Annotated in this window: 54 protein-coding genes, 1 tRNA gene and 1 pseudogene; 17 read left to right on the forward strand and 39 right to left on the reverse strand. The window is 43.5% G+C overall.

What is annotated here, in order from left to right; genetic code table 11:
• Both OW491_RS17545 and gcvA read right to left on the reverse strand, forming a co-directional pair.
• A partial coding sequence (locus OW491_RS17545) for an Ig-like domain-containing protein (RefSeq protein WP_290037205.1) occupies positions 1-1,496 on the reverse strand: 1,496 nt, incomplete at its 3' end.
• A gap of 286 nt (positions 1,497-1,782) precedes the next feature.
• Positions 1,783-2,712 carry a transcriptional regulator GcvA gene (gene gcvA, locus OW491_RS17550; protein ID WP_075172100.1) on the reverse strand — a complete coding sequence of 310 codons (930 nt, stop codon included), beginning with the start codon at positions 2,710-2,712 and terminating at the stop codon, positions 1,783-1,785.
• A gap of 123 nt (positions 2,713-2,835) precedes the next feature.
• On the opposite strand from gcvA, the gene OW491_RS17555 reads away from it, so the two are divergent.
• Entirely contained in the window at positions 2,836-3,024 is a 189-nt protein-coding gene (locus OW491_RS17555) for an RSP_7527 family protein (protein ID WP_075172099.1), read from the forward strand.
• A gap of 145 nt (positions 3,025-3,169) precedes the next feature.
• A complete protein-coding gene (locus tag OW491_RS17560) occupies positions 3,170-4,276 on the forward strand; it encodes a beta-ketoacyl-ACP synthase III (RefSeq protein ID WP_290037207.1) in 1,107 nt (368 codons plus the stop codon).
• 14 nt (positions 4,277-4,290) lie between these two features.
• Here the strand turns inward: OW491_RS17560 and OW491_RS17565 are convergent, their stop codons facing one another.
• The 12 genes from OW491_RS17565 to OW491_RS17620 all read right to left on the reverse strand — a co-directional run bounded on the left by OW491_RS17565 (position 4,291) and on the right by OW491_RS17620 (position 18,474).
• A complete protein-coding gene (locus OW491_RS17565) occupies positions 4,291-5,934 on the reverse strand; it encodes an ATP-binding cassette domain-containing protein (RefSeq protein WP_290037209.1) in 1,644 nt (547 codons plus the stop codon).
• Positions 5,921-7,645, reverse strand: coding sequence for a thiol reductant ABC exporter subunit CydD (gene cydD / locus OW491_RS17570; protein ID WP_290037211.1), 1,725 nt, complete (start codon positions 7,643-7,645; stop codon positions 5,921-5,923). Before cydD ends, OW491_RS17565 begins: the two co-directional genes overlap by 14 nt.
• A 5-nt stretch (positions 7,646-7,650) precedes the next feature.
• Positions 7,651-7,758, reverse strand: coding sequence for a cytochrome bd-I oxidase subunit CydX (gene cydX / locus OW491_RS17575; RefSeq protein WP_075172095.1), 108 nt, complete (start codon positions 7,756-7,758; stop codon positions 7,651-7,653).
• 46 nt (positions 7,759-7,804) lie between these two features.
• Positions 7,805-8,941, reverse strand: coding sequence for a cytochrome d ubiquinol oxidase subunit II (cydB, locus tag OW491_RS17580; protein ID WP_290037213.1), 1,137 nt, complete (start codon positions 8,939-8,941; stop codon positions 7,805-7,807).
• 1 nt (position 8,942) lies between these two features.
• A complete protein-coding gene (locus OW491_RS17585; RefSeq protein ID WP_218648459.1) occupies positions 8,943-10,523 on the reverse strand; it encodes a cytochrome ubiquinol oxidase subunit I in 1,581 nt (526 codons plus the stop codon).
• A 186-nt stretch (positions 10,524-10,709) separates the two neighbouring features.
• The gene (locus tag OW491_RS17590) at positions 10,710-12,590 is read right to left on the reverse strand and encodes a SurA N-terminal domain-containing protein (protein ID WP_290037214.1); all 1,881 of its coding nucleotides are present in this window, start codon (positions 12,588-12,590) and stop codon (positions 10,710-10,712) included.
• Between the two features lie 63 nt (positions 12,591-12,653).
• Positions 12,654-12,730, reverse strand: a tRNA-Asp gene (locus OW491_RS17595).
• Between the two features lie 37 nt (positions 12,731-12,767).
• Positions 12,768-13,043, reverse strand: coding sequence for an HU family DNA-binding protein (locus OW491_RS17600; protein ID WP_075172091.1), 276 nt, complete (start codon positions 13,041-13,043; stop codon positions 12,768-12,770).
• 133 nt (positions 13,044-13,176) lie between these two features.
• Positions 13,177-15,603, reverse strand: coding sequence for an endopeptidase La (gene lon / locus OW491_RS17605; protein ID WP_075172090.1), 2,427 nt, complete (start codon positions 15,601-15,603; stop codon positions 13,177-13,179).
• Positions 15,604-15,841: 238 nt separating this feature from the next.
• Positions 15,842-16,435 (reverse strand): Fe-S biogenesis protein NfuA, encoded by a 594-nt coding sequence (nfuA, locus tag OW491_RS17610; RefSeq protein WP_290037216.1) that lies wholly within the window; start codon positions 16,433-16,435, stop codon positions 15,842-15,844.
• 247 nt (positions 16,436-16,682) lie between these two features.
• A complete protein-coding gene (locus OW491_RS17615; protein WP_075172088.1) occupies positions 16,683-17,666 on the reverse strand; it encodes a glycosyl transferase family protein in 984 nt (327 codons plus the stop codon).
• 82 nt (positions 17,667-17,748) lie between these two features.
• Positions 17,749-18,474: a hypothetical protein gene (locus tag OW491_RS17620; RefSeq protein WP_290037217.1), complete on the reverse strand. Its 726-nt coding sequence runs from the start codon at positions 18,472-18,474 to the stop codon at positions 17,749-17,751.
• A gap of 189 nt (positions 18,475-18,663) precedes the next feature.
• Between OW491_RS17620 and rlmD the strand changes: the two genes are divergently transcribed.
• Together rlmD and OW491_RS17630 are read left to right on the forward strand one after the other, a co-directional pair.
• Positions 18,664-20,022 (forward strand): 23S rRNA (uracil(1939)-C(5))-methyltransferase RlmD, encoded by a 1,359-nt coding sequence (rlmD, locus tag OW491_RS17625; protein WP_290037218.1) that lies wholly within the window; start codon positions 18,664-18,666, stop codon positions 20,020-20,022.
• The gene (locus tag OW491_RS17630; RefSeq protein WP_290037219.1) at positions 20,019-20,657 is read left to right on the forward strand and encodes an RluA family pseudouridine synthase; all 639 of its coding nucleotides are present in this window, start codon (positions 20,019-20,021) and stop codon (positions 20,655-20,657) included. Before rlmD ends, OW491_RS17630 begins: the two co-directional genes overlap by 4 nt.
• A 29-nt stretch (positions 20,658-20,686) precedes the next feature.
• On the opposite strand, the gene OW491_RS17635 is transcribed toward OW491_RS17630, so the two are convergent.
• From OW491_RS17635 to dapA, 3 genes are all read right to left on the reverse strand, one after another.
• The gene (locus OW491_RS17635; RefSeq protein ID WP_290037220.1) at positions 20,687-21,634 is read right to left on the reverse strand and encodes a 2-hydroxyacid dehydrogenase; all 948 of its coding nucleotides are present in this window, start codon (positions 21,632-21,634) and stop codon (positions 20,687-20,689) included.
• Between the two features lie 110 nt (positions 21,635-21,744).
• Entirely contained in the window at positions 21,745-23,097 is a 1,353-nt protein-coding gene (bamC, locus tag OW491_RS17640) for an outer membrane protein assembly factor BamC (RefSeq protein WP_290037241.1), read from the reverse strand.
• Positions 23,098-23,117: 20 nt separating this feature from the next.
• A complete protein-coding gene (gene dapA / locus OW491_RS17645) occupies positions 23,118-23,996 on the reverse strand; it encodes a 4-hydroxy-tetrahydrodipicolinate synthase (RefSeq protein WP_075172084.1) in 879 nt (292 codons plus the stop codon).
• A 147-nt stretch (positions 23,997-24,143) separates the two neighbouring features.
• On the opposite strand from dapA, the gene OW491_RS17650 reads away from it, so the two are divergent.
• Positions 24,144-24,611 carry a peroxiredoxin gene (locus OW491_RS17650; RefSeq protein WP_075172083.1) on the forward strand — a complete coding sequence of 156 codons (468 nt, stop codon included), beginning with the start codon at positions 24,144-24,146 and terminating at the stop codon, positions 24,609-24,611.
• A gap of 64 nt (positions 24,612-24,675) precedes the next feature.
• Here the strand turns inward: OW491_RS17650 and OW491_RS17655 are convergent, their stop codons facing one another.
• A complete protein-coding gene (locus OW491_RS17655; protein WP_075172082.1) occupies positions 24,676-25,761 on the reverse strand; it encodes an AI-2E family transporter in 1,086 nt (361 codons plus the stop codon).
• On the reverse strand, positions 25,758-26,009 hold the full coding sequence (locus OW491_RS17660) for a sulfurtransferase TusA family protein (protein WP_075172081.1): 252 nt from the start codon (positions 26,007-26,009) through the stop codon (positions 25,758-25,760). The genes OW491_RS17655 and OW491_RS17660 overlap by 4 nt, the downstream gene beginning before the upstream one ends.
• 119 nt (positions 26,010-26,128) lie before the next feature.
• Here OW491_RS17660 and OW491_RS17665 point away from each other — a divergent pair, with 119 nt between their 5' ends.
• The gene (locus OW491_RS17665) at positions 26,129-27,559 is read left to right on the forward strand and encodes a M48 family metalloprotease (RefSeq protein ID WP_290037222.1); all 1,431 of its coding nucleotides are present in this window, start codon (positions 26,129-26,131) and stop codon (positions 27,557-27,559) included.
• On the opposite strand, the gene OW491_RS17670 is transcribed toward OW491_RS17665, so the two are convergent.
• The 5 genes from OW491_RS17670 to OW491_RS17690 form a co-directional block, all read right to left on the reverse strand.
• The gene (locus OW491_RS17670; RefSeq protein WP_290037223.1) at positions 27,556-28,134 is read right to left on the reverse strand and encodes a TetR/AcrR family transcriptional regulator; all 579 of its coding nucleotides are present in this window, start codon (positions 28,132-28,134) and stop codon (positions 27,556-27,558) included. The two genes, OW491_RS17665 and OW491_RS17670, sit on opposite strands and share 4 nt — an antisense overlap.
• A 154-nt stretch (positions 28,135-28,288) precedes the next feature.
• Complete coding sequence (locus OW491_RS17675; protein ID WP_075172078.1) at positions 28,289-28,645, reverse strand: hypothetical protein; 357 nt, start codon at positions 28,643-28,645, stop codon at positions 28,289-28,291.
• A gap of 59 nt (positions 28,646-28,704) precedes the next feature.
• Positions 28,705-29,112, reverse strand: coding sequence for a roadblock/LC7 domain-containing protein (locus OW491_RS17680; protein WP_178968660.1), 408 nt, complete (start codon positions 29,110-29,112; stop codon positions 28,705-28,707).
• A gap of 2 nt (positions 29,113-29,114) precedes the next feature.
• Positions 29,115-29,642: an ATP/GTP-binding protein gene (locus tag OW491_RS17685; RefSeq protein ID WP_075172076.1), complete on the reverse strand. Its 528-nt coding sequence runs from the start codon at positions 29,640-29,642 to the stop codon at positions 29,115-29,117.
• 3 nt (positions 29,643-29,645) lie between these two features.
• Entirely contained in the window at positions 29,646-30,533 is an 888-nt protein-coding gene (locus OW491_RS17690; protein WP_075172075.1) for a hypothetical protein, read from the reverse strand.
• 249 nt (positions 30,534-30,782) lie between these two features.
• On the opposite strand from OW491_RS17690, the gene trpB reads away from it, so the two are divergent.
• The 4 genes from trpB to rarD all read left to right on the forward strand — a co-directional run bounded on the left by trpB (position 30,783) and on the right by rarD (position 35,009).
• Positions 30,783-32,006: a tryptophan synthase subunit beta gene (trpB, locus tag OW491_RS17695; RefSeq protein ID WP_277253422.1), complete on the forward strand. Its 1,224-nt coding sequence runs from the start codon at positions 30,783-30,785 to the stop codon at positions 32,004-32,006.
• A gap of 1 nt (position 32,007) precedes the next feature.
• Positions 32,008-32,799 carry a tryptophan synthase subunit alpha gene (gene trpA, locus OW491_RS17700; RefSeq protein WP_290037225.1) on the forward strand — a complete coding sequence of 264 codons (792 nt, stop codon included), beginning with the start codon at positions 32,008-32,010 and terminating at the stop codon, positions 32,797-32,799.
• A gap of 111 nt (positions 32,800-32,910) precedes the next feature.
• Positions 32,911-33,984 carry a histidinol-phosphate transaminase gene (gene hisC / locus OW491_RS17705; protein WP_290037226.1) on the forward strand — a complete coding sequence of 358 codons (1,074 nt, stop codon included), beginning with the start codon at positions 32,911-32,913 and terminating at the stop codon, positions 33,982-33,984.
• Positions 33,985-34,112: 128 nt separating this feature from the next.
• On the forward strand, positions 34,113-35,009 hold the full coding sequence (rarD, locus tag OW491_RS17710; protein WP_290037227.1) for an EamA family transporter RarD: 897 nt from the start codon (positions 34,113-34,115) through the stop codon (positions 35,007-35,009).
• Here the strand turns inward: rarD and OW491_RS17715 are convergent.
• Positions 35,004-35,267 (reverse strand): DUF2164 domain-containing protein, encoded by a 264-nt coding sequence (locus OW491_RS17715; RefSeq protein ID WP_075172070.1) that lies wholly within the window; start codon positions 35,265-35,267, stop codon positions 35,004-35,006. The genes rarD and OW491_RS17715 overlap by 6 nt on opposite strands.
• Before the next feature lie 73 nt (positions 35,268-35,340).
• On the opposite strand from OW491_RS17715, the gene arfB reads away from it, so the two are divergent.
• A complete protein-coding gene (gene arfB / locus OW491_RS17720; RefSeq protein ID WP_290037228.1) occupies positions 35,341-35,751 on the forward strand; it encodes an alternative ribosome rescue aminoacyl-tRNA hydrolase ArfB in 411 nt (136 codons plus the stop codon).
• Between the two features lie 53 nt (positions 35,752-35,804).
• On the opposite strand, the gene OW491_RS17725 is transcribed toward arfB, so the two are convergent.
• The 9 genes from OW491_RS17725 to OW491_RS17765 all read right to left on the reverse strand — a co-directional run bounded on the left by OW491_RS17725 (position 35,805) and on the right by OW491_RS17765 (position 42,945).
• Positions 35,805-36,737: a GGDEF domain-containing protein gene (locus OW491_RS17725; RefSeq protein WP_290037229.1), complete on the reverse strand. Its 933-nt coding sequence runs from the start codon at positions 36,735-36,737 to the stop codon at positions 35,805-35,807.
• A 127-nt stretch (positions 36,738-36,864) separates the two neighbouring features.
• Positions 36,865-37,212, reverse strand: coding sequence for a hypothetical protein (locus OW491_RS17730; RefSeq protein ID WP_075179923.1), 348 nt, complete (start codon positions 37,210-37,212; stop codon positions 36,865-36,867).
• Between the two features lie 7 nt (positions 37,213-37,219).
• Positions 37,220-38,233 carry a rhodanese-related sulfurtransferase gene (locus OW491_RS17735; RefSeq protein WP_075172067.1) on the reverse strand — a complete coding sequence of 338 codons (1,014 nt, stop codon included), beginning with the start codon at positions 38,231-38,233 and terminating at the stop codon, positions 37,220-37,222.
• An 81-nt stretch (positions 38,234-38,314) separates the two neighbouring features.
• Positions 38,315-39,202: a hypothetical protein gene (locus tag OW491_RS17740; protein ID WP_277252605.1), complete on the reverse strand. Its 888-nt coding sequence runs from the start codon at positions 39,200-39,202 to the stop codon at positions 38,315-38,317.
• 108 nt (positions 39,203-39,310) lie between these two features.
• Positions 39,311-40,111 carry a tRNA cyclic N6-threonylcarbamoyladenosine(37) synthase TcdA gene (tcdA, locus tag OW491_RS17745; protein WP_178968654.1) on the reverse strand — a complete coding sequence of 267 codons (801 nt, stop codon included), beginning with the start codon at positions 40,109-40,111 and terminating at the stop codon, positions 39,311-39,313.
• Between the two features lie 61 nt (positions 40,112-40,172).
• On the reverse strand, positions 40,173-40,385 hold the full coding sequence (locus OW491_RS17750; RefSeq protein ID WP_075172064.1) for a hypothetical protein: 213 nt from the start codon (positions 40,383-40,385) through the stop codon (positions 40,173-40,175).
• Positions 40,386-40,396: 11 nt separating this feature from the next.
• A complete protein-coding gene (locus OW491_RS17755; RefSeq protein WP_290037231.1) occupies positions 40,397-41,080 on the reverse strand; it encodes a TIGR01621 family pseudouridine synthase in 684 nt (227 codons plus the stop codon).
• Between the two features lie 31 nt (positions 41,081-41,111).
• On the reverse strand, positions 41,112-41,819 hold the full coding sequence (hda, locus tag OW491_RS17760) for a DnaA regulatory inactivator Hda (protein WP_075172062.1): 708 nt from the start codon (positions 41,817-41,819) through the stop codon (positions 41,112-41,114).
• Positions 41,806-42,945 carry an AI-2E family transporter gene (locus OW491_RS17765; RefSeq protein ID WP_075172061.1) on the reverse strand — a complete coding sequence of 380 codons (1,140 nt, stop codon included), beginning with the start codon at positions 42,943-42,945 and terminating at the stop codon, positions 41,806-41,808. Before OW491_RS17765 ends, hda begins: the two co-directional genes overlap by 14 nt.
• Positions 42,946-43,223: 278 nt before the next feature.
• Here OW491_RS17765 and purM point away from each other — a divergent pair, with 278 nt between their 5' ends.
• The 4 genes from purM to OW491_RS17785 are packed head-to-tail and all read left to right on the forward strand — an operon-like array spanning position 43,224 to position 45,955.
• The gene (gene purM / locus OW491_RS17770; protein WP_075179927.1) at positions 43,224-44,279 is read left to right on the forward strand and encodes a phosphoribosylformylglycinamidine cyclo-ligase; all 1,056 of its coding nucleotides are present in this window, start codon (positions 43,224-43,226) and stop codon (positions 44,277-44,279) included.
• 2 nt (positions 44,280-44,281) lie between these two features.
• Positions 44,282-44,935 carry a phosphoribosylglycinamide formyltransferase gene (purN, locus tag OW491_RS17775; RefSeq protein ID WP_277252608.1) on the forward strand — a complete coding sequence of 218 codons (654 nt, stop codon included), beginning with the start codon at positions 44,282-44,284 and terminating at the stop codon, positions 44,933-44,935.
• Between the two features lie 25 nt (positions 44,936-44,960).
• Positions 44,961-45,659: a DUF3108 domain-containing protein gene (locus OW491_RS17780; RefSeq protein WP_075179929.1), complete on the forward strand. Its 699-nt coding sequence runs from the start codon at positions 44,961-44,963 to the stop codon at positions 45,657-45,659.
• A gap of 17 nt (positions 45,660-45,676) precedes the next feature.
• The gene (locus tag OW491_RS17785; protein WP_290037235.1) at positions 45,677-45,955 is read left to right on the forward strand and encodes a YfcL family protein; all 279 of its coding nucleotides are present in this window, start codon (positions 45,677-45,679) and stop codon (positions 45,953-45,955) included.
• Here the strand turns inward: OW491_RS17785 and OW491_RS17790 are convergent.
• Both OW491_RS17790 and OW491_RS17795 read right to left on the reverse strand, forming a co-directional pair.
• Complete coding sequence (locus OW491_RS17790; RefSeq protein WP_290037236.1) at positions 45,952-46,518, reverse strand: hypothetical protein; 567 nt, start codon at positions 46,516-46,518, stop codon at positions 45,952-45,954. The genes OW491_RS17785 and OW491_RS17790 overlap by 4 nt on opposite strands.
• Before the next feature lie 95 nt (positions 46,519-46,613).
• On the reverse strand, positions 46,614-47,660 hold the full coding sequence (locus OW491_RS17795) for a hypothetical protein (RefSeq protein ID WP_178968652.1): 1,047 nt from the start codon (positions 47,658-47,660) through the stop codon (positions 46,614-46,616).
• A 231-nt stretch (positions 47,661-47,891) separates the two neighbouring features.
• Here OW491_RS17795 and OW491_RS17800 point away from each other — a divergent pair, with 231 nt between their 5' ends.
• Both OW491_RS17800 and OW491_RS17805 read left to right on the forward strand, forming a co-directional pair.
• Complete coding sequence (locus tag OW491_RS17800; protein WP_290037238.1) at positions 47,892-49,061, forward strand: MltA domain-containing protein; 1,170 nt, start codon at positions 47,892-47,894, stop codon at positions 49,059-49,061.
• A gap of 158 nt (positions 49,062-49,219) precedes the next feature.
• Positions 49,220-49,633 carry a PilZ domain-containing protein gene (locus tag OW491_RS17805; RefSeq protein ID WP_075172053.1) on the forward strand — a complete coding sequence of 138 codons (414 nt, stop codon included), beginning with the start codon at positions 49,220-49,222 and terminating at the stop codon, positions 49,631-49,633.
• 13 nt (positions 49,634-49,646) lie between these two features.
• Here the strand turns inward: OW491_RS17805 and OW491_RS17810 are convergent, their stop codons facing one another.
• The 3 genes and pseudogenes from OW491_RS17810 to OW491_RS17820 form a co-directional block, all read right to left on the reverse strand.
• On the reverse strand, positions 49,647-50,309 hold the full coding sequence (locus tag OW491_RS17810; protein WP_083609954.1) for a cysteine peptidase family C39 domain-containing protein: 663 nt from the start codon (positions 50,307-50,309) through the stop codon (positions 49,647-49,649).
• A gap of 84 nt (positions 50,310-50,393) precedes the next feature.
• The gene (locus OW491_RS17815; RefSeq protein WP_290037240.1) at positions 50,394-50,693 is read right to left on the reverse strand and encodes a hypothetical protein; all 300 of its coding nucleotides are present in this window, start codon (positions 50,691-50,693) and stop codon (positions 50,394-50,396) included.
• Positions 50,694-50,719: 26 nt separating this feature from the next.
• Positions 50,720-50,915, reverse strand: a pseudogene (locus OW491_RS17820) (hypothetical protein); the annotation flags it as partial.

A 50,915-nucleotide genomic window follows, 5' to 3' on the forward strand; every position in this document is an offset into this window, starting at 1 on the left:
TCGATTGTCACAGTAGCGGTGTCGAATCCACCGTTACCGTCAGTAATGGTGTACTCGTACGTCGCTTCGCCATTGAAGTTCTCATCAGGCGTGAAGGTCACGGTGCCATCAGCGTTAAGGACAACAGTACCGTTCGTTGGGTTAGACACTTCAGTGATCGTGAGTGTATCACCATCTAAATCCGTGTCATTTCCTAGCATTTGCTCTGGAGTTACCGTAACTGGCGTATCTTCCATTCCCCAGAAATTATCAAATGCAGCAACTGGCCCATCATTCTCAGGAGTTACATTGACCGTTACTGTCGCTGTTGTCTCGCCACCATTACCATCACTTACGGTATATTCAAATGTAGCAGGACCTGAGTAATTAGGTGCGGGTGTAAACGTTATTGTTCCATCCGCGTTTAATACAACAGTACCGTTACTTGGATTACCAACAGCCGTGATTGTAAGATTATCACCTTCTGGATCAGAGTCGTTTGCTAAAAGGTCTGAAGGCTGGATAACTAATGGCGCATCTTCTGCTACAGATAAAGTATCGTCAGCCGCGACAGGTGCATCATTTTCACCAATGATAGTAATTGTCACAGTTGCGTAGTTAGACACATTACCTTCTGGGTCTTTAACCGCATAGGTGAATGTGTCTGTAGCCGTCTCACCCGCCGCTAAATAGTCATATGCTGGACCTGGAACATAGGTAAACTGGCCACTTGCTTCATCGAATGAGATAGTGCCGTTAACTGCGTCTGTGTAATCACTGATTACCAGATCACTAATTGGAGTGTCATCATCACAGTCGTTTGCGATTAACGTATTAGCATCTAACGCCAACGAGCCATTTTCTTGAACGGTGAAGGCATCTTCAGCAATAGCAGGACCTGAAACACTAATGTACTTAATTAGGTAGTCGGAAACGTCACACTTATATCCATAAACGTTATCTGACGCTGTAAAAACGATTTCATCAAAAACTAAATCACCCGTATCGATGCTCAGCTCTTTGAAGCAATTTTTGTTGCCGTAAAAATCGCCAGAAGTAACAAGATTCCCTTCGTAATACGCTTCCCAATGACCGCCTTCATTCCCTGAAAGCTTTGAGATACCAACCGTTGCTTTGTTTAAGACTTGATCAAAGCTAATGGTGATTGATTCAGATTGTCCCGTTTTAGCGTTGTATTCAAGTTGCCCTGTTTTATCACATCCGGCATCAACACCAATGCCTTCACAATTGATAAGTGAAGCATGTGTTTTATTACCGTTAATGTCAGTTGCTGAAATTGAAACACCATCAAGCTTCCAATCACTAACGCTTTGAGATTTGCCAGTAGAACCTAAAAATGCAGAATACTTGCTAGAACCAGGATCATCTTTTGCTACAGGAGCAATGGATGTATAGCACCAATCGTCATTTTTATTATCGTGATGTTTATATTTAGACCAGTAAGAGTTGTACCAGCTATAACCGGAATACCCAGAACTCGTATAGTAAAAAGACATGTAATTTCCTCCATGATTTTAGACTCTGTCTATGAGGCAGTTAGCCCGAAACAAAAACCACCTCATTGCAGTCAAAGGCATGTATAACAAATCCACATTACTAATAAAATTTTTTTTAGTTAAAAGTTTGATTTTTTTGCATCTCTAGGCTACGACTCTTAATTAAATTAATAGAGCCTGAATACAAGAGAGGATTTAGAAGATTTTTGCAGGAATGTATCGATATTTCAGTGAAAAAATACCACTGACACTTGTCGCCAATCGACAACTATAATGAGCAACTACGTTAGTTATTGGACTGAGAAACCATGCTGTTTTCTTTAATAACTGAGCCATCAAGCATCTCTTCAATAACCCAATCTTTAAAGGCTTGCATGCCATAAGTTAATAATCGATTTTTTTGGTAAACCAAATAAAACGATTTATGTGTATCCATCATTAAATCAAACGGGACAACCAGTTTACCCTGCTCAATTTCACGTGAAGTAAGCGTGCTATCGGCCAGTGCAACGCCTAGGCCCTCTTGAGCTGCTGCCGTTGCTAATTGACTACTAGACAACTGCAGTCCTCGACTAAAGCCCGTGTACTCTACACCTGCTAATTGCAGCCACTCTGGCCATTCATACAATCGCTTACTCACATGTATGAGTGTATGCCTACGTAAATCAGCGGGTTGAATTAATGGACGAGATCCCGACATAAGCACAGGGCTGCATACAGGCACTTGGAAAACATTACGCAGAAAATGCACTTCAATGTCATGCCAATCTCCATGACCAAAATAAACGGCCATATCAACTGCCGACTTATTAAAATCAATAAGGCCTGTTGATGCACTAATTTGCAGTTCTACATCAGGGTATTTTTCTTGGAAGCGGCTCATTCTAGGCATGAGCCAACGGGTTAAAAAGTTAGGTGCAACACTGATTGTAACAACGTCATTACCCGCGCTGGTAGTTATTCGCTGAGTCGCCACTTCAATTTCATCAAGGGCATGTTTGACCGAAACCAAGTATTGGTGGCCTATTGGGGTGAGCTCAACTTTACGTTTGTTTCTTCTAAACAGAACTAACCCTAAAAATTGCTCAAGCGTTTTTATTTGATGACTAACCGCTGAAGCCGTTATGAATAGCTCTTCAGCCGCCGCAGCGAAACTTTCATTGCGCGCTGCAGCTTCAAATACACGAATGGCGTTGAGTGGGGGTAAGCGTCTGATAGCAGCACCTCATTGATTATTTTTTCTCATCATTCTACTGAGAAATGATCGTTTGTCCAATTCCTCATTCGACCTTAGTATATGTACATACCTTAATCAATTGAGCTTAACCGGAGGCTTAACATGCATACTCAACACAGCATCAAAACAGATTCTACTGGCAACGTCGACACTCAGTATTACATCGATCGCGCTTACCAAATGCGCCGTGAATACAACGCTGAATTATTTGCATCAACAAAACGTTTCGTTAAGTCTTTGTTCCGTATGGAACTACCTAAACTTCATATTGGTCGCCACGCACACCATTAATTGACGGGCACCATTTAATCTTCCGGAATACGGGGCTCCCTTGCCCCGTTACTCCATCCTAATTCTTAAATAAACACCTAACCCAACATCTGTTTTCAATACTCTATCTTTTTGTCCTATACTGCTCTAAAAAAGAAGAGCACCTATGGATACTATACGCCCTTTCATCACAGGCTCAGGCCTCTGGAAACCCGCTAATACCATCTCTAATGACGAACTTGTGCATAGTTATAATGCATGGGTGGAACAAAACATAGCACTATTTGGTAACAAGCCTCCTTTTTCCAATAGCGAATTTATAGAAAAAGCTTCCGGCATTAAAAGCCGTTATGTTATAGAAAAAGACGGTATTTTAGATACAAATAGAATGCGACCATCACTGACTGAACGCCCTGATGATGACATCTCTTTACAAGCCGAGATGGCAATAGAAGCCGCTAAAGACGCACTATGTGCAGCGAATAAGCTCCCAAATCAGATAGATGCCGTTATAGTTTCTTCATCTTACACGCAACGACCTTATCCTGCGATCGCAATTGAGGTTCAGCACGCGCTGGGAATAGACGGGTTCGCTTTTGATATGCAAGTTGCTTGCTCCTCTGGCACCTTTGGTTTGCATCGAGCTTATGAAATGGTCAAAGCCGGTACGGCTAACTCGGTATTGGTTATTTCCCCGGAGTTAACATCACCTCAAGTCAACTTCACCGACCGTGACAGCCATTTTATTTTTGGTGATGTTGCAACAGCAATGGTTGTTGAAAACTCCAAAGCCATTACTTCACCTTTACATACATTTGAAATGGTCAGCGTCCGAGCGGCGACACAGTTTTCGAATAATATACGCTCTAACTTTGGGTATACCGCTCGTGCCTGCGATACAGACCCTTTTTCACCTCAAGCATTGTTTCATCAAAACGGGAGAAAGGTTTTTAAAGAGGTTTGCCCCATGGCTGCTGATCACTTAGATAATCATGTAGCCTCTAATGGCTTAAAGACTAGTGATATAAAGCGTTGGTGGCTACACCAAGCAAATATCAATATGAATCAGCTAATTATCCGTCGTTTATTAGGGAAAGATGCAGATCAACTGACCGCTCCAATTATTCTTGATCAATTCGCCAATATAGCCTCTGCAGGATCTTTGGTTGCCTTTAATTTATATCATCAAGATATGGAGCCAAACGACCTTGGTGTTATCTGCTCGTTTGGCGCTGGGTACTCAATAGGGAGTCTGTTACTGAAAAAGATTTGATGCTCATATGGCCCTTATAGATGCAAAGATTTAGCGCGCTCATTAAGTCTTGTATCTATATGGCTAATAAATACGAGAATATTAGGCTTATACTCACCCTCTAGTGATGTGATTAAATGCTCTATCGTGCCCTGATCTAAGCCATCAAACGGTTCATCTAATAATAAAATAGGGGCTTTGCGAATCAGCAATCTAGCTAAGGCTAGACGCTTAATCTGACCTCCGGATAAATCTTTTCCCTGAGCACTTAAAAACGTATACATACCTTGAGGTAGCCCGTGAGCCCAATCATCCAATTTGACTGCCGCTAACGCCTTCAACACTTCTTCATCGGAGGCTTCTGGCTTTCCAAGCCTAATATTAGCTGCAACACTTTGCTGGAAAATATAAGGACTCTGAGGCAAGTAACTGACATAAGCTTGATAAGCTGGTTCTCCATATAAATCGATTACCTGATCATTGATCAATGAAAGGCCTTGCGAATAACACTCCCCTGCCATTGAAGATAATAATGTCGATTTGCCACAACCACTGTTTCCTATAATAGCTAGAGTGTCTCCCACTTTAAGCCGCATAGATACAATAGGGCTGCCCAAAAGCGAAGGAAGATGTACCCCTTTCCAATTTTTAAAAGAGAGCGAATCAATGTGAGAAATAGCTAGGTTGGATTTTGGTTTAACCTGCACTTCAATCTGTTTTAGCCGTTTCAAGCCAACTTTCGCTTGTGCGTGTGCTAAAAACAACTGAGCCAATGGAGTCATCAGCTCATTAAGTGCTAGGAGAGATAGCAGCAGACCAACAAACCACGCGGCATCTATGCCGTCAATCAATGTAAAGTGTTTATTTGAAGACTCATACTGAACGACTAATGTCACGAGCAAGGTTAGCAAAGCAATTGCAACAAGATTGATTAAGAACTTAGCGACGCTCAATAACATCTGTATCTGTTTATCATTTTTTCTCTGTCGATTATCCAACTGATGCAAGCGCGACGAATAAGAAGACCAATTCCCACGAATAGTTAACGTAATTAGAGAGGAAAATACGCTAATAAAACGACTTCGGCGATGTATACCTAATACTTGAGATGAGTAAACTCTCTTTAATCCCCAGCGCATCAAGAGACAAGGTATAACACAAAGGTGCAAAATAGCACCAACCAGCAAAGGCCACCCTAGTGAAGCATTAATATAAAAAGCCAAACAGATAACCAAACAATAGGCACCCAACGCATATAGCCAAGGGAAAAAAACCATCAACGGCCAGCGTATAATTTGGTCTACGTCTGCTACTATTCGTTGCAACAAATCGCCTTTACTTTCTTTTGAAACAAGAGCGGGATCTCTATCCGCGCGCTGATCCCAGACCCATAAACGCAACAACCTCAATAGATCAAGTAAATGACTATGAGCAAAAACTTGTTCGCCGTATTTTCCAGCAGTTCTTAATATAGCCATAAGGCGAATGATTGCCCCCGGCGTAAAGTAATTAAAAAATAGGAGACCACCGGCTAAGCCGGCAGCCGAAATAAACCAACCGGATACACCGAGAAGTGCTACGCCCGCTATACTTGATATTACCCCTAAGAGCCCGGACATAACCAACCCAGTTAAACTGGCCGTTAACAGATGCTTTAAAGACAGTTTATGCAACTTCATAAAGCCCTTCCTTAGTCAGTTTCCAATGTTTATCAACCCACTCAATGGGGTGCGTATCATGACTAACGACTAATAAGGTTTTCTGCTCTGACACGCGATTAATTGTTTCTAAAACCGCTTCAGCTGTCTCTTGATCAAGGCTTGCACAAGGCTCGTCTAAAAGCCAAACATCTGCGTTGGATAATAACGCTCGCGCAATAGACAGTCGTTGCATCTGCCCACCGGACAGCCCTGTCCCTAACTCTGAAAGCTTGGTATCTAAACCGTTAGGTAATTTTTTAATAAAAATATTGGCTTTGCTTTTTTCTAAAGCGTCATGAATGCTTGCACTATCTAAATTACTCAGGCCTAACGTAAGATTTTGACGAATGGTTCCATTAATCCATTCAGGAGACTGAGGTATCCAAGCTAGTCGTGAACGCCATTGAGATAAGTCGGCTTGTTTTATATCAATACCGTCAATTAGGCATTGCCCCCTATAGCTATCCTCAAAGCCTAAGAGAATATAAAGCAAACTGGATTTACCAACACCTGACTCCCCACTGAGCCAAATACGTTCGCCTTCGTGTATATGACCGGAGATTGAAACTAGCCGAGTCCGCTTATTCGCGTCTAAAGACAATGAATCAAAAAGCATCAGTGTTTGTGGAGTCTCACTATCTTTCAAGTGAACTTGTGTTGTAGAACTATCACTAGTAGAAGCCTCTAATATCTGCAAAATTCCTGATGCTGCTGCTTCTGCTTTTTGTTTGGCGTGATAGTCTTGCCCTAATTGGCGTAAAGGAAGGTAAAACTCAGGGGCCAACAACAACAAGAAAAAAGCATTAGTCAAGGTAACAGGCGAAGAACCCAGCTGCCAAGGTAACTTTTCAAGCAAACCTAGTCCTAAATACAAAGCAACCATTGCGATAGATAATGAAGCGAAAAGCTCTAAAGTAGCTGTCGATAAAAAAGCGAGACGCAGTACCCCCATAGAAGTACTTTGATAAGCTTTTGCACTTGATGAAAGCCTTTCCCTTGCATCCTTAACTCTTGAGAGACGTCTAAGCTCAGATAAACCTTGGTTCATATCCATAAATTGATTGGATAACATTGCCAGCACTGAAAACTGCTTTCGGTTAGCATTTGCAGCTTTATGCCCCACCAAAACCATAAAAAAAATCACTAAAGGTGCCGTCAATAAAAAAATGAAAAACGTAATAAGCGATATAGGCAACACCGTTAGCAGTATAATAAATGGGGCTACAGTCACCATAAATGTCTGCGGTTTATAACGCGAATAATAGTCATCTAAGGCATCGACCTGCTCATAAACTCGAGTCGATAAAGCGGCATCTTCATCAATAACCGATCGTTTAGGCCCTAAAAAAGTTAATTCGCTTAATAATTTTTTCCGCAAATTGAAACGAATGTTACGACTCGCTTCAGAGGCGATAAGATCTCTGATGAGATGTAAAACTGATCGTAAAAGCCACGCTAACAGGCCTAAAATCAACATAAAAAACGATAACGTATTAAATGAGACGAGACCGGCAAAGAGGTTAGATAAAGCCCACGCTTGAACAACTATCAAAAGCCCTGCCAACATGCCTAGCACATTCACATAGCGATATTTTATACGTTGAAAACCGACTAAATCTTTCAGGAATAACGTTTCATTAGTAAAAGAGCGCCCTTTATGGCGCTCTTTGTTTTTAGAGTCTTGATTCATTTAGCTCAGGCTTCCTCTTCACCCTCATACCCTTTAAATTCGAGCCAAACAGCATTGATAATGCCAAATGAACACGCTAGCAGCACACCCAGAATCCAAGCAAAGTACCACATATCTTATTCCTCCACCTTGAAGCCACGCTTCAAAGTTATTTACATATTAATACAATGAGTGCGTATTCTTTTCTATGTGAGCTTTACTAATACGCCCGAACATAACCCAGTAGCTCCATAAGGTGTAAATCAAAATAATTGGCACAAAAACACACGCGACAAAAAACATGATTTTAAGTGTCATTTCACTGGATGTTGCATCCCAGAGAGTCAAGCTCATTCCGGGCTGTGAAGAAGACGGCATTAAAAAAGGAAACATTGATCCCCCAGCGGTAACTATAATGCCCGCGATACCCAACGATGAACTCAAAAAAGCCAATGCGCCTTTACGCAGAGCACCAGCCAAACTAGCTACCAACATGCCAGCAACCCCCAACACAGGCGCAAGCAATAACACAGGATATTTTTCATAGTTATTCAGCCATGCTCCAGATTGAATCTCAACCGACTTCATTAATGGAGTTAAGACGTCATTACCATTCACCTGGCTCGTGATCACATACCCATCTATTCCAAAAGCTAACCACAAACCTGCAAGCACAAAGCACAAACATGCCAATAACCCAGTGATTAATGTTGCGCGTGCAACTTTTATTAGCAAGTGGCCATCAGTCTTAATCAGAAGCCAAGCCCCACCTTGAGTCATGATCATTAGTAAGCTAACAACACCGCATAGCACAGCAAAAGGATTCAATAGAGCGAAAAACGTGCCTGTATATGTCACCCGAAGGTAGCTATCAAACTCAAAAGGTACTCCTTGCAATAAATTACCAAATGCCACACCGAAGATAATTGGCGGCACAGCAGAGCCGAACGTAATCCCCCAGTCCCAACTATTACGCCATGAAGGGTTCGGTAATTTAGAACGGTAATCGAAGCCAATGGGTCTGAAAAAAAGCGCGACTAAGGTCAAAATCATTGCAAAGTAAAAACCCGAAAAAGAGGTCGCATAAACAATAGGCCATGCTGCAAAGAGCGCACCACCGGCGGTTATAAACCATACTTGATTTCCATCCCAATGCGGGGCAATGGAATTAATCATTACGCGACGTTCGATATCATCGTTGCCAACTATTCTCAGCAGGCTACCTACTCCCATATCGAAGCCATCGGTTACCGCAAAACCAATCAGCAAAACACCTATCAATGCCCACCATATTAGTTTTAATAATTCATAATCCATTTTACTGCTCCCCCTGAACGCGCATTTGAGCTATATCACCTTCTAAAGCATAGCGCCCTGTATGTAAGCTGGATGGTCCTTTTTTGGCGAATTTAATCATTAGATACATTTCTGCAAAAAGGAAAACAGTATATAGAGCAGTCATCAAGCCCATCGATAGCCAAATCTCGCCTGCTGACAGACTAGATACGGCGACATGTACCGGTAATATTTCTCCTATTGCCCATGGCTGCCTGCCATACTCAGCGACAATCCACCCGGTTTCACAAGCGATCCACGGAAGCGGTAGACTACATAAGATAATACGAAGAAATAAACGGTTGTTGCCGATGCGACGACGCGCATTTTGATAAAAAGCAGTAGCAAAAATGATCAGCATGATGAAACCTGCCGCGACCATAATACGAAAAGCAAAAAAGATAGGCGCTACACGAGGGATACTATAATCAACAGCTTGATCTATCTGTTCGGAGGTTACGTTGTTTATGTCATCCGTAAATGCAGTAACTAGTAACCCATAACCTAAATCGTCTTTTACCTTTTCGAAATTTTCTTTAACAAGTTCGTCTGTAGAACCCGAGCGCAACTTATCAAGCAATTGATTAGCATAAATGCCATTTATTATACGTTGACGGTTATGAGCCTTTAGATCCGCTATCCCTTCCACCTCCTCAGTAAAAGAGCGTGTTGCGATTAAACCTAAGACTCCTGGGATACGAATAGCATATTCCGTCTCCCCTATTTCCTGATTCGGAAAACCGATTAGTGTAAAAGCAGCAGGTGCTTCATGCGTATGCCATTCAGCTTCGACAGCAGCCAGCTTAACTTTTTGAACATCACCTAGCTCATAGCCAGACTCGTCACCTAAGATAATAACACTGATAATAGAAGCCAGACCAAAAGCCGAAGCGATAGCAAATGAACGCCGCGCAAAGGGTAAATCGCGATTTTTGAGTAAGTAATAACTGGAAATCGCTAATACAAAAACCGCACCTGTTACATACCCTGCTGACACAGTATGTACAAACTTAACTTGTGCTACAGGGTTAAATAGCAAAGCGCCGAAGTCGACCAACTCCATTCGCATCGTTTCATAATTAAACTCTGACCCAACAGGATTTTGCATCCATCCATTAGCTATCAAAATCCACAAAGCCGAAAAGTTAGAACCCAATGCAACACCCCAAGTCACTAATAAATGCTTAAGCTTGCTTAGGCGGTCCCAGCCAAAAAAGAACAAACCAACTAAAGTTGATTCGAGAAAAAAAGCCATTAAACCTTCAATGGCTAGTGGAGCTCCAAAAATATCTCCCACATAATGGGAATAATAAGACCAGTTTGTTCCAAATTGAAATTCCATGGTTAAACCGGTTGTCACGCCTAAAGCAAAGTTGATTCCAAACAACTTTCCCCAAAACTTAACCATGTCTTTATAGACTTGTTTTCCGGTAATAACATAAACCGACTCCATGATGGCGAGAATGAATGACATTCCCAACGTCAGGGGTACAAAAAGGAAATGGTACATTGCAGTTAAAGCGAACTGCAATCTAGACAGCTCTACTACAGCTTCGTTAATGATCATCATTTTGACCTACTTCTGCATATTTAAATTAGGCGCTTAACACAGTAAGAAGCACCTACCACTAAACTAGTGCAGATTAAAATAGGCCCACTTTTAAATCATTAACTTACATCAACAAATGCTAATATACATAGACAAAAAAAAGCCTAGCTAACAAGCTAGGCTTTTTCATATGTGTCTGTTCTATTTACGCTCAATTTCAGCGCTATCAGTAACTGATTTAGCAACCATTTTATACGCTTCCTGACCTTTCATTGAGGCTAAATATTGCCCCATTGCGTTCAACGTATCTTCATTTTCTGCCGCTTCTGATTGAGTCACAGCAGTTAATTGAATGACCGCCACACTTCCGTCAGCTAATACAGCTTTAGAGGCTGTAGGAGCACCATCAGGATGCGGCATGGCAAATAGTTTACCAACCACTTCCGCGGGAGCTGAAGAAGCTGAACGGCTAAGCGACTCAAGCGCATTTACCTGAGCATCATCAGCAGCCATGGATAATGATGTACCGCTATTTAACGCGGCTAATTTACTATCAGCTTTTTCATTCAACGCTTTTGAAGCATTATCATAGGCTATTTGATCTCGTAACTGATCAGAGACTTCTTCTAACGATAGCTCTCGAGGCTCAAAATGGTCTTTGACGCGTAAAACCATAGTACGGTCTTGATCAATCTCTATCGGCGTACTATTGAGCCCTTCATTTAATTGCTCATCAGCAAATGCCGCTTCAATTACTTGAGCGTTACTCGTAAACACATCCGCCCCACCAGAACGATCAAAAGGCGCACTCACTTCAATAGGTAAGCCCATTACTTCCGAAGGCTCAGCAAGGTCTCCTGCTGAATACGTGGTATCCGCTAATTGCTCTAAACCTTCTACGTATTCAGACTCAACTTTACGAGTCACGATATCATCTTCAAGAGAACGCTTTAATTCTTCAAATGAAGGCATTGTAGACTCGGTTTCGCTGATCAGTTTGATGATATGGTAGCCAAACTCTGTACGCACTGGCTCAGAAACATCGCCAGGTTTTAACGCAAGCATCGCATTGTCAAAGGGCTCAGATAGCATACCCGTTGTTACATTACCGAGATCACCACCGGATTGAGCCGAGCCAATGTCGTCCGATTCAGCTTTAGCTAGCTCATCAAACGCAGCACCCTGATCCAATTGCGACTTAATTGATTCAGCTTTAGCTAGCGCTGCTTCATCATCTTGGTCAGGAGAAATTTCAACCAAAATATGCGCTACATGACGCTCATTTTGCGGTGCAAAGGACGCTTGACGCTGTTGGTATTCAGACTGTAACTCTTCATCAGTAACAGTTATCGCATCACGCATCGCCTGCTTATCAAGCACAATGTACTCTATAACGACCTGCTCTGGCGTTGTTAACGAACTACGCTCTTGATCATAGCGAGCCTTAATTTCATCGTCGGTGACTGCTACTTTAGCGGCTTCGATATCTAACGGCATAGTAAAGTAGTTACCTGAACGCGTTTGCGTTTCAAGGTCAACTACCTGTTTTAGCTGCGCTGGCACAACAAACGATGAAAGCTGATAAGCATTAGCCTCTTGAGCTAAGATTCGCTCTTTGCGCATCAAGTCACGATACATAAGTGGCGTTAAACCAGCGTTACGAAGTACCGCCTGAAATTGATCCGAATTAAACTTCCCGTCAATTTGGAAGTCAGGCGTTTCTATGATCATTTGATCAAGCATACGATCAGAAACATACAAACCTTTATCTTGCGCCGAGATCAATAAAGCTTTTTGTTCAATTAAGCTTTCTAAAACCATACCGCTGATCACATTCTCATCAAGCAATGCAGGGTTTGCATTCTCGCCCATTTGAGAAAGCAACTGACGACGCTGTATTTGCGTTGCCTGATACAGTTCTTGCTCAGTGATCTCTTCACCATTTACGCTGGCTGGCGCGTTGGAGCCTGCCGTTAGACTGACTAACGATTCGACACCAAACAGTGCGAAAGTAACAACGATTAAACCAACAATAACTTTAGCGACAATACCTTGAGAATTATCGCGAATCGATTGCAGCATGATTCACCTAGTATCCATTGTTCAAAAAAAAAGCGCATTCCCAGAATGCGCCTTTTTCAAAAGTGGCGGAACGGACGGGACTCGAACCCGCGACCCCCTGCGTGACAGGCAGGTATTCTAACCAACTGAACTACCGCTCCAGATTCGGGATTAAAACGCTTACGCGATTAGCCCCTATTACTTGTTAACTGCGTCTTTAAGCGCTTTACCCGGTTTGAAAGTCGGCAATGTAGCCGCAGCAATTTCAATTGGGTTGCCTGTCTGAGGGTTACGACCTGTACGTGCCGCGCGCTCTTTTACAGAAAAAGTACCAAAACCAACAAGTGCTACTGACTCACCTTTCTGCAAAGCAGAAGAGATAGAATCTAAAGCACCGTCTAATGCGCGACCAGCAGCTGCTTTTGGAATGTCTGCAGATGCTGCAATTGCGTCGATTAATTCAGACTTGTTCACGATGTTCCCCTTTATCGAGTCGATTATTTTTTATGTTCTGTAGTCCATGCCCAGCACAAATATCTCGCACTTTATACCAACTGGCAGAAACAAGTGTCAAGCTCCAACCCCCTGATTCTGCCTATGTTTCCGGTTAATGCGTGTTTATTTGTCCTGTTTCAGACTTAGACGATTTTTTTTCTGAAGAAGCAGCTTCTACTTCTTCATCTGATAGCGGCTTAGGTTGATAAGTCAAGGCAATTTCAAGAACTTCATCAATCCATTTTACGGCCTTAATATCTAGGTCGGCCTTAATGTTATCAGGTATTTCTTTCAGGTCACGCTGATTTTCATCAGGAATGACTACCGTTTTAATACCACCACGGTGCGCGGCTAATAACTTCTCTTTTAAACCACCAATTGGCAGCACTTGTCCACGCAACGTAATTTCACCTGTCATCGCTACATCAGCCCGGACAGGTATATTAGTCAGCGCTGAAACCAGAGCTGTACACATGCCTATACCTGCACTTGGGCCATCTTTTGGCGTAGCACCTTCTGGAACATGAATGTGGACATCATTTTTCTCATGAAAATCCGCGGGAATACCTAAAGAACGTGCTCGACTTCTGACTACAGTCAAGGCGGCCTGTATAGATTCCTTCATTACATCACCTAGGCTACCCGTAGTGACTTGCCTACCCTTACCCGGTACAACAGTGGATTCTATTGATAAGATATCACCGCCTACTTGGGTCCAAGCTAATCCTGTCACTTGGCCAATTTGATCTTTCTCTTCAGCTAAACCAAATTTACATTTTTGGATTCCGCTGTAGTGCTCTAATTCTGCAGATGTAATCTTAACCGGAGCTTTCAATTTACCTAAAGATAAATCTTTTACGACTTTTCGGCAGATTTTAGCAACTTCTCTTTCAAGTCCACGAACACCTGCTTCACGCGTGTAGTAACGGATCAAACCTGTGATGGCGTCATCACCCACTTCGATCTCTTTATCTTTAAGCCCATTTTGCTTGATCTGCTTTGGCACAAGATATTTACGTGCAATGTTTAACTTTTCATCTTCTGTGTAACCAGGGATGCGTATTAGTTCCATTCTATCCAGTAACGGGCCAGGGATATTCATGGAATTAGATGTACATACGAACATAACGTCCGATAAATCGTAATCCACTTCCAAATAATGGTCATTGAATGACGAGTTTTGCTCAGGATCAAGCACTTCTAATAACGCAGAGGAAGGATCACCACGGTGGTCCATACCCATTTTGTCGATTTCATCAAGTAGGAATAACGGGTTTCGAACACCCACCTTCGCCATTTTCTGAATCAACTTACCAGGCATCGAACCGATATACGTGCGACGGTGGCCACGAATTTCAGCCTCATCCCGCACGCCACCTAAAGCCATGCGCACATATTTACGGTTAGTTGCGCGCGCAATAGAACGGCCTAGAGAGGTTTTTCCGACCCCAGGTGGACCTACTAAGCACAATATTGGTCCTTTGAGCTTCTTAACCCGTTTTTGGACGGCTAAATACTCTAAAATACGCTCTTTGACCTCTTCTAGCCCAAAGTGATCTTCATTTAAAATCGCTTCGGCCTGAGCCATATCATGGCGCACTTTTGAGCGTTTAGACCAAGGTATTTGCAGCATCCAATCGATATACCCACGTACAACGGTTGCTTCAGCGGACATTGGGGACATCATTTTGAGCTTATTATACTCTGCCAACGTTTTATCGTACGCCTCTTTGGGCATACTCGCTGCATCGATCTTATTTTTCAGTTCTTCAATATCGCTTGCGCCATTCTCATCGAGGTCACCCAACTCTTTCTGGATGGCCTTCATTTGCTCATTGAGATAGTACTCACGCTGGCTTTTTTCCATCTGCTTTTTAACACGACCACGGATCCGTTTCTCGACTTCAACAAGGTCGATTTCGGCTTCCATGAGTGACATCAAATGCTCTAAGCGTTGGCGATTATCAAGCATTTCGAGAATGCTTTGCTTTTCATCCAACTTTAGTGACATGTGAGCCGCAATTGTGTCCGATAAGCGGCCTATATCATCAATATTCTGTAGTGATGTGAGCACTTCAGATGGTATTTTTTTGTTGATTTGTATAAAGCGATCAAACTGCTCTAATGCTGTGCGCTTGTAAACTTCACTTTCAGCTGCACTTAATTTTTCAACGGGCAAACTGCTAACAGTCGCCGAAAAGAAACCTTCATCGTCTGCGAGCTCATTAATTTGTGCTCGATAGTCACCCTCAACCAAAACTTTAACTGTTCCGTCGGGCAGTTTTAGCATTTGCAAGACACTGGCAACGGTACCAATATTGAAGAGATCGCTAGCTACAGGTTCATCGTCAGAGGCATTTTTCTGGGCTATCAGTAAAATTTCTTTATCACCCTCCATTGCTGCTTCCAATGCTTCGATAGACTTTTCACGGCCAACAAACAAAGGAATAACCATATGAGGGTACACAACAACATCGCGTAGCGGCAGAACGGGAAGCTCTACATGTAACGTATCGGCATTAGCTTCTAACTTATCCATAGTGGATTTTGCCTCTCTACAGGGCACCTTAGGTTAATAGATAGTAAGCCTAGGTGCGAAAAAATGGACATTAATATCAAAAATAATTTATGGGGACGCTAAACAGAAAAACAAGTTAACATACTCACATTATTGCCCGATATTGAATGACAAGCTCTTGGAGTTATAGCAACTCATTTGTAAACACGCAATGTGGATGCCGCATACAGACACCCTGAATGCGGCCAAGGGAGGATGTTTATTTATAGTACGCGTTATCTGTCACCGTGTGATCGGTTACATCTTTAACAGCGACTAAGCTAGGAAGCCTTTCTATTAATGTTTTTTCGACCCCATCTTTAAGAGTTAGGTCAACAGCACTACAGCCCTGGCAACCACCGCCAAATTGTAAAATGGCAATGTACCCTTCTTCTTCCTCTAGCAGCTCCATTAGCTTTACTTCACCGCCATGAGAAGCAAGGCCAGGATTGATTTCAGAATATAAGATATAGTTGATTTGCTCATTCATCGGGCTGTCAGATGACACTTTAGGGACTTTAGCATTTGGGGCTTTAATCGTGAGTTGGCCACCCATGCGGTCCTGAGAATAATCGACTGTCGCTTCTTCTAAGTAAGGAAGGCTGTTGCGCTCAAAATAGAAACGCAAATGTTCCAATTCTAAAATTTCATCTTCTGGATTGATTTCATCCGGGCGACAATAAGCCAAACACGTTTCAGCATACGGCGTACCGGGCTGTGTAACAAACATTCTTACTGCGATACCTTCTACGTTCTGCTTTTCAAGCAGATCAGCCAGATAAACTTCTGCGCCTTTGGTAACCGTCATATTCATAATAAAACACCTGATGACCGACTTACATTTACACTCAGGATACACGCATTGCAATCCTGAGTAAATTGATCAGCTATTAGCTATAGTAGTACTTTTTACATTGTGTCAGCTGAGCCTGTAGAAGTGATTATTGGTGCGAAAACAATCTTTTCAAGTAACGGTATTAAATTCGCATTACTTAGCCATAACAACGCCTGCTTTATCAAAACTCAAGCACTACAATTATGCATTGCCCGAACAAACTATATTAAAAACGCGCTTTATTACGCCGTTTCCAATACAACTCAGCTAAGGGCACCGCCGAAGCTTGATCCTCCGCCTTACCTAATAAAACGAGTAAAGCAGCGAGTGTTGATATTAAAGCCCCTTCTCCATACTCATGTGTCAGTTCGCCGCGCCACAATGCTAATAGCTGGTCTGTTTCGAGTGTCTCCTCTTTTACTAATCGACGAGGATAAACACGAGACCAAATCTGATCTGATAGCTGACCTTCTTTTATCCATCTAACCTCACAATCTGAATCGGGTTTTAGCTCAGCCTCACCACCATCCCCTCGAATCGTTAAACTATGCTGAACACCTAATAAGTGGCTAGCTTTTTGGTGCATAGGCGCATAAGCCGGATGGAAGACGCCATCGACTGTGCAGCTTGCAGAAAGAGGATTTATAAGTCGGCACAACGTGTGCACGGGTGAACGCAAACCCAAGATTGATCGCAATTCAATAATTTCACCAAGTCGCGGGACAAGAGTATTAATAGACATAAAAGCAAAGCTGTGTGAGTCTAAGGCCTGCTGCACTTCATCCCATGTTTGGGAAGCTGACATACCAAACAAAGACAGCATATCTTCAGTGTAAATCCGTCCGGGTGTATGCCCACGAGAACCATGCATGAACACACGCACACCTTCCCCCGATAATACAAAGGCCGCCAGCATATACCACGGAAGTTGGCGCTTTTTACCCGCGTAGGACGACCAATCCAAATCGACTTGCAGAGAACTTGGCGCATGAGCGTGTAAGCGGGCGGCTTTTACAAAACCGGTAAGCTCCTCGGGCGACTCTTCTTTGACTCGAAGCAACATAAGAAATGCACCTAACTGCTCAGGTCGTACTTGATCAGTTAGGATCATACTCATTGCGTCAAAAGCCTCATCCTCGGTTAAAGAACGGGACCCTTTTTTGCCTTTTCCTAAAATACGTACAAAGGGAGCAAACGGATGTTCTGCCACAATTTTTCTCCTAGAAACGATTGGAAGTACTATATCGCAAAATAGAGAAGTTAGTGTGAGGCACCCGCAAAATGTAAGCTAGCTATTTGCTTAAACTGTTCGTAAAGAACGAAAATGTCGGCGATGGCTGAGTGGAATCGACATCAGGTGCCGCTTCTGACTCATAAGCTGAAGAACAGGAGGCCCCACAGTTTGCGTTACTCGTACAGCCAATCCGTGTAACTGGAAAGTTCTTTGCATCATTCACGCCCTCTAAAGCTTCACCAACAAGCGAATAGTAAAAGCCATCTTGTACTTTAAGCAGCTCGTCAATTGCAAACAATAAAGGAAGCGCAGGCGGGTTTACATGATCAATTTTTTCTCGTTCACACGATAGCCGCCATGCCCTTTTTAGACTTGCATTGCCCATGTGTTGTGCGGGATTGTTAAGGGGCAAACTTGGCACGTGATCTAAGAATCGGCCCAATCCCTTTTTACAAAACTTACGATACTGCGCTGTAAATAAAATAAATTCATGCCACGCCTCGTCTACAACTTTTGATGGCATAGCGACTGCGTTGTTACCGGCGACATTACAAATATGAAAGTACGAACGTAAACCATCCAAGATCATATCGATATCTGAATCGTTAAAGTGAGGGTACTTTTCCAGCAGTTTATTTCGAATAGTGTCGGGAAATTTGTATCGATTTATGTAAGGGAGTCGGCGTTTATGGCGCCTTAAAAATAAGGCCAATAGTAAGTTCAGTAGAATTGCTACCGTTAAAATCAAATCAAAATTAACGCGGGTACCGGCCTCAGTAAGCACATCATGTTCCTTATGCTGCTAATCTGAATAACTTCTTCCTTGAATTCATGCGTCTTTTGCATGATTACACGCAGAATTTGCGCCCAGTGACAAAAAAAGTCAAGGCAACAAACAATTTCAATCAACACAACAAACCGATCCGGTAATGCTTTGTGCTACTATAGCCGCGCTCAAATTCAGGATACCTCTATGAAAAAAAATGCCATTCGCTTTGGCCGGCCTGCCCCGCGCAAACCTGCATCGTCCAATGCCCCCTTTACAGTAGATATTGAACGATTAAGCCATGATGGACGCGGCGTCGCGCGCTTAAACGGAAAGACCATTTTTATTGAGGGAGTGCTACCTGGAGAGACAGTTATAGCCAAAGTCACACAAACACATAAACGGTTTGACGAAGCCTCTGTGCAATCAATCGTTACACCATCCAGTGAGCGTGTAAGCCCAACCTGCGAGCATTATGAAGATTGCGGCGGCTGCCAGTTACAACATTTAGCTACGGCTGAACAAATACGTTACAAAGAAGAAAATGTGCTGAGCCTTCTACAGCGAATGAGCAGCATTACCCCAGCACAGATAGATGCGCCTATTCTATCTGACGCTTTCGGATACAGGCGATCGGCTAGGGTCGGACTGAATGTCTTGCAGCGCAACGATGAAGTCATAGCAGGGTTTAGACGACGCCAGTCAAACAAACTTTTACCCATTAAACATTGCCCAGTTTTGTCGCCCCGCCTGGATGGAATCTTTACTGACCTACAAAAGAGCTTATCTACTCTGAGCAACCCCAAACAACTTACACATGCCGAAGTACAACTGGGTGATGCAGGTATAACCTTGACACTACGCTGCAAAGGCAGTTTAAAAAGCAGTGACAAAAAACTCCTTAGCGCATGGGCAGAACAAAAGGCATTCAATCTGTTTATACAAACAGATACAAAAACACTAAACCTACATCAGCAACATGATGACTATTATCAGCTGCTTAATGGCAACTTGAGACTAGACTTTGCGTCAGGTGATTTCTTACAAGTAAACCCTGCCGTTAATGATAAAATGATTGACCAAGCATTGAGCTGGTTAGCCCTAGACAAAAGCGACAACGTACTCGATTTATTCTGCGGTTTAGGCAACTTTACTTTACCCATCGCCCCCTATGTTAACCACATTATCGGTGTTGAAGGTATCGAAAAAATGGTTGCACAAGCAACCGCTAACGCAACCCGCAATAACCTTACTAATGCCCAATTTTTTCGGGCGGATCTGAGTCAAGATCTATCAAGCGAAACATGGCTTAATCAGCCTATAAACAAAATAATCCTAGACCCTCCTAGAACCGGCGCATACGAACTGTTAAAACAATTACCCGTAACAGCAACCGATATCCTTTATGTTTCTTGCGAGCCGTCGGCATTAGCGCGAGATGCAGAACTGTTAACCCAAAAAGGCTATTCGATGGTGCGCTTTGGAGTAATGGATATGTTCCCACAAACGAACCACGTTGAATCGATGGCGCTATTTCAAAAAACAACAAAAGGTAAGAGCTCATGATAGAGGGAGTACAGATTCCAGTGCTTTACCAAGATGAGCACCTTATTATTGTAGATAAACCAGCTGACGTGCTTTCAGTACCTGGACGAGGGCCTGACAAACAAGATTGCGTCATTAGTCGTGTGATCAATCAAGGGTTTGCCAGCGCTAAAATTGTTCACCGCCTTGATTACGCCACTTCAGGATTGATGGTAATTGCCCTAACGCCAGAAACTCACAAAGCGTTGAGTCTATTGTTTCAAAATAGAAAAACTGAAAAAGCCTACGAGGCTATAATTCATCAATGCCCTGCTGAAGATAACGGTATAATTACAGAACCTTTACGTTGTGACTGGGAAAGAAGACCTTTACAAATAGTGGACTACGAACACGGTAAACCCTCAACTACTCATTGGAAAATACTAGAGCGTATGGCCAATAAGGCCCGAGTTGAGTTAACCCCCATAACCGGGAGATCACACCAACTCAGGGTACATATGCAGTGGTTAGGCCACCCGATTTTAGGCGACCACTTTTACGCAGAAGAAGACATACAAAAAGCGGCCGATCGTTTATTGCTGCATGCAAAGATGCTCAGCTTTGTGCACCCTCAAACGCAAGTGCCAATGCATTTTACATCAGCCCCAAGCTTCTAAAACCACACATGCTGATTTAGGAACAAGGTTTAAACAACTCGACGTTCGCCCTGCTCACCACTCAAGAACACGTTAACGTTTTCTATGGTTTGCTCAACTATACGCTGACGTGCCTCTTTGCTTCCCCATGCAGAATGAGGCGTTACAATTAGATTAGGCACACTTGAATCAAGTAAAGGGTTACCGTTTTTAGGGGGCTCTTCTATTAGCACATCGGTAGCCGCCCCTGCGATAACACCCGACTTTAACGCGTTAGCCAATGCCTGTTCATCCACAATCCCTCCACGTGCAACATTGACCAAAAAAGCACTTGGTTTCATTAAATTTAGCGCTTGTTCGTCAATTAGATTCTGTGTAGCGGGTGTTAAAGGACAATGCAGCGTTAACACGTCAACCTGCGGGAGCAGTTGCGCCAGAGGCAAACGATTTTCTCGACAATCAGACTCATCGCGGCTTGCAATCAGCACTTGCATACCAAATGCTTTTGCAATCTGCGCAACGCCTTGACCCAAGCTACCATAACCGACAACACCTAATGTTTTACCGGCTAGCTCACTGATGGGATAGTTAAGCAAGCAAAACTGATCCGACTTTTGCCAATCGCCCGCTTCGACAGACTGCTGGTATTGGATTAAGTTAGTGTGGAGCGCAAGTATCAAGGCAAATGCATGCTGAACAACCGACGGTACACCGTAAGCTTGACAATTAAACACCGCTATCCCACATTGCTTAGCGGCTTCTAGGTCAACATTATTTGTTCCTGTAGCCACTATGCATATTAACTTTATTTGACTTGCCTTTAATAAAGTCGCATCCAATTTGACTTTGTTTACAATCACAACATCCGCGTTTTGTATACGAGGCGCGATATCTTTCTGGGTTGTTTTATCAAAGATAGTTAACGATGAGAATGCTTGTTCTAAACCCGATAGATCCAAATCACGTAAAGTTTCAGCATCTAAAAAAACGGCCTTCATTACTACTGCTCCTGCATCTTTATGCTTAATAACTGGTGAGGACTGGTAATTTTTCGATTAAAAAAGGGGCTGGAAAGCCCCCTTTTTTATCGCTTATGTAACGCATTGCATTACATTGAGTCTTTCAGATCCCAGAGAATTTCTTCAGCTACTTGAGCATCGGCATCCTCACCCTGATCATCTAAAACGGATACCAGAATACCCGAGCGGGTACGATTCAACTTAATCTGATATCGACCAATTTGCTGGTATACATCACCATCTTTGCTAATTCGCCCTTTAGAAGAGCCTGAGTTAAAGACGTACACCACTCGCCCGGCCAGCCAAATTTTATAGCCATCTTGAGCCGATAAATCTTCAGGATCCCCAAACTCTTGCACTAGTTCTTCAGCCGATTTCGACGTGTAGCGAACATCATCAGCTTCGTCATCTACACCCACTAATGCACCTAGTGTCCCTGTATTTAACGTGATATCACCACGATCGGAGAACATCCACTCAAAAAAGCCTTGGCTTTTCTTTTCGATCGGTGTCGTGGTTACGTACGTCATGTAAAGCAACCCTTGCTTTTGATCACGCGTACCTATATCCATGCCTGCGCTGTCTGCTGCCTTGTTAACCTTTTCCCATGCTTCATCCGCTGAATCTTCGAGCTTTAACACAGGGTTTCCACTAGAGTCTCGCCCAAGCAAAGGGCGTGCATTTTGGTGGTTCTGCATAGACAGTAAGGTTTGCTCAGCAGACTGATCTGATGCTTTACTCATGTAGCGTAATAAAGAAAACATCATATCTGTTTTATAGCCAACATCGGCCGAATCTTGCTGCCAATCCACCTTATCGACTTGCTCGCTCTTGGAGAACTGAGCATGCTGCATAACAATTGCAGTACGCTGTTCTGCGTCTTTTTCAGGACGCAAGGTAACACGTATTTTATCCTGTGTGCCTTCGGGTATGTTCTGCAAGGTTAAATGCTTTATCCAACGATCTACCGCATGATATTCAGGGCCATTGGTTTCGATCCAGTCAGTCTCAATCACCCCATCACGCGCATCAGCATTAGCCACTTTGATATTGTTGTAGGCAAAGAAGTCCAACACTTTTGTCCAAGTAACATCAATTGGCTCATCAACAACGATGATTTTTTCACCACCTTGACGCTTCAAGCTAACGGCATCACTGCCTGTATCAGCATAGAAAAATTCTGGCCGTGGGACTTCAAAGCCACTTTGCAAAGCACTCGAAGTTTCACCAACTTTTGGAATTACCAGTAGATCATTTGTCTGCTTAGCCCGTAAACTTGGCGGAATTTCTAATCGCTTAGCAACGGTTGCTGTTTCGTACTCCTGATTTCGATCTCGGATAATCCCGTTTTCACCATAAATCGGGTTCTTATCGATCACACTGCAACCGCTGATCGTCGTGATAGCAACTACCGACGTGACTGCAGCGGGAAGCAACCGCATTTTAATCAAAGCAATACTCCTTACTTAACTAAACCAATATCGACTAAAGCCTGCTTAACAACAGGGCGATTCGCCTCTGACAAAACGGTCAAAGGAAGACGTATACCCTGACCAATCAACCCCATTTCATGCATAGCCCATTTTACGGGTATGGGATTCGCTTCAACAAACAAGTGCGTATGGGCCGGCATCAGCTGTTGCTGTAATGCGCGTGCTTTATCAGCCTCCCCCGCCAAACCTAATTTGCAAAGTTCTGACATCTGAGCTGGCGCAATGTTCGCAGTCACAGAAATATTTCCGTGGCCACCCGCTAAAATAAGCTCGATTGCTGTTGCATCATCGCCCGAGTAAATAGCGAACCCTTCTGGTGCTTTGGCAATTAAATCACGCGCTCGCTCAACATCACCCGTCGCTTCTTTGATACCAACAATGTTTGGAATTTCAGCTAAACGCAATACAGTTTCCGTAAGCATATCGCATGCTGTACGACCCGGTACGTTATACAAAATTTGAGGAATATCAACGGCTTCCGCTATCGCTTTAAAGTGCTGATAAAGCCCTTCCTGAGTAGGCTTGTTGTAATAAGGTGTAACAAGTAAACACGCTGATGCGCCAACTTTTTTGGCTTCACGAGTTAACTCGATAGCTTCACGCGTGGAGTTAGCTCCTGTACCAGCAATAATGGGCATACGGCCATTAACACGCTCAACTACGCGTTTGATAACCGCACAGTGCTCATCGCAATCTAAGGTAGCAGACTCACCTGAAGTACCAACGGCGACAATTGAATCTGTCCCGTTCTCCAAGTGAAAGTCGACGATCTTATCAAGCGCTTCCCAGTCGAGTTCACCGTTGTCTAACATTGGGGTCACAAGCGCTACAAGGCTGCCGGTAATCATTTTATTCTCCATTACATAAGCTCGAATGATTAATACAGTACATCCGAAACCCGTTCTGATATCGTATAAGACCCAATATTCTATACGAAATAAAAGCGTAAGGCGTAGTCACCATGACGCTTTTTTACAAACTGAGGTAAAAGAAATATGACAACGATTGCTGTAGGCCAGCCAGTAGCCGACTTTTCCGCTCCTGCAACAAGCGAAACCACTGTTAAACTGAGTGACTTAAAAGGTAAAAAAGTCGTTATTTATTTTTACCCAAAGGACAACACACCAGGCTGTACAACAGAAGGCCAAAACTTCCGAGATTTATTTGCCGAATTTGAAGCCAACAACACCGTCATTTTCGGAGTCAGTAAAGACAGTCTTCGTGTTCACGAAAACTTCAAAGCAAAACAGTCTTTTCCATTCGAACTCATCAGTGATCCTGAAGAACTGGTTTGTAAACATTTTGATGTTATTAAGCTCAAGAAAAACTACGGTAAAGAGTATATGGGGATCGAGCGGAGCACATTCTTAATTGACGAGAATGGCGTTCTACAACAGGAATGGCGTAAGGTACGCGTAAAGGATCATGTCGACCAAGTATTAGCCGCAGTTAAAGGTGAATAACCCCTGCCCCTATCAAAAAAGCCGATCATTTGAGGATCGGCTTTTTTATGCGTCAAATTCTGAATTATGGAGCTTTAATAACGGGACTTTCCTCATCAGCCGATAAATGTCGAGGCCAAGCATTCATGATCGCTTTCACAAAAGTTGCCAAAGGTATTGCAAAGAACACCCCCCAAAAACCCCACAGCGTTCCAAAGATAAGCACCGCAACAATGATAGATATTGGATGCAAGTTGACGGCTTCGGAAAACAATAATGGGACAAGCACGTTCCCATCTAAAGCTTGGATAATGGCGTATGCTATCAACAAATACATAAAGTCATCGCTCAGCCCCCATTGAAAAAAACCAATCAGTGCAACCGGCAATGTCACCACTGCTGCCCCGATGTATGGAATGAGAACAGACAATCCAACAATAATGCCCAACAATGCCGCATAATTAACATCGAGCAAAGCAAACGTTGCATACGTCACCGTACCTACAATCAATATCTCAATGACCTTGCCACGGATGTAATTGGCAATCTGGTCATCCATTTCATGCCATATATTGGTCAGCATATTTCTTTTTTTCGGTAAGAAAGATGTCCACCAGCCAATTAACGAGCGCCCATCCTTTAAAAAGAAAAACACTAAAATGGGTACCAAAACGAGATATACCAACAAGGTCATCACACTAGCTAACGAATTAAACGAGTATGTCAGCACCCATTGACCAGCCGAGGTTAGCTCCTGAGTCGCCAACGACATAATGCTTCGAATTTGAGTTTCAGTAATCCAATCAGGGTATTGCTGTGGCAACACAAGCAAAAGAGACTGAACCTGCTGTACCATTCTCGGTAACTCAGTAAACAAGGTTGAAAGCTGTTTCCACGCCAAGGGGACAACTATTAATAATAGTGCCAATACAAAGCTAACAAACCCCAAAAAAGTAATAAGAACTGCGCCTAAGTGAGGGACTTTCTTAGCCTTTAACCAATCAACGCCACCTTGCATAAGAAAAGCTATGACTATACCTGCAAAAACAGGAGCAAGTGGCTTACCCAACGTTGCCATTAACACTAGCGTTGCCACAATCAGTATGAAGAGGAACAACGCCTCTTCATCTGAAAAATAACGATCAATCCATTTGTTGAAAATGGCCTTCATTTTTTTACCCCTAACCCACAACGAATAATGTAAATATACTCAGTCTCACCAATGAACGTATCCAGTAAATCATGGTCAGAATGCTCAATAAATACTGTAATATCGCGCACTGAGCCAGCATCGGTTGCTATAACTTTTAACACACTCCCTGATGACATTTTATGAAGTGCTTGTTTCGTTTTTAATAAAGGCAGAGGACAATTTAGCCCGGAGGCATCCAAGACAGTATCAATGTTAATATTTAGCATGAGGCAACATACTCTGCAGCAAATCAGGAAAAATTCAATTGAATTCAGGCATCTGCCCATCCAACGGGGTAAGATAATGACACGCTTCCCTTTGGCATGAAAGAGAACAGGATTACTGAATGCCCTTTCTACGACTTTTTATTTTTAGCTTTTTACTTTTACCTGTCACTTCTCATGCTGACAACAATCTGCCTATTTTTGGTGATACCACATCCGGGATCATATCTCTGAGCAAAGAACACGAGTTAGGACAGGCTTGGGCAAGATCATTACGTGGCAGCGCAAAGCTCCTGGATGACCCGATTACATACAGCTACCTGAATGATTTACTGTGGAAACTAGCCTCCCATAGCCAATTGCAAGATAGGCGGCTTGATCTCATTGTATTAGACAACCCGACTCTGAATGCCTTTGCTGTTCCAGGTGGTATTATTGGAATACATGGAGGACTCATCCTTAGCGCCGACAACGAGGACGAACTCGCCTCTGTTGTAGCTCATGAGCTGGCCCATTTAAGCCAACGCCATTTTGCTTCTCAACTAGAGGAGGCTCGCCGCAACCGACCGTTTACACTCGCAGCTTTGCTAGCTAGCATCCTAGTTGCTAGCGCAGATGGTCAAGCCGGTGCCGCCGCTATATCAACGACCATCGCCTCCCAACAATCAGCCGCACTGGCTTTTAGCCGTCAAAATGAACAAGAAGCTGATCGATTAGGCATGCAAACCCTAGTCAACGCGGGTATTGACCCAGAAGCCATGCCTAGGATGTTCTCGCGCCTACTAAGATCGCAGCGCTTTGATCAAAACCGTTTACCTGAATTTTTGCTTACACACCCTGTATCTGAATCTCGTATTGCAGATGCTTTAAATCGCTCAGCGCAACTGCCTGATCAGCCGGCCTCTAAAAACTCAAAAGAATACGAAATCATACGCACACGCATGACCGTACACTTTGCAAAATCGCCACAAGATTCGTATGCATTTTATCGGCAAGCAGTAGATGCCAGCCCGACGCCAACAGCTTTGTATGGCCTTGCCCTCTCCAGCATAGAAACTAACCGGTATCAAGAAGCTCACCAAGCCCTCAAGCAATTGCCCAATGACTGGCAATCAATGCTTTACATCAAACTCACCGTTGCCGAGATTTACTTAGCTGAGCAAAACTGGCAAACAGCAGTTGAGTCGCTTCAAGCGCTTAATGAACTCTACCCGTATACCTATACCGTAGAAAAACTCTTATCAAAAGCTCTAATGGCCCAAGGGCAGCCGGCTCAAGCCATACGCGTTATGAATAATATTAAACGCGACTACCCCAAAGACGTAGATAATTGGTATTTGCTGGCAGAGGCATACGGTCAAAACAATGAACGAATGAACGTGCATCTGACGCGCATCGAGTACTTCTTACTCACCGGACAAACTGATAGAGCTAATCAACAGATTACTTTTGCACGCCGAGAGAAGAACCAAAGCCAATACGAAATAGCTAGGCTCGACCAGCTTGAGCAAGAAACCAAAGCCGTGCGCGATGCAATGAAAATGGATATTTAAAAACGAAGACTGAGGGATAACACATCCTCAGTTGATAGGCTATTGGGTACACCCAGTGCGCGGTCAACTGCTTGCTGTTTAACGATTGAAACAATAGCTCTAGCAACCAGAGGCTCTTCAACTATGGATAAGCACGCCTCTACAGCCTGATTATTTAACGAATTATCCAGCTCAAAGAAAAGCGCCAATACATCACTATTGAGCTTTTGTGATTCCCCTATGCAAATACGTAATATTGATAAGTAAAACGTTTCCTGGATAAGAAGCTCATAACCATTAAGAATGACGTTGAGTGCCTGTTTATTAGCAGATGATGAACAGGTTTGAAGAGAATCAGTTTGTATTTTTTTTGCGGAATCAAAAACAACCATGGATAACAAATGATCTGATTGTAAAATCAGCCATTCATGAAGCAATGAAAGCTTAGAAGGAAAGTTATTGTAAACTGTTGGTTTTGATACACCGGCAGTTTGCGTCACAACATCAATAGACGTCGCTTGATAACCCAACTGAGAAAACAATTGACCAGCAGTATCAATAATATGCTGCTTTTTAGATGGACGACCACGTGCCATAGATTGAATCTTTTGATAAGAATAAGGCGCGATTGTAGAGTGGATTCATATAAAGATAAATGCGCCAAGGCAAAAACCTCAGCGCATTTGTATTCAACAAGCTTATTTAAACACCTTATAAGCCATTCAATTTCGTGAGTAAAATTCGCTCAGATTAAACCTTAAGCTCACCTTCAACTTGCTTAAGCTTACGACGAGCCAGCGCAAGGTTGCCTGATTGGTTTAACACATAATAAACGAACAACTCGCGATCAGAAGCCAGTGGGCGAATCAGATGGATTTGATCAGACAACGTAATCAAAATATCTTCAATAGTAGACGTCAAGCCTAACATCTTAATCGTTTTGATTTTAGCGCGTACAACTTCTGTATTACCACCAGCCGCTACATCTAGGTCTACGCCTTGACCTGCAGAACCAAGCATCATCCCGCTATTATAATCAACCAATGCAGCGCACATAGCGCCATCAACAGTTAATAGCTCTTGTAGGCTTTCATTAATTTTGCTCATTTTTTTCCCTTTCACGTCATTCTATTTGTGGGTGATTTACTAATAATCCAAATATTTTTCTATGTATTCAGACCATTCAACACTGCATCATAAGCTTTCTGCAACGTCCAATTCGCTATACCGTGATTTACCGACCGCTTAAAGCCGGTCAACAGGACAAAGTCCGTTTCTTTAGTAAACAATAGTCTAGAAAGCAACAGCCCTTCACTACCTTCGACAGAAGCACCTTTCACTTCACCAATTTCGCACTCAGATGCAAGGCTATAACTCAACCCTGTAAAGGAAACCGCCATAGTGGCGATACGGTTTGGATCCATTTTTTGCTTATCAACTTGCGCCCCCGCGTGAGCAACCAAGAAACCATCTGATGTTGCTAACACAACAAATCGTAGGCCTTCATACTCATCTAACAAGGACTTTAATAACGCTTCTAACTGCTCAGACTGCTCTGCTAAATCTTGGCTCATTACTAATCCAATAAAAATCTCAATTCCGCATTTGAAATCAATACGTGCAATAAAACCGTGAGATCTTGCTCATTTCGTGGATCCGAGCAAAACACCGGCATTGTTAACCCTTCATCCATGAGTAATTGATTGCAATGATCAACGTCGCTGTCCGTTGCGCGATTTAGGGCGACGATAAAACTGCTAGGATCAACAAACTTTGTGAATTCGTCTACGAAATACTTAAAGTCCTTCCAGCAATTCTCTTGGCTACAATCCAGCAACATGATTGCTCCCATAGCCCCTTTTGTGATTATAGGCCACATAAAGTCAAAGCGCTGTTGTCCCGGCACACCATAAAGTGCAACTTTACCGTGTTCGCCTAAGTTTATTTCTCCATAATCCATCCCCACCGTGGTCGTGGGTTTATCAACTTTAAAGCGCTCTGTATTGCGTGCCTCTGTTTTTACCGGCTCAATCTCGCTTATAGTCTGAATTGCTGTACTTTTTCCTGACCCCATGGGCCCAATAAAAACAACTTTCAGCAACATGTACTACAGTCCTAGTTTTGCTTTGAATGCTTGTAAAACCGATAGGCTTGCATCGATAGGCGGTTGCGTTACCGTGTCGGCTTCTTCGTTTTCAACTTTAACTCTCAAGCCAGAAACACTACATGCGTGAAGGAAAGTACATACCTCTTCTGCATTGAGTCCGCTTACCATCATCCCTGTTTTCACAGTTGCAGCCTTTCGACCATATAAGGAGGACAACCTAAACATTGGCGCCGTTGACTCCCAATGCCCTAATTGAGGCCAACTCAACAAACGGTAAAGTGCATCCGGCCGATTCCACTTTTGCGCTGCATAACGATGCTCTTTAAGCCCTAAAGACCAAAGCAAGCTAGCTATTGGCAACTCCAAGCTTGGCTTAAGAATAGATACGTCTTCTGATTTTTTCCAATCTGCATCATCAGAATTAAAAATTAATTCTACTAATTCTGTTTTATCTGAAGCATTAGTACGCAGAACCTTATCCTGAGCACAAATAAATGTTTGGGTATTATTATGAACATATAGGCTACCGCTACCCTCTTGGGCCAAACCTACTATCCATTCTGCCATTGAAACCAACCCTACCTCTGGCTCTGCCGATAGGCGGCTATCTGCATAATTTAAAAGATCAAGCAGGGTAAAAACACGTAGCGGCAACTCAAACTCACCTTGACTAAGAAACCTTAGTTCGTTTGTGAGCATAATATTAAGCGCATCATCGTTAGGGGCTTTCGACCTCCCCTCTATTCCAATGCGCAAGTCAACGGACTGATCGTCATTACACAATACCCAGTTTGATGATAAATACGGACGAATCACATCCAGTTGAGCTGGCATTATCTGACAGCTGAGATCATCAAAACCATTTAATGAAAAAGTATAGGTATTCAAACAAGCCTCATTGATAAATGTCTGCTTTCACAGCTTATTACTCATACAAACTAAACAGGTGCATAAGTAAACCCTTAATTAGATAAGTGTAGACTAGTGCCTGCTCCTTTTACAAAACCTGAATAAACAAATATCTGTCTCTTTTTTACACCAAATCATCTTTTACAGCCGAAACTTGACACCTTAATCGTAAAGCTCTATTTTATTTACCAAACCGTTTAGTAAATAAATTAATTTAAAGAGAGCGACATGAAAGATCAATTTTTCGGACGTTTTGGCGGAAGCTTTATTCCAGAGATTCTCTACAACAGCCAACAACAGCTCATTGACGCATACGAATCAGCGATGTCGGATGCCGAGTTTGTAGGCCGATTAAAATCTGAATGGCAGCATTATTCAGGTCGCCCTACACCACTGACTTTTTGCAACAACTTAACGCAACAGATAGGCGGCGCCCAAATCTACCTCAAAAGAGAAGATTTAAACCACAGCGGCGCGCATAAAATGAACAACGTTATTGGCCAAGGCTTGTTAACCCAATACATGGGAAAAACACGCGTCATTGCTGAGACGGGTGCTGGTCAGCACGGAATTGCGACCGCTCTAATATCTGCTCGCCTAGGCCTTAAATGCACTATTTATATGGGCGCTACAGACATCAAACGTCAATACCCTAATGTGTTTTGGATGAAACAGCTCGGGGCCGAAGTGATACCGGTCACCACTGGAAGCGCTACTTTAAAAGACGCACTGGATGAAGCAATGCGAGATTGGGCCGCAAATTATGATGACACCCATTATCTAATTGGTACGAGCTGCGGCTGTGCTCCCTTCCCTGAAATGGTCGCTGGTTTTCAATCGATTATTGGAGAAGAAGTCAAAGAGCAGTCAATCAACCAAATCGGCAAACATCCTGACAGAATATACGCCTGTGTAGGTGGAGGCAGTAATGCTTGCGGCATTTTCCTGCCCTTTGTCGACTCGTCATCAACAGAGCTTGTTGGTGTAGAAGCAGGTGGCCGTAGCGATGCACCAGGAGATCACGCAAAACGATTTAATACCGACCAAGCACGTTTTGGTATTGCCCAAGGCTACGCAACCCGCTTTCTTCAAGACAGTGAAGGCCAGTTAATGCCGACACACTCTATTTCAGCAGGCCTAGATTACGTCGGTGTTTCGCCAATATTGGCCGACCTAGAAGAAAACGGAAAGGTCAGAATGATCAGTGCGAACGATGACGAAGTTATGACCGCGTTCTCCCAGCTAATGCGCAACGAAGGCATTATTCCCGCTTTAGAATCAGCTCATGCGGTAGCCGGCGGTCTTCGTGAGGCAAAAAGCATGAGCCCTGAGCAATCTATTGTTATTAATCTGTCTGGGCGCGGCGATAAAGATATTTTTAATGTCGCTAAAGTAATGAAGGACGAACCTTTCAGCGCTTTCTTAAACGACTTTTTATTGGAGGCAAATTAATATGCATCCTTTGACCCAATACATCCGTGACAAACGTAAAACACAAGACATCCTTTTAATGACACACGTCGTTTACGGATACCCAAGTATTGAAGACAGCCTATCTATTATGAGAAGCCTTCTCAATCAGGGTGCGGATATTTTAGAGGTACAATTTCCTTTCTCAGACCCTGTTGCTGATGGCCCTACCATTACCACTGCATGTCATCACGCTCTGGAAAACAAGCCGCGACTGGAACAATTATTGGCAGATATAGAAATGCTAAGTAAAGAGTTCCCAAAACAGCATATCTTACTTATGAGTTATCTAAACCCGCTTCTCCAATTCGGTTTAGATAACTTAGCTAACACTATGAAAAATCGTGGAATTAGCAGCATGATAATCCCTGACATACTGCAAGACAGCTATCCTCTATTGGCCCCATTGACGGAGCAAAGCATATCACCCATTTGGCTTGTTACTCTGGATATGCCTGATGAGAGGATTAAGCAACTCAAGCAAAGAGCCGACGGAATGTTGTATTGTGTCAGCCGAAAAGGAGTAACTGGAAAGCAACAAACGGATAGCGTTGATAAATCAGCAACGATCCAAATCGGTAATTATTTAAATAGAGTGAAAGGCTTAACCGAACTCCCTCTCGCCATGGGCTTTGGCATTCGAACCAGAGAAGACGTGAAGGCATTAATTGGACATGCCGATGTTGCTATTGCTGGCTCTGTCTTTTTAGACGCCTACAATGCAGGAGGGATTAAAGCAGTAGGCGAACAAGTAACCTCTCTTAAATCTGCTTAATTAGTATATAACGAGCGCCCCTAATCTACTGACAAGCACTAGTGGTTAATGGGGCGATTCGCTATAATTTTCGGCCAACTAGCTGCTTTTAAATAACGAGTTATTACAACAATGAGTAAATTCTGGAGTGACGCGATCCGTGATCTAACCCCTTATGTTCCAGGCGAACAACCTAAGGTTAGTAACATAATCAAACTCAACACAAACGAAAACCCGTTTGGCCCTTCTCCCAAAGTTACTCACGCCATTCATTCATTTGAAAGCAACAAATTGCGTAAATACCCAGACCCAGACTCTACATCACTCAAAAATACGCTGGCTGATTACTATAATGTAAGCTCCAATCAAGTATTTGTGGGTAATGGATCGGATGAAGTGCTAGCGCATGCCTTCATGGCCTTCTTCCGCCAGAAAGAGCCGCTGCTCATGCCTACCATCACCTATAGTTTCTATGATGTGTATTGCAACTTATACAATATAAACTACGAGCATATCTCCCTTGGGGATGATTTCTCCATCGACCTAACAAGATACCAGCGCCCTAATGGCGGCATTATTTTTGCGAACCCTAATGCACCTACCGGTAAAGCACTAACCCTTGATGCAATTGAAGGCCTCCTCAACACCAACACGGAATCTGTCGTGATTGTTGATGAAGCCTATGTAGACTTTGGGGCTCAAAGTGCCGTTAGCCTTATCAATAAATACCCCAATGTTTTGGTGATTCAAACATTTTCCAAATCCCGATCTCTAGCCGGTATGCGAGTTGGTTTCGCTCTAGGGAATGCAGAATTAATCGAAGGCTTAGAACGAGTTAAAAATAGCTTTAACTCTTACCCTTTGGATATGCTCGCTCAAGACACCGCTATTGCCGCGATACAAGACGAGCAATACTTCCAAGAAACAACGCAACAAATCATCAGCACACGCGAATGGACAACCGCTCAATTGGAATCGATCGGGTTTAATGTTGTTCCATCTAAAACAAACTTTGTCTTCGCGACGCATCGTTATTTGCCAGGCGCTGAGCTCATGGGCTTTTTACGTACTCATAACATATTAGTCCGTCATTTTAGCCGACCAGGCATCGAAAACCATTTGCGCATTACCATTGGAACCCCGGATGAAATGAGTGCCTTCATTGACTGCCTTAAAAAGCATCCTGATATAAGCACGTTGGATTAAAGCCCCCTCAGAAGCGTCTGAAGTCGCTACACCTTTAGACGCTTCTACCATTCAATCCAACAACGCACTGTTCCCTTGTAGATACCCAATTTATTGATAGAATCGCGCTTTATATTAAGGATTCTACCGTGACCGAGCAAAACCGCGGCCTTATCTACGCCCTAACCGCCTACCTTATTTGGGGAACATTCCCACTTTTATTTAGCTTATTCAAAGGGCTACCTGCAATGGAAGTGCTCGCGCACCGCATTGCGTGGTCTGCTGTTTTTGTAGCCATTATTATTACTCTGACCGGAAAGTGGCACCGCATTAAAGCCGCCCTTACCAACAAGCACCTGATCTTGGCTTTATGTTGCTCAACCACATTAATTGCTGCTAACTGGGGACTTTATATCTGGGCAGCTATGAACGAGCGAGCCGTTGAAGCAAGCTTGGGCTACTTCATCCACCCACTAGTATCGGTAGGCTTAGGTGTTTTTTTCCTAAAAGAATCGTTAAGCACTTATCAAAAAGTCGCGCTGTTATTAGCGGTCATCGCTGTTGTTTACAAAGTTACAAGCTCTGGAGCTCTCCCGTGGATCTCATTATCCTTAGCCGCAAGCTTTGCTCTTTATGGATTTGTGCGCAAACAAACGCAAGTGGATACCGTAACGGGGCTAATGATAGAAACGACCTTAGCCCTCCCTTTCACGCTGATATTTTGGCTGTTTACCCCAGTTAACCACTTTGGATTCAATCTACAAGGTGGCCTTTTCATTTTAGCCGGCATACTCACTGCCATCCCATTGTTAGCCTTTGCAGCCGCAGCGAGGCGCATCAGCTTATCAATGATAGGATTCCTGATGTATTTAAACCCTACACTTCAATTATTGTGCGCTGTATTTATTCTTGGGGAGCCCTTCACTCACACCGATTTAATAACATTCTCACTCATTTGGATTGGCCTAGCTATTTTCACTGGTGGAACCTATTGGCGGCACAGAAAAGACCGACAAAAACTGCGCCCAAGCGTAACTTCATCATAATGTACTTACGGGACGCGGCTCCATTTTTTCTAGCTCATCAAATGCGAGTATTAAATCATCCACGCGACTTGATAGCATGGCTTGTGCATCCCTTACGCCTTGATTATAAAAATAAGCCCCCATTTCTTGAGATATAAAATCCAATAGGAATTGGGCTTGAAACTGCCCTAATTCGTAGTCCAATTCTTTGACAAAATATTGCTTTAATCGTCTTTCTAACATTTCAAGGGACGCTTTTTCTAACGCAATTACACTCATTTAGCGATTTTCCTTTTTATTTAAAATCAAGTTATTCATAGGGTTGCTGCACGTTTAGGATTACAATGCTCACATGCTTACTATATTAAAACACATTGTTATTAGTGCAGATGAACTTGAATTTACAGCCATTCGCGCTCAAGGCAGTGGTGGACAAAATGTAAATAAAGTCTCATCCGCCATCCATCTTCGCTTTGATATCAAAGCATCATCACTCCCCGGTTTTTACAAAGAGCGCTTACTTGAATTTAAAGACAAACGGATAACGGCAGATGGTATTATTGTCATTAAAGCGCAAACTTTTCGTACCCAGCAAAAAAACCGAGAAGATGCACTGGAACGCCTGAAAATACTCATCCTTGACGCTACGACTATCCAAAAAAACAGGCGCCCAACAAAGCCTACCCGCAGCTCGCAACGCAAACGAATGGACAGCAAAACCAAGCGAGGAAACACTAAAGCAATGCGCGGCAAAGTGATGTAGTTAATCTTGCCCCCATGAACAGAGGGCAGATACAGAATAAATGCGTAAAAACCTTAAATAGGTTCGCCTTCAATACGGTTACTGCCAGATTGCTTAGCAATAAACAGGTTTTCTTCTGCACGCTTGAGCATTACTTCAGGCTCATCTTCTGGATACATTAAAGTCGATATACCTATGCTGACAGTAAAACTCAGGTCACCGGTAGGGAAAGGAATTTCTAAATTTTCTGCAAGAACACGAACCCGTTCAGCCGCCAACATCGCTTGATCTTGGTTAGTTTCAGGCAAAAACATTACAAATCTATCATCGGAATAACGGGCAAAAAAATCAGCGGTTCGCTTAAAGCCATGCAGAGCAGTCACAAATGCCTGCAACACTTGATCTCCTGCATCTAAGCCTTGCTTGTCGTTGATATCACTAAAATGATCGATATCAATTAAGAGAAATGAACACACCCAGTCATAACGCAGCGCTTGCGCAACAGACTGCTGTAAAATAGTCATGAGAGAACGGCGATTATAGGCACCTGTCAGCGGATCTCGTTGAGCTTGCTGCGAAATTTTTTGATTTAACTGACGTGACTCTGAGATATCACTCATCATAAAAAGAATATGATGAGGATCTATGGCCGAAAAGCTAAATTCTATAGCGCGCTGCTGATCCAAACCCGCCTCATGCAATTGCAATAAATGTTCGGGTTTTAGTGTGATCTGATGCTTTTGCACACCCTCACCCGCTAGCGCAGTTAATGATTGATCAAATGCTTGCTTTAGCACCTCGGCATCGGGCTCTTCGAATAGAGGAAACAAAGTGAGACCCCGTAACTTTTCGCCCCTCATCCAACTGGCAGTTCCTTCATGGACACGTGTTATTTCACCTGTGCCATTAAGAAGAAATACGGTTTGATCAACACCTTTTAGTAACGCCTCTAATACTGGCAGATCCGCTGTAGCTTCGTCTGCGGCACTCTGAATAGCACCCACCATGACAACACTCCTAATTGTTTTTTAACTCCATGTATCTTTATAGCACAGACTAGGATAATTGCCGTTATTCTTACGCCTAAAGGCAGCGCCAAAAGCAAAAGATAACCCTGTAAGGCTTAGGGAAGCACTAACCAATAAAACGTCTAACAAGCCTAGCCGCATCACCAAATAGATCTATAGAAAATTGTAGAGGCTTTTCGTCGTTAGATGATAAACGTATCAGCTCATTAATGAATGGCTCAATGGTAGCCGGTTCGCCCTCATAGCTGGCGCTGAGCAAAATAGAATTAATCTTTGACAGATGAGCACTTGATTCAGTTTCAGAGTCAAGAGCCAACATAACAGGGGAATTGTGAAGCAAGGTCTCTTCATCGTCAGCGCTTAATATACGCCAACCTAACGCTTGTAGATGAGTCGCTAACTCCTGACGAGTTAGCGAGGTTGTTACGGTTCCTAACAAGCGATACTCTTGCATTTTACTGCTATCGCTTCATCGATTTTTTAGCCAACGCTTTTTCGTTTAGTGCTCGTTGTCGTTCACGCTCAGCACGTTTAGCGGCACGACGCTGATCCATTGTTGTAAGAGCATCTTTACCAATATGCCCTTCACCACGCGCTTGAGCTAAAGACATTTGCAATTCGCGCTGACGAAAACGCTCGATTTGCTCCGGCGAGTGAGTACCAAAACAATGAGGACAACTCACGCCTTTTTCGTACTGATCCGATAGTTTATCTTCTTCTGTTATAGGCAAACGGCACGCATTACATAAATCATAATGCCCTTTTTCGAGTTGATGATTTACAGTTACACGATCATCGAACACAAAGCATTCGCCTTCCCATAAAGATTCCTCTTGAGGAACTTCTTCTAAGTACTTGAGAATCCCACCTTTTAAGTGATAAACCTCATCAAAACCTTGTTCTTTCATATACGCTGTCGATTTTTCACAACGTATACCGCCCGTACAAAACATGGCCACTTTCTTATGTTTAGTCGGATCTAAATTCTGTTTTACGTACTCAGGAAACTCACGAAAGGTATCTGTTTCTGGATTAACCGCGTTTTTGAATGTCCCTACTTGAACTTCATAATCATTACGCGTGTCCACCAGCAAAACTTCAGGGTCACTGATGAGATCATTCCAAGCTTTAGGGTCCACATAAGTACCCACAACCTGCTTAGGATCAATCCCCTCAACTCCTAACGTCACTATCTCTTTTTTAAGCTTAACTTTAGTGCGTTTAAAAGGCGGCACTTCATGAAGTGACTCTTTGTAATCGAGATCAGCCAATCGACTATCTGATTTCAACCAAGCCAATAACGCATCAATACCCTCACGGCTACCTGAAACAGTGCCGTTAATTCCTTCTCTAGCAAGCAACAAGGTGCCTCGAACGTGGTTACGCTCCATTACTTGAGTTAAAGGCTCACGAATGGCTTCGTAATCATCTAGCGTTACAAATTTGTACAAAGCGCATACGACGGTATGAGACATTATCTAGCTCCGATGCATTATTTAAACGGCGGCAACTATACAGCAAGGCCGCCATTTTGTCTTGCAGCACAGCACAACGAATTAACCGGTGTGCTGCTTGGTTTGATTAATGTCATACCGGTTTAATGTCTCTAGCGCTGCTTCTAACCACTGCCCTGATTCGCCGCGCATCCAACTGGATGTTAACTCTATCTGTATGACCTTTTTCCAGTCACGCGTTTGCAGCTGCTCGGGAAGCGAGAAGCGATACGGCAAATTTTTCAGAATAGAAAAAACTTCAAAATCGATGGAGAAATTAAAAAAGTGTTCCCGTGCATACATTTCTAACTGCGGACCATTACAAGCGGAGGGATCAAATGAACGCCCTTTAGATACGTGCGCAATCGGATCAATCCCTTTCAGCCCCAGCTCTTCTTTTTTAAGAGGAAATACGCCATAAAGATTGAAAGCACGCAAATAAATTTGGCGCAAATAAGAGCTGTAACACTGATTACTGATCGCTTCCTTGCGGGACATACCCGTTATATTCTGAACCTCACATGCTGCATCAGCTATTGCGTAAGCTCGACCTTGGCTAGCAACAATGTCTATTTCTGATGCCTGATGGCGAATCCAGTGGCAAATTGGCCGCTCGGTTTTCCAAAGAAACTCCAAAAAAGCAGCGGACAGCTCGAAAGGCTGAGCCATATCCGTAGTGACACCGCCCACACCAAAGCGGACATTCAACATCCCCAATTGCACGTTGCCTAACAAGGCCTCAATCAACTTACCAGACTCCTCATGAAAACTCAGAAAGTCGTCCTCATAATGAGTAATCATATCGGCCGGGTTATTAAGGATTGCCACTAAGTTAGACACAGGCCAGCGCTCACAAAGAAGCGATTCTTCTTCAATACCACCCGCTTTCGGTTCTAGATTGTTCGAAATCGCGATAGTTTGAGCCGTTTTGTCTTCTGTATGCTTAACCATGAAATACCTTCCCTTGATGACCGGTCATCCATGATCGCGTTTGTTATTTTTGCGTCCAAGCTACTTCAACCGGTTAGTTAATTCCGCTTCTCAATAGTGAGAGGCAAATTAACGTGTTGCGCCAGCCTCAATATCTGCTTTAAGCATCAACTTGTTCAATACCCGTGATGCTGCAACCATACCGAATGTGGATGTCACTACAACCGCAGCGCCAAAACCCCCATCACAATCTAGTCGAGTCAGTCCTTCATCAAGGTTTTTTTGGTTACAAACCGAACCATCCGCTTGCGGATAGCGCAGCTGCTCCGTCGAAAACACACATTCCACGCCAAACTTCTTACCACTTTTACTATAATTATAGTGTCGGCGGAGGAATGATCTAACTTTAGCAGCTAATGGATCATTATGTGTTTTAGATAGGTCGCATACACTCACACAAGTCGGGTCTAACTGCCCTCCAGCACCACCAACACAAATTACTGGTACTTTATTGCGACGACAATAAGCAATTAATGCGGCTTTGTCTTTTACACTGTCTATTGCATCAACCACATAGTCAAAGTAATCACCAATTAGGTCGGCAGTATTCTCTTTATTAATAAAGGCTGATTCTTCATGCACTAAGCACTCCGGATTAATAAGCCTTATCCGTTCTGCCATTTGGGCTATTTTTGATTGACCTACAGCACCGTCTAACGCATGTATCTGCCTATTAATATTCGTTTCACAAATGTCATCTTGATCAATCAGAGTAATTTCACCTACTCCTGAACGGGCCAGTGCCTCTGCCACCCAAGAACCTACACCACCAATACCTACCACGCACACATGCGACGAACGAAAACGCTCGACTGCATCGCTCCCATATAAGCGACGCGTACCCCCAAACCGATTGTCATAACTAGACACGCTAATCACCTACCTGAAAATATTGACTGCCAACCACTTAAACCCATTGTCGCCCATGCAACTAAATATCATCATCCGTTAACTCGGTATACACGGCTTGACCACATTGCAGACACTGCCCTTCAATGAAGATTGTGCCTTCTAGTTCATATTCAACAGGCTCCTGCATCCCTAAATCAGCTTTCATGCAGTGATCACACCAAGTGGTTTCTAAAAATGCCTTTTGCTCTTCTTTGTCTCGAGCATAAAAATCACGTGACGTAGGCGTTCCCATAACTTATCTCTCTATTCGTTGTTTGCCGGCCACTTGAGGCTGGCTGGTTGTTCCCAGCGCTTCAGTTGAGCCTCGACTTCTGGGCAATCAAAAAAACGTCCCCATTCCGGCTGGGCAATAAAATGATAATAATTTTCGTTAAAAGAAAACATCAACTGCCATGCGTGCAAATACGTTCTATCAGCTGGCGAGCCACTATATTGAGCGTCTCCAAGGACAGGCGCCCCTATGCTTTTTAAAGCCACACGTAGTTGGTGAGTTTTACCAGTAGAGGGCTTTAACAAAAACAAACGACGCCCTGGCGAGGGGCTCATACTAAAAAAATGTGTCTGCGCTGGTGAAGTATTAGTTTTAGTTAACTTCCATGCGCCACGTCGCGCTTTTATCATGTCGCCTTTAACAAGGCCCTGTTTTTTACTGGGTTTTTTATCGCTCAGCGCTATATAGAATTTTTTTACCGTCTTCTTAGCAAACTGATCAGCTATCTCAGCAGCAGCGTCAGCTGACTTAGCAAAAACCATAACACCCGACGTTACTTTATCAAGCCGGTGTACCAGGTAAACATGAATACCCAGTGCAGCCGATAACTCCATTGTTAGGCCTGACTCATTATCATCTTTATGGACAGAGATACCTGGCGCCTTATTGATAATAATAAAATCGGCATGATTAGCGATTATACGAAATGAACTCATGATAGGGAGGCGACAAAAGTAGCAGAAAAAACTACCACCCCATTTCCTGCTTGATGAACGGGATTGTGACTTTGCGCTGAGCCATCAATGATGCCTTATCCAAACGCTCTAACATTAAACAAAGGTCAGACATATTGCGGCTAGCATGATGAACTAAATACTTAGCGACTTCTTCTGTTAATTCAAACCCGCGAATCTTGGCGCGCATGGCAATAGCAGCGGCTTTACCTTCATCGTCGAGCTCGGAAACACTAAACACACCACCCCAACTTAATCGCGAAACCAAATCAGGCAACTTGATAGTCAATTGTCTGGGAGGCGTGTTTGCCGCTACGATAAGCGTGTTTTGTTCTTGCCGGATGCGGTTATAAAGATGAAAAAGTGCTTCCTCCCACACTTTATTCCCCGCAATTGCTTCCACATTATCTACGCACACCAAGTTAAGATGCTCCATCCCTTCTAAAATAACGGGACTTAAGGAGATCAAATCAGCTAATGGTAAATAGACAGCTGTACGCTTTAGCGGCTCTGCAGTATGGCAAGCGGCTTGTAGCAAATGGGAACACCCCACTCCTTCATAACCCCAGATATACAGGAATTGCTCGCCTCTGCCTTCTGCCGCTTGTCGCAGCATAGAGCACACAAGACCATTTTCCCCGGTCATAAAGTTTTCAAACCGAGCCTCGTCTTGAAGGGAAACGCCTAAAGGCAGTTGCTGAGGCGCATTAGCGCTGTTCATCTGTCTCAAATTCCTGTGTGTCGGATGGCTCATCCTCAGCGATAGGCCGGGGAGTTTCTGAACCATAAAGATGGCTATTTTTATACCCATCATGAAGATGGCGCAAAAATACCATAATTACGGCCGCAACGGGTAGTGCTATAAGAACACCAACAAAACCAAATAACTGACCACCGGCCATAATGGCAAAAATTACCGCAACCGGATGCAAACCTATTTTATCACCAACCAGTAAAGGAGTAAGCACCATGCCTTCTAACATTTGGCCTATTCCAAACACCAATGCTACCCACAACAGTATGGATGGCTCATTAAACTGTATATAAGCAGCAATAGCCGCTACTGCGATACCTACAATTGTCCCCATGTAGGGAACAATGCTAGCCAACCCTGCAATTAACCCAATTAGTAGCGCCAAATCAACGCCTATTGCCCACAGACCCAGGGCATAAATAGCCCCCAGCATCAACATAACGAGCAACTGTCCTTTTATAAACGCAGCCAGAACCTCATCACACTCAGTTGCCCATGAGGTAACTGTTGGCTCTAAGTTACGAGGCAACAGACGGCCTATCTTAGCCATCATGACGTCCCAATCACGTAATAAATAGAAAGTAACGACAGGGATTAACAGTAAATTTGTTAGCCAGCCCATTACCGCCAAACCAGACTTGGTAAGCCCAGAGGCCACCTGAGCCATTATGCTTCCGGTTTGCTCCCAATGAGTGGTAATCAGCTGTTTAATGGACTCACTTCCTCCAAAACTAATCTGGGTGCCAAGATATGTTTCTATTGCTGGGAACACCTTGCTCTCAAACATATCAGCAATCGCCGGTATTAATTTTATAAGGGTCTGAACTTGAGCGCTCAACTTCGGCACCAGCAACAACACAAACAAACTCAAAATGGTTGTCATGACGACAAACACAACCACAACAGCTGAGGTGCGTTTTAGGCCTACCGCTTCAAGGCGATCGGCTAAAGGATCCGTCAAATACGCTAAGAGTGCGCCAGCCAGAAACGGAGATAATATAGGCCCTAATAAATACAACAAAACCCCTGAAATCACAGCAACCGTGATGATGAACCACCGCTGAGTTTTCAATAGCACTTCCACTGAGCTCATGCCCACTCCCTATTACTTAACTAAGCATCTCACTAAAAACATAAAACAAGCTTGTAACGCGCCTGCCTACTAATCAATATATGATATTACGAATAAGCTTACGGCACTGTAACTGAATTATGAAAAAGCCTAAAACCTTATTTTTAAGAATATTTTTTTTATTTCAGGCATAAATATGGCAGGTAATCGGCAACATACAATAGCCCACGCTATATCAACCTGATAGAATACTGCGCATATTTTTACACCTCACTTACCCAGTCTGAAGGTTAAGATACATGTCTACTGGTTCCGACAAAAAATCCTTAAGTTATAAAGATGCCGGCGTTGATATCGATGCAGGTAATGCCTTGGTTGATCGCATTAAAGGGGTTGCTAAGCGTACGGCTCGCCCTGAAGTAATGGGCGGTTTAGGCGGCTTTGGAGCGCTCTGCGAAATTCCAGAGGGCTACAAGCAACCCGTTTTAGTATCCGGCACGGATGGCGTTGGGACGAAATTACGTCTTGCAATGGAGCTAAACAAACATGACACCATTGGTATTGACCTTGTTGGCATGTGCGTCAATGACCTAGTAGTAGCAGGTGCAGAACCTCTTTTCTTCCTTGACTATTACGCTACCGGCAAACTTAATGTTGAAATGGCAGCGGATGTCGTAACCGGTATTGGCCAAGGCTGCGAACTTGCCGGTGCGGCTTTGGTAGGCGGCGAAACAGCTGAAATGCCTGGCATGTACGAGGGTGACGATTACGACTTAGCAGGCTTCTGTGTTGGCGTCGTTGAAAAAGCCGACATTATTGACGGCTCAAAAGTTGCCGCAGGCGACACTTTAATTGCTTTAGCGTCTTCAGGGCCTCATTCCAATGGCTACTCTTTAATTCGCAAAATCATTGAAGTATCGGATGCAGACTTATCACAAGAAGTCGATGGTCGACCATTACGCGATGCGCTTTTAGAGCCCACACGTATTTATGTTAAACCATTACTTAAGCTGATCAAAGAATCACAAGTCAACGCACTTTCCCACATTACCGGCGGCGGACTGCTAGAAAACATACCTCGCGTACTACCCGCTGATGCCAAAGCTGTTATTAATACCCAGTCATGGACACTGCCAGGCGTATTCCAGTGGCTACAATCTGCAGGTAATGTTGAACCACGCGAAATGTATCGTACATTTAACTGTGGCGTTGGCATGGTAATCGTTGTTCCAGCAAGTGAAACAGACAACGCACTTAGCATTTTAAAAGATGCTGGCGAATCAGCATGGGTCATTGGCCATATCGATAATGCTCAAAATGGCGAAGAACAGGTAGAGCTGAGCGATTCGGAGTAAGCATGTCCACAAAACGGATCGTCGTACTGATCTCGGGTAGTGGCTCAAACCTGCAAGCAATTATTAACGCAATCGATGCGGGTCATATTAATGGCCGCATCGAACACGTTATCAGCAACAAAGCAGATGCCTACGGCCTAGTACGCGCAGAACAAGCCGGTATTTCATACTCGGTTATTGATCATAAAGCCTTTGACAGTCGCGAATCATTTGACGCCCACACCCGTCAAGTGATCGACAAGTATGCACCTGACCTTGTAGTGCTAGCGGGTTTTATGCGGATTTTATCCGCCGCATTTGTTCAGCATTATCACGGGAAAATGCTCAACATACACCCTTCGCTACTACCAAAATACAAGGGTTTACACACGCACAAACGGGCCCTAGAGGCTGGCGATAATGAACATGGCTGCACCGTACACTTTGTAACTGAAGAGTTAGACGGCGGCCCATTGCTAGTACAAGCTTGTGTTCCTGTATCCTCTGACGATACTGAAGCTTCCCTTCAGGCCAAAGTCCACCAGCGAGAGCATGTAGCTTATCCACTGGCCGTAGAACTTATTTGTGCTGACCGCATTCGATTTGACGAGGCAGGTATCTTTCTGGATGATGAACTTTTACCACCTTCTGGATTCAGATTAGCATACGACGCGTAACTGACCTGATCAAAGGAGATCGATTTTGCGCCAGCTTATATCCGGTGTAGTACTCTCTGGAATTTTACTATGCCCTACTGCACAAGCAGATGTGACCGCATACAAGGCGACCTATGCTTCTGAATTTGACATCGGCATTGCTATGTCTGGAGAGCTTACTCGGTCACTTCGTCAAACATCCAACGGTCAATGGCTCTTTTCAACCAATGCTGAAGCAATGATCGCTTCTATTAAAGAGAATACATCCGTTACTTTTTCCAACGATCATGTTGTTCCTCATACTTACCTTTACAAGCGTAAGGTGCTGGGTAAAACACGCGAGGCCAAACTGACCTTTGATTGGAATAATAACCAAGTTACCAATGATGTTGAAAAAAAGCCTTGGACTATGCAGGTTCCCGATGGAACCCAAGATAAGTTAAGTTATCAGCTACAAATGCGCTTGGATCTCATGTCTGGTAAGAAAGGCCCTTTTAGCTATCAAATAGCCGATGGCGGGCGCCTAAAGACCTATGATTTTAATATTATCGGTTCTGAAAAAATCACCTCACCCATGGGTGAGTATGACGCCATCAAAGTAGAGATGGATAGAGGGACGGATGCCAAACGTGAAACTTATATTTGGTACGCACCTGCCCTTGATTACATGATCATTAAGCTCAAGCAAACAGAGCCTGATGGCAAAACCTATGCTCTACAACTTAAATCACTAGAAACTGAATAACCGGGTTTTACACAATAATGTCTATGCTAAACGGCGAACAACTTTACAACTGGCTTTTACAACAAGAAGCTGAAGGCGATGATGATCGCCGTTTCTACTCAAGCTATTTGCTAGGCCACGTTAGTCTCGCCATCGCCGAAACAGAAGAAGCACCAAGCCAATTCAAAAACCAACTCTACCACTGCGTCGAAGAGGCACTAGGAATTGATAAATTGAGCGAGGCAGATATTATTGGCATACGAGAGCTACTCAAACAAGGAGCTAATCAAGCATCCAATCAGCTCTCGCCTGCTTAGTTTTCTAGCTCTACGCCCAGCGCATGTGCTCGCTGCTTAACAGCAGCGGACACCTGCTCATCAGTCAGCGTTCCATTGCCATATGAGATACTTAATACCCTTTCACACTGCTGATGCATTTCATCGATGTACCGATTATCAGCGTCAGTATTTTTCCACGCCATTGATTGACGCCTAAAGCCCACGTATTCCTCCCGAAAAGACTCTAACGTGTAAGGTGTAGCCGGCTTTACTGTTTGATTGAGCAAGGCAATAAATCCCTTGGTCATAATAATAGATGCCGTGGAATATTCGAATAGATCTTGCTTAGACAAACCTGGCACAACCGATTTCAAATCCGTCAGCATCACATGGCTCTTAGCCTCGTCTAAGTTATGCACCAAGGCATATAGGCCATCGTAATAACCAGCACACTGCGCACCAACTGACGTAGCCAAACGAACTTGCTCCACATCAACCGAGTTCGTTTGGCTAAAAGTTACATTAGCCCATGTACAGGCCGCTACTATGCAAGTCAGCCGAGCATTAACTGAAAATAACTGAGCGACACTTCTACGCTTCATTGGTTTTCCTTATAACCTTCAAATATAAAACTATCATACCAATTCTTAACGTAATTAAATGTGTTAAGTTACGCTCAATTACGCACAACAAGCCCTTAAGAAATAGCCTCCTCCGATACCTCTTTGTTGGCAATATCAACCTGCTGCACCAGCCCCACACCTCCTGACTCCTTCAAGAACACGCCCGTCTCACGAACGGCTGCTGCCACCGCCCCATTGTCGTTATACTGCATAAATGGTGTACTGGAAGATGCCAGCCCAATCGCACCTACATCAGATCCAAGCAACGAAGTCAGCTCATCTCCTGCCTCTGTTTTTTTCCATAGCTGCAAACTGTCAAAAACTGAGTCAGCCTCATCAATAAAGCCATTATTATCTTCATCGTATTGTAGGAGATCATCAAAACCACTTCCTGAAATAGCACCAAACAATTCAGAACCATCATTGATTTGACCATCATTATTTTTATCATAAGCTAACCAACCACTTCCACTGACGAGATACGGCATTAAATCGGACACACCGTCATGGTCTATATCGAACGAAAAAGTCTCATCGCTTAACTCAACCGCCCCGCCATCAAAATTCAACACCAGCGGATCTTTAAAAACAACAGTCTGCTTTTCGACGCTATCGAATTGATAACTTTGCTGATTATGCATTTGCAAAGAAACATCGACATCAAACACGTGGCCATCCAAGGTTTCAATTGTACCTGTTGCAGAAAAATTGGTTGTTTCTGTACGCTCATAACGCTGGGTTAACGTAACCTCGACAGATTCCCAAGCCATGCCACCGAGCCCTTGAGTAACAGCCGAACGCTGCACTCGTCCACCTTCCCAGCCACCCACTGGGGCACTAGAATCAACGCAATCGCACGCAAGCTCAGGACTATTCGGGACATACTCCTTACCTGTAATAGCGGCAAACAGAACATTAAAAAGTTTTGTTTTTGTATCCTGGATCGACTCTGCCTCAGAAGTAGAGCTTGCCTGACTTACACCAGATAGATCAGATGAAGCCTGAATAAACTGCGCATTAAATAATACGCCTGATTCCCTCACCTCTTTTTTCATGATCTGAGTTGACTCATTCAATACATGCCCTGACTGAAGCTGCATATCATTTTTTGCTACGATCATATCCACCTCACCCAATTATTTACGGATTCAATAGCCATTTATTGCGGCCAATGTTTGCCGCATTGCCGCCCTGTTAATCAAAAGAAAAGTGAAGGTAATACCTAAGCAACTGTTATTTATATAAATAAAACCGTTAGCTACACTTAACTTCCTTTGATTTCTACTAGCACTTGCAAGACCTCTTATGAAGAAGCAAGATACAGGCCTCATTGTCATTCTCGGGACATTTCCATGCCATTCGCTCATTTAAAGACCCCACTACTTATCACGCTAACCTGCCTATGGATGACAGGCTGCTCGACTGTTAAGCAAGATACATCTACAGAACATCCAGCAGCCGGTATTGGCGACCCTATATGTTGGAGTCAGCTACCAAATTGGCATGAAGATACAGCTTTACAAGCCATACCGGCGCTTGAAAGCCAATGCCCTCGTTTGGGAAAGCAAAGCGAGTGGTCAAACTTTTGTGAAGCCCTAACCAATCACACGCCGATCGATGAAGAAGGCATTCGCCAGCTACTAGAAAGCCACTTTGTACCGCATCGCATCAATGGCAATAACGGTAATAACCGCGGCCTGTTTACAGGCTATTATGAACCCACACTCAATGGCAGTTACCAAAGATCAGATCGCTATCATTACCCGCTCTACCAACGCCCGCCTTCAATGCTACAACTGGAATTAGGCTCCCGTTTCCCTGATCTAAAAAATCAGCGTGTCAGAGGTCTATTGAAAGGCAATAAAGTAGTACCCTTTTATGATAGAGCGACGATTGATGGGGCAAACAAACCACTGGCCGGTAATGAAATATTATGGGTAGACGATGCGGATGCCGCTTTTTTCTTACATATTCAAGGTTCCGGACGTGTCCAACTTCCTGATGGCACAATGGTAGCCGTAGGTTACGCTGACCAAAATGGTCAACCTTATGTTGCTATTGGCAAAATCCTCATTGAGCGAGGAGAGCTAACACCACAAGAAGTTTCGTTACAGACCATCAACGATTGGCTAAAGTCACACCCCAAAGAAGCGGATGAACTCAAAAACCATAACCCAAGCTATGTATTCTTCACTTTACGCAACGATGTAGAATCAGGGCCAAGGGGATCCCTCAATGTTCCTCTGACTCAAGAGAGAAGTGTTGCCGTTGATCGTAGAGTCATCCCTTTAGGTACACCGCTATGGATTAACACCACACTCCCTGACAACACCCCCTACCAACGCCTGATGGTTGCTCAAGATACAGGAGGAGCGATTAACGGCCCAATTAGAGCAGATATATTTTTTGGCCGCGGCAATCGCGCCGAAAAATTAGCGGGTGAGATGAAACAAAAGGGAGAAATATACGCTCTAATACCTAAAGAAAGCTCAAAAAGCGCCGAAAGTGCAGAGTGTAAGTAGATGAAAAGCTCGATTACTTTGCATTGCGGGCATAGGATACAAGCTCAACGCTACTAAACACCCATGGAGCATTACCTACAGGATGTCACTCAAAAATCTATGACATTAACGGAGCGCCTCAAAGCGCTCCAATACGCCTGGTACAGGTAGGAGTGATTATGCCACGCCAATACATAAGGCATCCGGCACAAATACCCATCCAAGTCGAAGATGCATCACACACATTAGAATGCCCAGCACAAACTCACAATATTAGCCTAGGCGGCTTGGCTTGTGAGTCTAGGTTGGCCTTCTCTCCCGGCGACCGTGTTGAGATTGTCATACCCATACTTCAACCCGCTTTTTCTGCTCAAGGCCATGTTATGTGGTGCGAGAAATATATAGATCACTTTCTTCTGGGTATAGGGTTTGACAACCTGCAACAAGTTTATGCCATACGCATGATCGAACAAGTGTGTCATATAGAGCAGTATAAACAATCCATAGAGAAAAACGGACGAGCCATCACTACCGAAGAAGCGGCTCTAGAATGGATCAGCAAATACGCTAAGGAATTTCCAAAACTACATTAAGCCGCCACACAAGTTACGGAAGATAATGAATAGCCTGCAGATTAACAGCGGACGACGTCTGCCGCTGGGGTTGATTAGTAAAAAAGTCGATAGCGGATGGCGCTGCAATATTCGCTGGCAATATCGCTAAAATTTTACCCGCCAATTCGGTATTTTCTCGAGTTTCCCACATTTCCTTAAACTGCGAATCACTATAAGTTCTATTACCCAATGAAGAATCGGCCAGCCAAACCGTATTCACATCAATACCGCGCAATACAGAAAAATGATCATCTTTACGGTAGCTCAAATAAACAATTACAGGGATTTTAAGCTTAGTCAGCTGCTCATAAGATGCCGCATAACCCACTCCCTTAAAACCTATTTCTTTGAGTGCTTTTGACATGTCACTAAATGACGCTTTATCTTGCTTGCCGATTAAATCGAGTACTTCTGCTTCAGTGATAGGGTAACCATAGAACTCACTTAAAATAGTAGCTATTGATGCAGAGCCACAGGAGTAATCAAGATTCTGCTTTACTAGGCGCTCATCCCTGAGAGACTTCCAACTTTTAATAGGTATAGCACCATTTATAGTATCGCTTTTGAAATACAGTTCATCCTTCGCAAACGTGTGGTCTAAACAACAGATAACACCTATGAAAATACTGAATACTCTCTTTCTTAAACACCACATAAAGGTGATAACTCCTGTACACAACCCTGCCGACAAATAGCAAAAGGCCGCTAAGCGCGGCCTTTGTGTTTTACAACGCTTAAATTAACAACCGCAAGGAATGTGACCACCGCCATGGCCACCATTATGACCACCGTGGCCGTGGCCATAGCCATAGTGACCACCAAAGTAGTGGTATTTATGATGGAAGAGACCACCGAACAAATAGTGAAGGAAAAAAGCACCTTCAGTATTTTGCATTTCTTCCTGAGATAAGACCTCTACTTGAGCAGAGTCCGCTGCATCCAAAGCAAATACGGCATTAATATCAGAAGCATCATCTGCCGCAATCGCAGGTAATGAAAACGCAGCACTAAGTACTACTGTGGCAAATATTTTTTTCATTTGTACACTCCATGTGTCAGGGGACATTAAAAGGCTTTAAGCCAATTAAACCTCAGGTCTGCCCCGTCACGACCTGTGGCATCCGTCTTAAAAGAAAAGCTCATAGTGCTTCCCTTAGAGACTCCATAGCCAAGACCTAACATCAAATCAGTGTTGGTCTGACGAATTCCATCTCGTTGATCACTCCATTGACAAGGCTGCTTCTGTCTCTTATACACATCT

Source organism: Neptunomonas sp. CHC150, assembly GCF_030397555.1.
GTDB lineage: Bacteria > Pseudomonadota > Gammaproteobacteria > Pseudomonadales > Balneatricaceae > Neptunomonas > Neptunomonas phycophila.

What these genes read in the sequence shown, in the direction of transcription:
- OW491_RS17555 (WP_075172099.1), top strand. Translation starts at nt 2,836, where the DNA reads ATGCATACTCAACACAGCATCAAAACAGATTCTACTGGCAACGTCGAC.
- OW491_RS17560 (WP_290037207.1), top strand. Translation starts at nt 3,170, where the DNA reads ATGGATACTATACGCCCTTTCATCACAGGCTCAGGCCTCTGGAAACCC.
- OW491_RS17565 (WP_290037209.1), bottom strand. Translation starts at nt 5,934, where the DNA reads ATGAAGTTGCATAAACTGTCTTTAAAGCATCTGTTAACGGCCAGTTTA.
- cydD (WP_290037211.1), bottom strand. Translation starts at nt 7,645, where the DNA reads ATGAATCAAGACTCTAAAAACAAAGAGCGCCATAAAGGGCGCTCTTTT.
- cydX (WP_075172095.1), bottom strand. Translation starts at nt 7,758, where the DNA reads ATGTGGTACTTTGCTTGGATTCTGGGTGTGCTGCTAGCGTGTTCATTT.
- cydB (WP_290037213.1), bottom strand. Translation starts at nt 8,941, where the DNA reads ATGGATTATGAATTATTAAAACTAATATGGTGGGCATTGATAGGTGTT.
- OW491_RS17590 (WP_290037214.1), bottom strand. Translation starts at nt 12,590, where the DNA reads ATGCTGCAATCGATTCGCGATAATTCTCAAGGTATTGTCGCTAAAGTT.
- lon (WP_075172090.1), bottom strand. Translation starts at nt 15,603, where the DNA reads ATGGATAAGTTAGAAGCTAATGCCGATACGTTACATGTAGAGCTTCCC.
- nfuA (WP_290037216.1), bottom strand. Translation starts at nt 16,435, where the DNA reads ATGAATATGACGGTTACCAAAGGCGCAGAAGTTTATCTGGCTGATCTG.
- rlmD (WP_290037218.1), top strand. Translation starts at nt 18,664, where the DNA reads ATGAAAAAAAATGCCATTCGCTTTGGCCGGCCTGCCCCGCGCAAACCT.
- OW491_RS17630 (WP_290037219.1), top strand. Translation starts at nt 20,019, where the DNA reads ATGATAGAGGGAGTACAGATTCCAGTGCTTTACCAAGATGAGCACCTT.
- OW491_RS17635 (WP_290037220.1), bottom strand. Translation starts at nt 21,634, where the DNA reads ATGAAGGCCGTTTTTTTAGATGCTGAAACTTTACGTGATTTGGATCTA.
- bamC (WP_290037241.1), bottom strand. Translation starts at nt 23,097, where the DNA reads ATGCGGTTGCTTCCCGCTGCAGTCACGTCGGTAGTTGCTATCACGACG.
- dapA (WP_075172084.1), bottom strand. Translation starts at nt 23,996, where the DNA reads ATGATTACCGGCAGCCTTGTAGCGCTTGTGACCCCAATGTTAGACAAC.
- OW491_RS17650 (WP_075172083.1), top strand. Translation starts at nt 24,144, where the DNA reads ATGACAACGATTGCTGTAGGCCAGCCAGTAGCCGACTTTTCCGCTCCT.
- OW491_RS17655 (WP_075172082.1), bottom strand. Translation starts at nt 25,761, where the DNA reads ATGAAGGCCATTTTCAACAAATGGATTGATCGTTATTTTTCAGATGAA.
- OW491_RS17660 (WP_075172081.1), bottom strand. Translation starts at nt 26,009, where the DNA reads ATGCTAAATATTAACATTGATACTGTCTTGGATGCCTCCGGGCTAAAT.
- OW491_RS17665 (WP_290037222.1), top strand. Translation starts at nt 26,129, where the DNA reads ATGCCCTTTCTACGACTTTTTATTTTTAGCTTTTTACTTTTACCTGTC.
- OW491_RS17670 (WP_290037223.1), bottom strand. Translation starts at nt 28,134, where the DNA reads ATGGCACGTGGTCGTCCATCTAAAAAGCAGCATATTATTGATACTGCT.
- OW491_RS17675 (WP_075172078.1), bottom strand. Translation starts at nt 28,645, where the DNA reads ATGAGCAAAATTAATGAAAGCCTACAAGAGCTATTAACTGTTGATGGC.
- OW491_RS17680 (WP_178968660.1), bottom strand. Translation starts at nt 29,112, where the DNA reads ATGAGCCAAGATTTAGCAGAGCAGTCTGAGCAGTTAGAAGCGTTATTA.
- OW491_RS17685 (WP_075172076.1), bottom strand. Translation starts at nt 29,642, where the DNA reads ATGTTGCTGAAAGTTGTTTTTATTGGGCCCATGGGGTCAGGAAAAAGT.
- trpB (WP_277253422.1), top strand. Translation starts at nt 30,783, where the DNA reads ATGAAAGATCAATTTTTCGGACGTTTTGGCGGAAGCTTTATTCCAGAG.
- trpA (WP_290037225.1), top strand. Translation starts at nt 32,008, where the DNA reads ATGCATCCTTTGACCCAATACATCCGTGACAAACGTAAAACACAAGAC.
- hisC (WP_290037226.1), top strand. Translation starts at nt 32,911, where the DNA reads ATGAGTAAATTCTGGAGTGACGCGATCCGTGATCTAACCCCTTATGTT.
- OW491_RS17715 (WP_075172070.1), bottom strand. Translation starts at nt 35,267, where the DNA reads ATGAGTGTAATTGCGTTAGAAAAAGCGTCCCTTGAAATGTTAGAAAGA.
- arfB (WP_290037228.1), top strand. Translation starts at nt 35,341, where the DNA reads ATGCTTACTATATTAAAACACATTGTTATTAGTGCAGATGAACTTGAA.
- OW491_RS17725 (WP_290037229.1), bottom strand. Translation starts at nt 36,737, where the DNA reads ATGGTGGGTGCTATTCAGAGTGCCGCAGACGAAGCTACAGCGGATCTG.
- OW491_RS17730 (WP_075179923.1), bottom strand. Translation starts at nt 37,212, where the DNA reads ATGCAAGAGTATCGCTTGTTAGGAACCGTAACAACCTCGCTAACTCGT.
- OW491_RS17735 (WP_075172067.1), bottom strand. Translation starts at nt 38,233, where the DNA reads ATGTCTCATACCGTCGTATGCGCTTTGTACAAATTTGTAACGCTAGAT.
- OW491_RS17740 (WP_277252605.1), bottom strand. Translation starts at nt 39,202, where the DNA reads ATGGTTAAGCATACAGAAGACAAAACGGCTCAAACTATCGCGATTTCG.
- OW491_RS17750 (WP_075172064.1), bottom strand. Translation starts at nt 40,385, where the DNA reads ATGGGAACGCCTACGTCACGTGATTTTTATGCTCGAGACAAAGAAGAG.
- OW491_RS17755 (WP_290037231.1), bottom strand. Translation starts at nt 41,080, where the DNA reads ATGAGTTCATTTCGTATAATCGCTAATCATGCCGATTTTATTATTATC.
- hda (WP_075172062.1), bottom strand. Translation starts at nt 41,819, where the DNA reads ATGAACAGCGCTAATGCGCCTCAGCAACTGCCTTTAGGCGTTTCCCTT.
- OW491_RS17765 (WP_075172061.1), bottom strand. Translation starts at nt 42,945, where the DNA reads ATGAGCTCAGTGGAAGTGCTATTGAAAACTCAGCGGTGGTTCATCATC.
- purM (WP_075179927.1), top strand. Translation starts at nt 43,224, where the DNA reads ATGTCTACTGGTTCCGACAAAAAATCCTTAAGTTATAAAGATGCCGGC.
- purN (WP_277252608.1), top strand. Translation starts at nt 44,282, where the DNA reads ATGTCCACAAAACGGATCGTCGTACTGATCTCGGGTAGTGGCTCAAAC.
- OW491_RS17785 (WP_290037235.1), top strand. Translation starts at nt 45,677, where the DNA reads ATGTCTATGCTAAACGGCGAACAACTTTACAACTGGCTTTTACAACAA.
- OW491_RS17790 (WP_290037236.1), bottom strand. Translation starts at nt 46,518, where the DNA reads ATGAAGCGTAGAAGTGTCGCTCAGTTATTTTCAGTTAATGCTCGGCTG.
- OW491_RS17795 (WP_178968652.1), bottom strand. Translation starts at nt 47,660, where the DNA reads ATGATCGTAGCAAAAAATGATATGCAGCTTCAGTCAGGGCATGTATTG.
- OW491_RS17800 (WP_290037238.1), top strand. Translation starts at nt 47,892, where the DNA reads ATGCCATTCGCTCATTTAAAGACCCCACTACTTATCACGCTAACCTGC.
- OW491_RS17805 (WP_075172053.1), top strand. Translation starts at nt 49,220, where the DNA reads ATGCCACGCCAATACATAAGGCATCCGGCACAAATACCCATCCAAGTC.
- OW491_RS17810 (WP_083609954.1), bottom strand. Translation starts at nt 50,309, where the DNA reads ATGTGGTGTTTAAGAAAGAGAGTATTCAGTATTTTCATAGGTGTTATC.
- OW491_RS17815 (WP_290037240.1), bottom strand. Translation starts at nt 50,693, where the DNA reads ATGAAAAAAATATTTGCCACAGTAGTACTTAGTGCTGCGTTTTCATTA.